Below are 57671 nucleotides of genomic sequence, written 5' to 3'. Positions count from 1 at the left end.
CCAGCCCGGTGGTTTCGTCTCGGACGACAATATTGCCGACCTTGGACAGACCCCCGCTGAGCTGGTGATCCTGTGCAGCGGCGATTCGAGCCTGGCGCTGCTGGCCGAAGCGGCCCGGCAGTTGCCCGACGACTACCCCAGCCTGCGCCTGGCCAATCCGATGCAGGTGCAGAACCACGCCTCGGTCGACCTCTACGTGGATCAGGTGCTGCGCCACGCCAAGGTGATCCTGATCTCGCTGCATGGCGGCATCGGCTATTGGCGCTATGGCGTCGAGCGCCTGGTGGCATTGGCCGAGCGCGGCGTGCAGCTGATTCTGGTGCCAGGGTGCGACCGCCCGGACCCTGAGTTGGGCAGCCTGAGCACCGTCGGGGTGCAGGAGCGTGACCGTTTGTGGCACTTCCTGCGCCAGGGCGGTTTGGGCAATGCGCTGAATTTCTATCGCTGCCTGGCCTCGGGCTACCTGGGCCGCGACTATGCGTGGGTCGAGCCACAGACCCTGCCGCGCACGGCCATTTATCACCCGCACAACGCCAATGCCACGCTGCAGGACTGGCAGGCCGAATGGCGCGCCGATCTGCCGGTCGCAGCGGTGCTGTTCTACCGCTCGCATTTGCAGGCGGCCAACACCGGTTTTATCGATGTGTTCTGCCAGCGCCTGCAGGCGGCGGGCCTCAACCCGTTGCCGATGGCGGTGGCCAGTCTCAAAGAGCCCGGCTGCCTCACGGTGGTCGAGGACCTGCTCGACGAGGTGCAGGCGGCGGTGATCCTCAACACCACCGGCTTTGCCCAGTCCAGCCCCGAAGCACCGCATCTGCGCCCGTTTCGCCGCAATATCCCGGTGATCCAGGCGATCTGCGCGCAAGACAACCAGCCCGGCTGGGAAGCCAGCGCACAAGGCCTCGGCCCGCGTGATCTGGCGATGCACATTGCCTTGCCGGAGCTGGACGGGCGCATCATCAGCCGGCCCATCAGCTTCAAGGATTTGGCCTGGCGCAGCGAGCGCAGCCAGTCGGACGTGGTGTGCTACCGCGCCGCGCCCGAGCGCATGGACTTCGTCGCCGAGCTGGCGCGGCGCTGGGTCGATCTGGCGCGGGTGGCCAACGGCGACAAGCGCATCGCGCTGATCCTCGCCAACTACCCGACCCGCGATGGCCGCATCGGCAACGGCGTGGGCCTGGACACCCCGGCCGCCGCGCTGAATATCCTGCGTGCCCTGCAGGCCGAAGGTTATCCGCTGCCGGATGCGTTGCCGGAAAGCGGCACGGCGCTGATTCACGAGCTGCTCGGCGGCGTCACCAACGACCTCGACAGCCTCGACCTGCGCCCCTGCCACCAGAGCCTGGGCCTGGACGACTACGCGGCGATGTTTGCGCGCCTGCCCGCCGCCAATCAACAGGCGGTGCTGGAGCGCTGGGGCGCGCCGCAGAACGACCCGATGTGCCGCGATGGCCGCCTGATGATCGCCGGGTTGCGCCTGGGCCTGACGTTCGTCGGCATCCAGCCGGCGCGGGGTTATCAGGTGGATGCCAGCGCGGTGTATCACGACCCCGACCTGGTGCCGCCCCACGCCTATCTAGCGTTCTACTTCTGGCTGCGCCACACCTACGGCGCTCACGGCGTGATTCACGTTGGCAAGCACGGCAACCTCGAATGGCTGCCGGGCAAGGGCGTGGGCCTGTCAGAAAACTGCTGGCCGGACGCATTGCTCGGGCCGTTGCCGAATATCTATCCCTTTATCGTCAACGACCCGGGCGAGGGCGCCCAAGCCAAGCGGCGAACCCAAGCGGTGATCATCGACCACCTGATGCCGCCGCTGACCCGCGCCGAAACCTACGGCCCGCTGCGCAACCTCGAGCTGCTGGCGGACGAATATTACGACGCGCAACTGCTCGATCCACGGCGCGCGCTGGCGCTGCAAAAGGACATCCTCGCGCTGGTGCGCGAAACCCGGATCGACCAGGAGCTGGCGCTGGACAGCGACGCCGAGGCGTCCGTGTGGCTGCCGCGCCTGGACACCTACCTGTGCGATCTCAAGGAGTCGCAGATCCGCGACGGCCTGCATATCTTTGGTGAGTCGCCCCAAGGCCGGCTGCGCATCGACACGTTGCTGGCGTTGCTGCGCATCCCGCGTGACGACGGTCGTGGCGCGCAGTCGAGCCTGCTGCGCGTGTTGGCCAAGGCCTTCGCGCTGGGCTTCGACCCGCTGGACTGCGCGTTGGCCGAACCGTGGGGCGGCCCGCGCCCCGACGTGTTGCAGCGCATCGATCCACAGCGTTGGCGCACCGCCGGTGACACCCGCGAACGTCTGGAACTGTACGCGGCGCGCTTGATCGAGCAGGCGCTCGAAGGCCCGCTGGAGCAGCTTGAGGCGCCGGGCTGGGAGGACGTGAAAGCGGTGGTCGAGCATTTGCGCATCATCGTTGCGCCGCGCCTGGACGCCTGCGGCCCGGCGGAAATGCGCGGTTTGCTGGACGCCTTGAATGGCCGCTTCGTGCCGGCGGGTCCCAGCGGCGCGCCGAGCCGTGGGCGCCTCGACGTGCTGCCCACCGGGCGCAACTTTTTCAGCGTGGACGTGCGCAACCTGCCGACCACCACCGCCTGGCGCATCGGTTTCCAGTCGGCCAACCTGATCCTTGAGCGGCACTTGCAGGACCACGGCGACCACCTGCGCCAGCTCGGCCTGTCGGTGTGGGGCACCGCCACCATGCGCACCGGCGGCGATGACATCGCCCAGGCCATGGCGCTGATGGGCGTGCGCCCGGTGTGGGCCACCGGCAGCCAGCGCGTGGACGACTTCGAGATCCTGCCGATCAGCCTGCTCGACCGCCCACGCGTGGACGTGACGCTGCGCGTGTCCGGGTTCTTCCGCGATGCCTTCGCCAACCTGATCCGCCTGTTCGATGCGGCGGTGCAGGCGGTGGCGGCGCTGGATGAGCCGGACGACATGAACCCGCTCGCAGCCAAGGTGCGCAACGAGCGCGAGGCGTTGCGGGCGTCTGGCCTGGACGAAGAAACCGCCGCGAAACAGGCCGGCTGGCGCATCTTCGGCGCCAAACCGGGCGCCTACGGTGCCGGTGTGCAGGGCGCCATTGACGGGCGCCTGTGGCAGAGCCGCGAGGACCTGGCCGAGGTCTACCTCAATTGGGGCGGCTACGCCTACGGCGGTGCCGACGAAGGCACCGAGGCCCGCGAGCCTTTCGCGCGGCGCCTGAGCCAGGTGCAGGCAGTGGTGCAGAATCAGGACAATCGCGAGCACGACCTGCTCGATTCCAACGACTACTACCAGTTCCAGGGCGGCATGCTTGCCGCCGTGGAAACCCTGAGCGGCGACAAGGCCGCCAGCTACCATGGCGACCACAGCCAACCGGACCTGCCGAAAATCCGCACCCTCAAGGAAGAACTCAACCGGGTGATTCGCTCCCGGGCGGCCAACCCCAAGTGGATCGACGGCGTGAAGCGCCATGGCTACAAAGGTGCGTTCGAAATGGCGGCGACCGTGGACAACCTATTTGCCTTCGACGCCACCACCGAGCTGATCGACGATCACCAATACGCCTTGCTCGCCGACGCCTACCTGCTCGACCCGGACACTCGCGCCTTCGTGCAACAGCACAACCCGGCGGCGTTGCGTGACATGACCGAGCGCATGCTCGAAGCCCAGCAGCGCGGCCAGTGGCAAGCGCCGGGCGCCTACCGTGAAGCGCTGGAAAACCTGTTGCTTGATATGGAAGAAGGCAGCTGATGAGCGATCGCCACAACAAGTAGCAGAATTTAAAGAGAGCCGGTATGACCGATATTCCCCATTTCCCGCTGTCCGCCGTCGTCGGCGCCGACGACCTGAAACTGGCGCTGTGCCTGGCCGCCATCGACCCGAAAATCGGCGGCGTGCTGATCGAAGGACCGCGCGGCATGGCCAAGTCGACCCTGGCCCGTGGCCTGGCGGACCTGCTCGCCAGCGGGCAGTTCGTCACCTTGCCCCTGGGCGCCACCGAAGAGCGGCTGGTGGGCACCCTCGACCTCGACGCGGCGCTGGGCGAAGGCCGCGCGCAGTTTTCTCCCGGCGTGTTGGCCAAGGCTGACGGCGGCGTGCTGTATGTGGATGAAGTCAACCTGCTGCCGGACCATCTGGTCGACTTGCTGCTGGACGTGGCCGCCAGCGGCACCAACCTGATCGAGCGCGACGGTATTTCCCACCGGCATGCGGCGCGCTTTGTGCTGATTGGCACCATGAACCCGGAGGAGGGCGAGTTGCGCCCGCAACTGCTCGACCGCTTCGGCTTCAATGTGGCGCTGAGCGGCCACACCCTGCCGGCCGAGCGTGGGCAGATCATCCGCCGTCGCCTGGACTTCGACAGCGACCCCGCGGCCTTCTGCGCGCAATGGGCCGCGCCCCAGGCCGCCTTGCGCGCGCGTTGCACCCAGGCGCGTGAGCGGCTGGAGCGTATTGCCCTGGATGACGAGACGCTGGCGCAGATCACCGAGCGCTGTTTCGCCGCCGGTGTCGACGGCCTGCGCGCCGACCTGGTCTGGCTGCGCGGCGCCCGTGCCCATGCAGCCTGGCGCGGCGCCGATACCATCGCCGAGGAAGACATCCAGGCGGTGGCCGAGTTTGCCTTGCGCCATCGCCGCCAGCAGCAATCGCCACCGGCGAGCCCGCCCGATCAAGGCCAGTCTGCGCAACCGTCGGACACCTCGCCGGGCCAGGGCCAATGGGGCGACTTGCCCGCGCCGGCACTGCCCACCGGCGCGCGCCGCGAAGTGCCCGCCTGGCCAAAAAAGCCCTAGGCATCCGCCCCCGACCTGACCCGGGGGCGGATGCACGGCCCCGAGCGGGTCGACTCACCAGCGGCAGGCACGGCAAGGCGCGCGACGCCGAGCAGGGCACAGTCAACTGGCCGGGCACCTTGCTCGGCGGGCGCCCACACTCGCGTGAGGATTTACGCTTCCAGCAGCGCAATCGTGCGGCCCATGAGCTGTGGCTGGTGATCGTCGACGCCTCGGCCTCCACTCGGCGGCACCGCGCACTGAGCGACGCCAAGGGCCTGCTCGCGCAGCTGTTTGATGACGCTTACCGGCAACGGGCGCGCATGGCCTTGCTGACCGCCAGCGGGCCATCGCCGCAGTGGCAGGTACAAGGCCTGAAAGCCGCCAAAGGCCTGGCCGACTGGCTCGCGCAACTGGGCGCCGGCGGCGGCACGCCCTTGCTCGCGGCGTTGAGCGAGGCCGCGCAGTGGCTGCAGGTGCGGCGCAAACGTCATCCCACTGAGCAGCAACGCCTGTTGATCATCACGGATGGCCGCCTCAAGGCCATCGATCAACTGCCCCAACTCGACTGCCCGGGCTTGCTGGTGGATATCGAACGCGGCCCGATCCGGCTGGGAAGGGCGCAACAGCTGGCAGACGGATTGAACCTGGACTATCAGCATATCGATGCCAGGTAGCGCTGCAGAGCATCCTGCACAAGCCGTTTGAGCCTGTGGCGAGGGGGCCCTGTGGGAGGGGGCTTGCTCCCGATGGCGTCGGCCCAGCCAACATTGATGTTGACTGACCCACCGCCTTCGCGGGCAAGCCCGCTCTCCACAACAAACCTCAAGTGAAACCTTTTCCCATTCCGCTTGTCCCCGCTTCCCATGTCACCTCCCGCCTGCCAAATCCCTTAATTTTCCAAGCCTGCCGGAAGCCTCTTCAGGTCCCCGGCTGCGCCCGCTATTTCAAGGCGCCCAGCACGCCCGATTCAAACGGCAGCTGAAAACGGACTTTCTTCTCCCCCGTGACTTATCAGGCAGGTTACCCCCATGCAGTTCAGTGAATTATTGGCAGCGATTTCCACCCACGCGATCCGTCTGCAACTGGAAGAAGGCGACCTGATCATCCTCGGTGACGACGAGGCCCTGGATGACGCGCTATGGGATCAACTCATCGCCCACAAACCTCAGCTTCTCGAGCTGGTGGCCGAGCATGGTGGCGACTGGCTCAGCCCCGCCTACCGCATCACCCCGGACATGCTGGCGCTGGTCAGCCTCGACCAGGACGCCATCGACCGCATCGTCGCGGCCATCCCCGGTGGCGCAGCGAACGTGCAGGACATCTACCCGCTGGCGCCACTGCAGGAAGGCATGCTCTACCACCACCTTTCGGCGCAGCAGGGCGACCCCTACGTGCTGCACGCGCAATTCGTGTTCGACAGCCGCACCCGCCTGGACGCTTTCGCCCAGGCACTGCAATGGGTGATCGACCGCCACGACATTCTGCGCACCTCGCTGGTGTGGGAGCGTCTTGACGAGCCGCTGCAAGTGGTGTGGCGCAAGGCAACCCTGGCCTGCGAAGAAGCCCGCTTCAGCGGTGGCGACGTCCTCGCACAACTCGTCGCGCACCACGACCCGCGCAGTTATCGCATGGACCTGGGGCAGGCGCCGCTGCTGCGCCTGGTGTTCGCCAACGATCCGGCCAACCAGCGCGTGGTGGCGATGCTGCTGTTCCACCACACCATTCTCGACCACACCGCCCTCGACGTGGTGCGCCATGAAACCCAGCTGTACCTGGCCGGTCAGCAGGCCCTGGCGAGTGAGCCGGTGGCGTTTCGCAGCTACATCGCCCAGGTGCGCCATGGCGTCAGCGAGCAAGCCCATGAGGCGTTCTTTCGCACGATGCTGGCGGATATCGATGAGCCGACGCTGCCGTTCGGCCTGCAGGATGTGCAGGGTGACGGCCAGGGCATCGACGAAGCACGCATCCCCCTCGACAGCGACCTGAGCCGCCGCCTGCGCCGCCTGGCACGCCCACTGGGGGTGAGCGTGGCAAGCCTGATGCACGTGGCCTTTGCCCGTGTGCTGGGCGTGGTGTCCGGTCGCGAGGCGGTGGTGTTCGGCACCGTGATGCTGGGGCGCATGGGCGCCGGTGCAGGCGGTGAACGGGCGCTGGGCATGTTCATCAATACCCTGCCGTTGCGCGTGGATGTGGGCGGGCAGGGCGTGCGCGCCGAGGTCAAGGCGACCCACGCGCGCCTGACCGCCTTGCTCGACCATGAGCACGCGTCCCTGGCCCTGGCCCAACGCTGCAGCGGCGTGACGGCGCCCACACCGTTGTTCAGTGCGATGCTCAATTACCGCCACAGCGCGGCGACGGACATGGCCCAGGTGATCGACATCGCCGAAGGCATCCAGGTGCTCGGCGCCGAAGAGCGCACCAACTACCCGCTGACGGTCAACATCGACGACCTGGGCGAAGACTTCGCGCTGACGGTGATGGTCGACGCCTCCATCGGCGCGCAGCGCGTGGCCGACTACCTGCAGGTCGCCCTGCACAGCCTGGCCGACGCCCTGCACGAGCGACCGGACATGCCGCTCTGCGGCCTGAACATCCTGCCTGACACCGAGCGCAAGCATCTGCTGCACACGCTCAACCACTGCCCCACGTCTTATGCTGACACTGCGTTGATCCACCAGCAGGTCGAAGCCCACGCCGCCGCCCATCCCGACGCCGTCGCGTTGCGTTACGACCAGCAGCGCGTGACCTACCGCCAGCTCAACGAACGCGCCAACCAGGTCGCCCACCGCCTGCTTGCCCAGGGCATCCGTGCTGACGACCGCGTGGCGATCTGTGTGGAGCGCGGCGCCGAAATGATCATCGGCCTGCTCGGCATCCTCAAGGCCGGCGCCGGCTATGTGCCGATCGACCCGGCCTACCCGCAGGAACGCATCGCCTACACCCTGGCCGACAGCGCACCGCTGGCCGTGCTGGTGCAGGCCAATACCCGCCATCGGGTGGGCGACCTGGCGCAGATCGACTTGAGCGACCTGCGCGGTGAGTCCATCGTCAACCCGCGCGTGCCGCTCAGCCCGGCCAGCCTCGCCTATGTGATCTACACCTCGGGTTCCACCGGCCTGCCCAAGGGCGTGATGATCGAGCATCGCCAGGTCGCGCGTCTGTTCAGTGCCACCGAGCACTGGTTCGGTTTCAATCACACCGATGTGTGGGCGCTGTTTCACTCGTTTGCGTTCGACTTTTCCGTGTGGGAAATCTGGGGCGCGTTGATGCATGGCGGGCAGTTGCTGATCGTGCCGCAACTGGTCAGCCGTTCGCCGGATGCGTGCTATGCGCTGCTCTGCGAAGCCGGCGTGAGCATCCTCAACCAGACGCCGAGCGCGTTTCGCCAATTGATTGCGGCCCAGGGCCACAGCAGCGAAGCGCACTCCCTGCGCCAGGTGATTTTTGGCGGTGAAGCGCTGGAACCGGGCATGCTCAAACCCTGGTATGCCCGCGCGATCAACGCCGGCACGCAGTTGGTGAACATGTATGGCATCACTGAAACCACCGTGCACGTGACCTACCGCGCCCTCGAGGCGGCGGACGCGCGTCTGGTGGGGGTCAGCCCGATTGGCGTGCGCATTCCCGACCTGCAACTCTACGTGCTGGACGCCCAGCGCCAGCCGCTGCCCATGGGCGTGGTCGGCGAGCTGTACGTGGGCGGCGCCGGCGTTGCGCGCGGCTACCTGAACCGCGATGAACTGAACGCCGAACGCTTCCTGGCCGACCCGGCCACCGGCCTGCGCATGTACCGCACCGGCGACCTCGGCCGCCTGCTGGCCGATGGCAGCGTCGAGTACCTGGGGCGCAACGATGACCAGGTGAAGATCCGCGGCTTCCGCATCGAACTGGGCGAAATCCAGGCGCGCCTGGCCACCGCGCCGGGCGTGCGTGACGCGGTGGTTGTCGTGCGCGAAGACGAACCGGGCGACAAACGCCTGGTGGCCTACGTGATTGCCGACGGCACGCCCGATATCACTGCACTGCGCGACCATCTGCTGCTGAGCCTGGCCGAACACATGGTGCCGGCCGCCTTCGTGCTGCTCGACCAGTTCCCGCTGACCACCAACGGCAAGCTCGACCGCAAGGCCTTGCCCGCACCCGACGCCGATGCCGTGGCCCGGCGCGGCTACGCGGCCCCTCAGGGCGCAGTGGAAAGCACCCTCGCGGGCATCTGGCAGGAGTTGCTCAAGCTCGACCGGGTGGGCCGCGACGATAACTTTTTCGAGCTGGGCGGGCATTCTTTGCTGGCGGTCAAGCTGATCGAGCGCATGCGCCAGGTCGACCTCAGTGCCGACGTGCGCGTGCTGTTCGGTCAGCCCACGCTGGCGGCATTGGCCGCGGCGGTGGGCGGGCAGCACGAAGTGCAGGTGCCGGCCAACCTGATCAGCGCCGGCAGCGAGCGCATCACCCCGGACATGCTGCCGCTGATCGACCTCGACCAGGCGGCCATCGACCACATCCTGCACAGCGTGCCCGTGGCCAATGTGCAGGACATCTATGCCCTGGCGCCGTTGCAGGCCGGCATTCTCTACCATCACCTGGCAACCACCGAGGGCGATCCCTACGTGTTGCAGGTGCAGTTGCGCTTCGAACACCAGGCAGCGCTGGACGCCTTCGTTGACGCGCTGCACAGCGTGATCGAGCGCAATGACATTCTGCGCACCGCGATTCTCTGGGAAGGCCTGGATGAACCGGTGCAGGTGGTCCTGCGCCAGGCGCCGCTGGCGGTGGAGCGCATTGAGCATCAGGGCGGCGATGGACTGGCGCAACTGCAACAGCGCTTCGACCCCCGTCACTATCGCCTCGACCTGTCCCGCGCTTCGCTGATGCGCCTGGCCTACGCCGAGGAGCGGGGTGGCTTCGTCGGCATCCTGCTGTTGCACCACATCCTGCTCGACCACACCGCGCTGCAAGTGCTGGTGGAAGAAATGAGCGCCAGCCTGTCCGGTCGCAGCGCACAGCTGCCCGACGCGGTGCAGTACCGCAACTACGTGGCCCAGGCGCGCCTGGGGGTCAGCCAGGCCCAGCACGAAACGTTTTTCAGCGAGATGCTCGGCGATATCGACGAGCCGACGCTGGCCTTTGGTCTGCAGGATGTGAACGGCGACGGCAGCGGCATCGCCGAGGTTCATTTACCACTGGAACCGGCGCTGAGCCTGGGCCTGCGCGAACAGGCGCGACAGCTGGGCGTGAGCCCGGCCAGCCTGATGCACCTGGCCTGGGCGCAGGTATTGAGCCAGGTGTCCGGCCAGCAGGACGTGGTGTTCGGCACCGTGTTGCTGGGGCGCATGCACGGCGGCGAGGGCGCCGACCGCGCGCTGGGCATGTTCATCAACACCTTGCCGCTGCGGGTCAGCCTCGGCACCGTTGGCGTGCAGGCCGGCGTGCGCGCCACCCACGCGCGCCTGGCGCAATTGCTCGGCCATGAGCACGCTTCACTGTCCCTGGCCCAGCGTTGCAGCGGCGTGCCGGCTTCGCTGCCGTTGTTCAGCACCTTGCTCAACTACCGCCACAGCGCACCGGACGAAGCGCCGGGCGCCAGTCCGTTCGCGGGCTTTGGCATCGATATCCTCAGTTCCCAAGAGCGCAGCAACTACCCGCTGGTGCTGAGTGTCGATGACCTGGGCACGGGCTTTGCGCTGGCGGTGCAGGGCGTGGCCCAGGTCAATGTGCAGCGTGTGGGCGACTACATGCTGACCGCATTGCGCAACCTGCTGATCGCGCTGCAACAGGCGCCGACCACGGCGTTGCAGGCGGTGTCGATTCTGCCGCCGGGCGAGCGTCACCGACTGCTGGTGGACTTCAACGCCACCGCCCGCGAGTACCCCGCGCATCTCACCGTGCATCAATTGTTCGAAGCCCAGGCCCTGGCGCGTCCCGACGCGGTAGCAGCGGTGCATGGCCTGGTGTCCCTGAGCTACGGCGACCTCAACCGGCGTGCAAATCGACTGGCCCATCACCTGATCAACCAAGGCGTGCAGCCGGGAGAAAGCGTGGCGATTGCACTGCCACGCTGTTTCGACCTGCTGGTGTGTCAGTTGGCGATCCTCAAATGCGCGGCGGTGTATGTGCCGCTGGACATCAATGCCCCGGCGCAGCGCCAGGCCTTTATCATTCGCGACAGCGGCGCGCGGCGCGTGCTGGACAACCTCACCGAGCTGAACCTGGCGGCGCTGTCAGCGCAAAACCCGGTGCTTTCGCAATCGGCCGAGAGCGTTGCGTACATCCTCTACACCTCCGGTTCCACCGGCGCGCCGAAAGGTGTGCAGGTACCGCATCGGGCGATTTCGCGGCTGGTACTCAACAACGGTTATGCCGATTTCAACCGGGATGACCGTGTAGCGTTCGCCTCCAACCCGGCCTTCGACGCCAGCACGCTCGACGTGTGGGCGCCGTTGCTCAACGGCGGTTGCGTGGTGGTGGTCGACCACGCAGTGCTGTTGTCCCAGTCGGCGTTTGCCACGCTGTTGCAGGAGCAGGCCGTGAGCGTGTTGTGGATGACTGCCGGACTGTTCCACCAGTACGCCGACACATTGATGCCGGTGTTCGGCCAGTTGCGCTACCTGATCGTCGGCGGCGATGTGCTGGACCCTTCGGTGATAGGTCGCGTGCTTGCGCACGGCAAACCCCGACACCTGGTCAACGGCTACGGTCCGACCGAAGCCACTACCTTCTCCACCACGTTTGAGATCACCACGGCCGGCGCGGGCAGCATTCCGATTGGCCGCCCCATCGGCAATGCCCAGGCCTACGTGCTGAACGCGCGCCAGCAGCCGTTGCCTTTGGGCGTGACCGGTGAGTTGTATATTGGCGGGGCCGGTGTGGCCAAGGGGTACTTGAACCAGCCGCAATTGACCGCCGAGAAATTTATCCCGAACCCCTTTGGCGAAGGCCAGCTGTACCGCACCGGCGACCTGGCGTGCTGGCAGGCCGACGGCACCTTGCTGTACCTGGGGCGCAATGACCTGCAAGTGAAAATTCGCGGTTTCCGCATTGAACCCGGCGAAATTGAAGCCGGCATGGCCGCGTTCCCGCAGGTAAAGGATGCGGTTGTGATGGTCCGTGAAGACGAGCCTGGTGACAAACGCCTGGTGGCTTACTACACCGCCGCTGCAGCGCTGCCGATCGAAGCATTGCGCGACCACCTGCACGGTCGATTGCCGGATTACATGGTGCCTTCGGCCTATGTCTGGCTGGCGCTGTTGCCGCTGACTGCCAACGGCAAACTCGACCGCAAGGCCCTGCCGGCGCCGGACCACGCTGCGCTGCTCAGTCGCGGCTACGAGGCCCCGCAAGGCGAGGTGGAAGCCGTGCTGGCGCAAATCTGGCAGGACGTTCTCAAGCTGGAGCGCGTGGGCCGGCATGATCACTTCTTCGAACTGGGCGGGCATTCGCTGCTGGCGGTGAGCCTGATCGAACGCATGCGTCAGGTCGGCCTCAGCGCCGATGTGCGCGTGCTGTTCAGTCAGCCGAGCCTGGCCGCGTTGGCGGCGGCCATCGGCAGTGGCCGCGAGATTGTGGTGCCGGCCAATGGCATCGCACCGGGCTGCACGCACATCACCCCCTCCATGTTGAGCCTGGTGCAGCTCGACCCGGCGGCCATCGAGCGTGTCGTCGCGACCGTGCCCGGTGGCGCGGCCAATGTGCAGGATATCTATCCGCTGGCGCCGTTGCAGGAAGGCATCCTCTACCACCACATCAGCGCCGAACAGGGCGATCCCTACCTGCTGCAATCGCGCATGGCGTTCGACAGTCTTGAACGTTTGCACAGCTTCATGGGCGCGCTGCAACACGTGGTTGCGCGCCACGATATTCTGCGCACCGGCGTGGTCTGGGAAGGCCTGGACAGCCCGGTGCAAGTGGTATGGCGCAAGGCGCAGCTGGTGGTGCAAGCCATTGATCTGGCCCCGGCGGATGGCGACATCATCGAGCAGTTGCACGGGCGTTTCGATGCGCGGCATTACCGCCTGGACATCACCCAGGCGCCGCTGTTGCGCATGGTCTACGCCGAGGATCCGGTCAATAACCGCGTGGCGGCGATCCTGCTGTTCCACCACCTGGCGCTGGACCACACCGCCATGGAAGTGGTGGGCCAGGAAATGCGCGCGTTCCTGTTCGACCAGGCCGATGCGTTGCCCGAGCCCGCGCCGTTTCGCAACTACGTGGCCCAGGCGCGCCTGGGGGTGAGCACCGCCGAGCATGAGCAGTTCTTCCGCGAAATGCTCGCCGACATTGATGAACCGACGCTGCCGTTTGGCGTGCAGGACGTGCAGGGCGACGGGCGCGCTATCGAAGAGGCCGAGTTGCCCCTCGACGCCGCGCTGGCTCAGCGCGTGCGTGAGCAGTCGCGGCAGCTGGGCGTAAGTGCCGCCAGCCTGATGCACCTGGCGTGGGCGCAGGTGCTGGGGCTGGTGTCCGGGCGCGACGACGTGGTGTTCGGCACTGTATTGATGGGCCGCATGCAGGCCGGCGACGGCGCCGACCGCGCGCTGGGGATGTTCATCAACACCCTGCCATTGCGCGTCGATGTGACCGCCAGCGCGGCGGTGGCGGTCAAGGCCACCCACACACGCTTGAGCGCGTTGCTGGGCCATGAACACGCGTCGCTGGCGCTGGCCCAGCGCTGCAGTGGCGTGGCGAACTCAACGCCGCTGTTCAGCGCCTTGCTCAACTACCGTCACAGCACCCCCGGCGAAATGGCCCGCGATGGCCATGGCATCTGGGAGGGCGTGCAACTGCTCGGCGGTGAAGAGCGCAGCAACTATCCGCTGACCTTGAGCGTGGATGACCTGGGCACTGACTTCAGCTTGAGCGTGCTGGCTTTGCCACAGATTGGCGCGCAGCGGCTGTGTGGCTATATGCATAACGCCGTGGAGCAACTCGTCGGCGCCCTGGAAAACAACCCGAGAACCGCGCTGAACCAGCTGCACATTCTGCCGTCGGCCGAGCGCGACACCCTGCTGCGTGACTTCAATGCCACCGCCCGGGATTTCCCCCGCGGTCAGACCCTGCATGGCGCTTTCGAAGTCCAGGCCGAGCGCCAACCCCAGGCGGTTGCCGTGCAGCAGGACGACGAATCACTGACCTATCAGCAACTCAATCAACGCGCCAACCAACTGGCCCATCACCTGCTGACACTGGGCGTGCAACCGGACGACCGCGTGGCGATCTGCTGCCGTCGCGGCCCGCAGATGCTGGTGGGCCTGCTCGGTATTCTCAAGGCAGGCGCCGGCTACGTGCCCATCGACCCGGCGTACCCGGCCGAACGCATCGCCTACCTGCTGCAGGACAGCGCGCCGGTGGCGGTGCTGGCCGAATCCAGTACCCGCGAGCTTTTGGGCAAGGTCAGCAGTATCGACCTGCACGACCCACGCTGGCAGCACCGCGCGGTTGATAATCCGCAGCTCGCCAACCTGACCCCGGCGCACCTGGCCTACGTCATCTACACCTCCGGCTCCACCGGCCAGCCCAAGGGTGTGATGGTGGAACACCGCAGTGTCGAGAATCTGCTGCATTGGCACTGCGCGGCCTTCGGTCTGAAAGCCTCAGGACATACCAGCAGCCTGGCAGGCTTCGGTTTCGATGCGATGGCCTGGGAAGTCTGGCCGGCGCTGTGCATAGGCGCGACCCTGCACCTGCCGCCCGCTCAGGTGGGCAATGAAAACATCGACGAACTGCTGGCCTGGTGGCTGGCGCAACCGCTGGACGTGAGCTTTCTGCCCACGCCAGTGGCCGAATACGCGTTCAGCCAGCCGCTGCAACACCCGACCTTGCGCACGCTGCTGATCGGCGGCGATCGCCTGCGCCAGTTCACCCACGAGCAGCGCTTTGCGGTGATCAACAACTACGGCCCCACTGAAGCCACGGTGGTCGCGACCTCCGGCCGCATGCGCGCCGGGCAGGTCTTGCACATCGGCCGGCCCGTGGCCAACGCCACCAGCTACGTGCTGGATGCCCAACTGCGCCCGGTGCCGGTGGGCGTGGCCGGTGAGTTGTACGTGGGCGGCAGCGGCGTGGCGCGCGGTTACCTGAACCGCCCGGACCTGACCGCCGAACGCTTCCTGCAAGACCCGTTCAACGAGGGCCGTATGTACCGCACCGGCGACCTGGTGCGCTGGCTGCCCGACGGCAACCTGGAATACCTGGGCCGCAACGACGATCAGGTGAAAGTGCGCGGCGTGCGCGTGGAACTCGGTGAAATCGAAAGCCGCCTGGCGGCCCTGGACGGCATTCGCGAAGCGGTGGTGCTGGTGCGCGAAGGCCGCCTGCTGGCCTGGTTCACCGAGCAGCGCGCGCTGGATATCGAGGGCCTGCGCGCGCGCCTGCAGACGCAGTTGCCCGAGGCGCTGGTGCCGGTCGCCTATATGCGCCTGGATGCGTTGCCGCTGACTGCCAACGGCAAGCTGGACCGCAAGGCGCTGCCGGAGCCGGATCAATCCGCCTTGCTCAGCCGCGCCTACGAAGCCCCGCAGGGTGACGTCGAAACCACCCTGGCGCGCATCTGGGCCGAGGTATTGCAGGTGGAGCAAGTCGGTCGCCATGACCACTTCTTCGAGCTGGGCGGGCATTCGTTGCTGGCCGTGAGCCTGATCGAGCGCATGCGCCAGGTCGGCCTGAGCGCCGATGTGCGCGTGCTGTTCAGCCAGCCGACCCTGGCCGCGCTGGCCGCCGCCGTGGGCAGCGGCCGCGAAGTGCAGGTGCCGGCCAACCGTATCGCGGCCGATTGCCAACGCATCACGCCGGACATGTTGGCGCTGGTCAGCCTCGACCAATCGACGATCGATCAGGTGGTCGCGCAGGTGCCGGGTGGCGCCGCCAATGTGCAGGACATTTACCCGCTGGCGCCGTTGCAGGAGGGCATCCTTTACCACCACATCAGCGCCGGGCAGGGCGACCCGTACCTGCTGCAATCGCACCTGGCCTTCGACAGCCTCGAGCGTCTGGACGCCTTTGCAGAGGCGTTGCAACAGGTGATCGACCGTCACGATATCTTGCGTACCGGCGTGGTGTGGGACGGCCTGGCGCAACCACTCCAAGTGGTGTGGCGCGAGGCCCGATTGAGCATGATGGAACTGCACCTGCAAGGCGACGTACTGGCAGGCCTGCATGAACGCTTCGATGCGCGGCGCTTTCGTCTGGACATCAGCCAGGCGCCGTTGATCCGCGTGAACTATGCCCAGGACCCGGCCAACGGGCGCGTAGTGGTGGTGTTGCTCTATCACCATATCGCCCTGGACCACACGGCATTCGACGTGGTGCTGCGCGAAATGCAGGGCCATCTGCTCGGCCACGGCGCGCCCACGGCAGCGCCGATGCCGTATCGCAACTATGTGGCCCAGGCGCTGTTGGGCGTCAGCGAGCAGGAGCACGAAGCATTTTTCCGCGACATGCTCGGCGACATTGACGAGCCGACGCTGCCGTTCGGTTGGCAGGACGTGCGCGGCGACGGCCATCAAATCGAAGAATACAGCCTGCGTCTGGACGCCCAATTGAATCGCGGCCTGCGTGCCCAGGCACGTTTACTGGGGGTGAGCACCGCGAGCCTGTTCCATTTGGCCTGGGCCCAAGTGCTGGCCGCGACATCCGGTCGCCACAATGTGGTATTTGGCACCGTGCTGGTGGGCCGCCTGCAAGGTGGCGAGGGCGCCGACCGTGCGCTGGGGGTGTTTATCAATACCTTGCCGTTGCGTCTGGATATCGACGCTCAGGGCGTCAAGACGGCGGTGCGCGCCACCCATGATCGACTCAGCGCATTGCTTGGGCATGAGCATGCCTCCCTGGCGCTGGCCCAGCGTTGCAGTGGCGTGGCGGCCCCGGCGCCGCTGTTCAGTTCAATGCTCAACTACCGCCATCGCGGCATGGCCACGCGTTCGGCTGGAGCACAGCAGGCCTGGCAAGGCATGCAGACCCTGGCCAACGACGGGCGCACCAACTACCCGCTGAGCCTGAATGTGGACGACCTGGGCGACGGTTACGATGTCACTGCCCTGGCCCGCCTGGACGCGCAACGGGTGTGCGGCTACATGCAGACGGCTTTGGCCCGCCTGGTCGAAGCGCTGGAGCAGGCGCCGCAGCAGCCGATCAATCGCCTGTCGATCCTCGGCGAGCAGGAACGCCGGCAAGTGCTGCAGGGCTTCAACGCCACCGAGGTGGCTTACAACCTCGACCAGACCCTGCACGGCCTGTTCGAAGCGCAAGTGGTGCGTACGCCGCACGCGGTGGCGGTGAAGGCTGATCATCAACAGCTGACCTACCAGCAACTCAACGAGCGCGCCAACCGTTTGGCCCATCACTTGCGTGACCTCGGCGTGCAGCCGGATACGCGGGTGGGCATTTGCGTGGAGCGTGGCCTGGACATGGTGGTGGGCCTGTTCGCGATCCTCAAGGCCGGCGGCGGTTATGTGCCGCTCGACCCGGCCTATCCCCAGGAGCGCATCGCCTACATGCTGCACGACAGCGCGCCGGTGGTGGTGCTGGCCCAATCCGCCACGCGGGCACTGCTGGGGAATGTGCCGGTGATCGACCTCGACCACGGCACCTGGCAGCACCAGCGCGCCACCAACCCCGAGGTGCCGGCGCTGACCGCACGGCACCAGGCCTACGTGATCTACACGTCCGGCTCCACCGGCCAGCCCAAGGGCGTGATCAACGAGCATGCCGGCGTGGTCAACCGCCTGCTGTGGATGCAGGACGCCTATGGCCTCAACGCCGACGATGCGGTGTTGCAGAAAACCCCGTTCAGCTTCGATGTGTCGGTGTGGGAGTTCTTCTGGCCGCTGTTTACCGGCGCACGCCTGGTAATGGCGCGTCCGGGCGGGCACAAGGAGCCGGCGTACCTGTGCGAGGTGATCCAGGCCGAGCGCATCACCACGCTGCACTTTGTGCCGTCGATGCTCGATGTGTTCCTCGCCCACGGCGATGTCAGCCAGGCGGCGGGGCTGCGGCAGGTGATGTGCAGCGGCGAGGCGTTGCCGGGCAGCCTGGTGCGACGCTTCAAGCAGCAGTTGCCGGACATCGGCCTGTACAACCTGTATGGCCCGACCGAGGCGGCAGTGGACGTCACCGCGTGGAATTGCGCGCGTGCGGACGTACCGGACAACACGCCCATCGGCAAACCCATCGCCAACACCCGCATGTACGTGCTGGATGCGCAGTCGCAGCCCGTGCCCCTGGGGGTGGTGGGTGAGCTGTTCATTGGCGGGGTGCAGGTGGCGCGCGGTTATCTCAACCGCGCGGACCTCAGCGCCGAACGCTTCCTCGATGACCCGTTCAACGGCGGCCGCATGTACCGCACCGGCGACATCGGCCGCCACTTGCCCGACGGTAATATCGAGTACCTGGGGCGCAACGATGACCAGGTGAAGATCCGTGGCCTGCGCATCGAGCTGGGCGAGATCCAGGCGCGCCTGATCGAGCATCCGGCGGTCAAGGATGCGGTGGTGATGGCCCGTGACGAACGCCTGGTCGCCTATTACACCGGCGCACCGGCCGGGATCGACAGCCTGCGTGCGCACTTGCTGCAGCACCTGCCGGACTTCATGGTGCCCGCGCTGTTCGTGCACCTGGACGCCTTGCCCCTGAGCCCCAACGGCAAGCTCGACCGCAAGGCGCTGCCCGAACCCGGCCTGCAGGCGCTGAGCGTGCGTGAGTACGCCACGCCCGAAGGCGACACCGAAACCCTCATGGCCGCGCTGTGGGCCGAGCTGCTCAAGGTGGAGCGGGTAGGGCGGCATGACAATTTCTTTGAACTGGGCGGGCATTCGCTGCTCGCCGTGAGCTTGATCGGGCGCTTGCGCCAGGAAGGCATGGAAGCCGATGTGCGGGCGCTGTTCGAACAGCCGACCCTGGCCGGCTACGCCGCTATAACCGAACGAATGGAGATCGTCCTATGAGCCTCAATCAACTGCTGGCGACGCTGAAAACCAAGGACATCCAACTGGCCCTCAAGGGTGAACAGTTGTCGGTGCAAGGCAACAAACAGGCATTGAGCGAGCCGGCGATACTCGCCGCGCTGCGCGAGCACAAACCGGCGCTGATCGAGCTGATCAAGGCTGGCGACTACACCGCGACCAAGGCCGGTGAAGTGCAGGTGCCGGCCAATGGCATCCCCGCTGGCGCAACGCGCATCACCCCGGACATGCTGACCCTGTCCACCCTGAGCCAGGAAGAGATCGAGCGCATTGTCGCCAGCGTCGACGGCGGCGTGGCGAATATTCAGGACATTTACCCGCTGGCGCCGCTGCAGGAAGGCATTCTGTTCCACCACGTCAGCGCCGAGCAGGGCGACCCCTATGTGATGCAGTCGCAGTTCGCCTTCGACAGCCTTGAGCGTTTCGAGGCGTTTGCCCAGGCGCTGCAAAGCGTCATGGACCGGCACGATATTCTGCGCACCGGCGTGGTGTGGGACGGTCTGCAACAGCCGTCGCAGGTGGTGTGGCGCCAGGCGCGCCTGCCGGTGCAGGCCCTTGAGCTGGACCCGGCCGACGGCGATATCGCCGCGCAACTGCACGCGCGCTTCGACGCCCGCCATTATCGTTTGGATGTGACCCAGGCCCCGCTGCTGCGCCTGGTCTATGCCGAGGACCTGGCCAACCAGCGCCTCGTTGCTACCTTGCTGTTCCACCACATGGCCCTGGATCACAGCGCCCTTGACGTGGTGTGCCACGAAATGCAGGCCTGCCTGTTGGGGCAGGGCGCGGTGCTGGGCCAGGCGGTGCCGTTTCGCAACTATGTGGCACAGGCCCGTCTGGGCATCAGCGAGCAGGAACACGAAAGCTTCTTCCGGCAGATGCTTGGCGACATCAGTGAGCCGACGCTGCCATTTGGCCTGCAGGATGTGCAGGGCGATGCGCGCGGCATTGCCGAGGTCAGCCTGCCGCTGGCGGCCGAGTTGTGCCAGCGCCTGCGCACGCAGGCGCGGTTGTTGGGGGTGAGCGCCGCGAGCCTGTTTCACATGGGCTGGGGCCAGGTGTTGGGCGTATTGGCCGGCAAGCAACAGGTGGTGTTCGGCACTGTGCTGATGGGGCGTATGCAGGGCAGCCACGCCACGGACCGCGCCTTGGGTATTTTCATCAACACCCTGCCGTTTCGCGTCGACGTGGACGGTCAGGCGGTACGTGCCGGGGTCAAGGCCACCCACGCGCGGCTGACCACCTTGATGCGCCATGAGCATGCAGCGCTGGCCCTGGCCCAGCGTTGCAGCGGCGTGACCGCGCCCACGCCGTTGTTCAGCGCGTTGCTCAACTATCGCCACAGTGCCCCGGCGGCGAGTGCCGAAGCGGTTGCGGCCTGGCAGGGCATCTCGGCGCTGCGCGCCGAGGAACGCACCAATTACCCGCTGACCCTTAGCGTCGATGACCTGGGCGACGGTTTCGGCCTGAGCCTGCTGGCCAGCACCCAGGTCGATCCGCAACGCGTCTGCGCCTATCTGCAAACCGCCCTGGAAAACCTGGTGACGGCCCTGGAACAGGCGCCGCACACCGCGCTGGATCAACTGCCGGTGGTGCCCGCCGCCGAGCAACACCTGTTGCTGGAAACACTCAACGCGACCGCCGCCGATTTCCCCCAGGGCACCACCCTGCATGGGCGCATCGAGATCCAGGCCGCGCTGACGCCGGATGCCATCGCCGCCGTGCATCAAGGCCGCCAGTTGACCTATGCCGAGTTGAACCAGCAGGCCAACCTGCTGGCCCATCACCTGCTGGCGCTGGGCGTGAAACCGGATGACCGCGTCGCCATCGTCGCCCGCCGTGGCCTGGACACCCTGACCGGCTTGCTGGCGATCCTCAAGTCCGGCGCCTGCTACGTGCCCGTCGACCCCTCGCACCCGGCCGAACGCCTGGCCTACCTGCTCAGCGACAGCGCACCGGTGGCGGTACTCACTCAGCATGCGTTGCTCGAGCGTCTGCCCGCGCTGGACGTGCCGGTGATCAATCTGGACCGCTGCACCTGGCAGCATCACTCGGCAAGCAATCCGCAGGTCGCGGTCACGCCGTCGAACCTTGCGTATGTGATCTACACCTCCGGTTCCACCGGCCTGCCCAAGGGCGTGATGGTCGAGCACCACACCGTGGCCAACCTGGTGGACTGGCATTGCCGCGCTTTCGACCTGTGCGCCGGACGCCACACCGCCAGCGTCGCCGGTTTCGGCTTTGACGCGATGGCCTGGGAAGTCTGGCCGGCGCTGTGCGTGGGCGCGACCCTGCACCTGCCGCCGGCCAGCGACGGCACCGAAGACATCGACGCGCTGCTGGCTTGGTGGTGTGCGCAACCTCTGGATGTGTGCTTTTTGCCCACGCCGGTGGCCGAGTACGCGTTCAGCCAGCAGATCGAGCACCCGACCCTGCGCACCCTGCTGATCGGCGGCGACCGCCTGCGCGCGTTCAACCGTGGGCAAACCTTCGAGGTGATCAACAACTACGGGCCCACCGAAGCCACGGTGGTCGCCACCTCCGGCAAGGTCGAGGCGGGCCGCGCCTTGCACATCGGCAAACCCATCGCCAATGCGCGGGTCTACCTGCTCGACGCCCAACAGCGTCCGGTGCCATTGGGCGTGGCCGGGGAATTGTATGTGGGCGGCAGCGGCGTGGCGCGCGGTTACCTCAACCGGCCCGAAATGACCGCCGAACGCTTCCTGCAGGACCCGTTCAGCCAGGGCCGCATGTACCGCACCGGCGACCTGGCGCGCTGGTTGCCCGATGGCAATCTCGAGTACCTGGGGCGCAACGACGATCAGGTGAAGATCCGCGGCATGCGCATCGAACTCGGCGAAATCGAAACCCGGCTCAACCAGTTGCCAGGCATTCAGGAAGCGGTGGTGCTGGTGCGTGAAGAGCGGCTGGTGGCGTATTTCACCGAAAACCCGCAACTCGAGCCCCAGGATGTCGGCGCCCTCCGAGCGCACCTGGTGGCGCATTTGCCGGACTACATGGTCCCGGTCGCCTACATGAAACTCGACGCGCTGCCGCTGACCGCCAACGGCAAACTCGACCGCAAGGCCCTGCCGGCCCCGGACAGCGCCGCCGTGTTCAGCCGTGACTACGAGGCCCCCGAGGGCGACATCGAAACGCTGCTGGCGCAGATCTGGGCCGATGTCCTGCAGGTGGAACGCGTGGGCCGACGCGATCATTTCTTTGAATTGGGCGGGCATTCGTTGCTGGCGATGCGCATGGTCTCGCAGATTCGCCAGCGCCTGGGCGTCGAGCTGCTGCTGGCCGATCTGTTTGCCAATGCCGAACTGGCGGCGGTCGCTCAGGTGCTGGCCAAGGCCGGGCGCAGCACCTTGCCGTCGATCATGCCGGCCAACCGTGATGATGCCGTGCCATTGTCGTTTGCCCAGCAGCGCCTGTGGTTCCTGGCGTTGATGGAGGGGGCCAACACCGCCTACAACATTCCCATCGGCCTGCGGTTGCGTGGTCAATTACACGTCGAGGCTTTGCAGCGCGCCCTGGCACGCATCGTCGCGCGCCATGAAACCCTGCGCAGCCGCTTCGCCCAGCATGGCGACGAGGCTCAAGTGCTGATTGTGCCCGCAGAAGACGTGCTGCCCTTGCAGGTGCAAGACCTGCGTCGCCATCCGCAGCCGCAGCAGGCGCTGGACGCATTGATCCACGGCGAAGCCTCGGCGCCGTTCGACCTGGAGCGCGGCCCGTTGCTGCGCGGGCGACTGGTGGTGATGGCCGACGAGCACCATGTGCTGTTGCTGACCCTGCATCACATCGTCTCCGATGGCTGGTCCATGGGGGTGCTCACCCGTGAACTGATGGCCCTTTACCAGGCTTTCAGCCACGGCCAGCCTGACCCGCTGCCGCCACTGGCGATCCAGTACGCGGACTTTGCCGTGTGGCAACGCCTGTGGTTGAGCGGCGAGGTGCTGCAGCGCCAAAGCGACTATTGGCAGCAGGCGCTGGCCGGGGTGCCGGCCTTGCTGGCCTTGCCCACCGACCGCCCGCGCCCGGCGCAGCAGGACTACGCCGGCAGCAGCGTCGAAGTGCGTCTGGACGAACGCCTGACCGCCGGTCTCAAGGCCCTGAGTCAGCGCCATGGCGTCACGCTGTACATGACCTTGATGAGCGCCTGGGCGTCGTTACTGGCACGATTGTCCGGGCAGCAGGACCTGGTGATCGGCACGCCGGTGGCCAACCGCGCGCGCAGCGAGGTGGAAGGACTGATCGGCCTGTTCGTCAACACCCTGGCGGTGCGTATCGATACATCGGGTGAGCTGACTACCGAGGCGTTGTTGGCACGGGTCAAGGCGTTGACTCTGGCGGCCCAGGCCCATCAGGACCTGCCGTTCGAACAGGTGGTGGAAATTGCCCGGCCGGTGCGCAGCCTGGCGCACAGCCCGTTGTTCCAAACCTTGTTTAGCTGGCAGGACAGCAGTGCACCAGCCCTGGCGCTTGGCGACCTGGCCCTGGAAGGCATCATGGAAGACAGCCACTTTGCCAAGTTCGACCTGTCATTGAACCTGAGTGAAGTGCGCGGCAGCATCCTCGGCGCGCTGGAATATGCCAGCGCGCTGTTTAACGAGGCGACGATGCAGCGCCACGTGGGCTACTTCACCCGCGTGCTGCAGGCCATGGTCGACAACGACCAGGCTGTGCTGGAGCACACGCCGCTGGTGGGCGAGCGCGAGCGTCAGCACCTGCTGGTCGACTTCAACGCCACCGCTGTCAACTACAACCTCGAGCAGACCCTGCACGGGATGTTCGAAGCACAGGTTCAACGTACGCCGCAGGCTGTCGCGGTCACGGCTGGCGAGCAGCACCTGACCTATGCCCAGCTCAACGCCCAGGCTAACCAATTGGCCCATCACCTGCTGGGTCTTGGCGTGGAGCCGGGGACGCGGGTGGCGATCTGTGTCGAGCGCGGCCTGGAAATGGTTGTCGGCCTGTATGCGATTCTCAAGGCCGGCGCCGCCTATGTGCCGCTGGACCCGGCGTATCCGCTGGAGCGTATCGCCTACATGCTGCAAGACAGCGCGCCCAAGGTGGTATTGGCCCAAGGCGCTACTCAGGCGTTGTTGGGCGAGGTGCCGGTGGTCGATCTGGACCGGTCGACCTGGCAGCATCAGTCGGTCGAAAACCCTGGCGTACCCGGAGTGAGCGCCTACGTGATCTACACCTCCGGCTCCACCGGCCAGCCCAAGGGGGTGATCAATGAGCATGCCGGCGTGGTCAATCGTTTGTTGTGGATGCAGGACGCCTTCGGTCTGAGCGCCGCTGACAGCGTGTTGCAGAAAACCCCGTTCAGTTTCGACGTGTCGGTATGGGAGTTCTTCTGGCCGCTGTACACCGGCGCGCGCCTGGTGATGGCACGTCCCGGCGGGCACAAAGACCCTGAGTACCTGTGCGAGGTGATCGAGGCAGAGCAGATCACGACCTTGCACTTTGTACCGTCGATGCTGGACGTGTTCCTCGCCCACGGCGACGTCAGCCGGGTGGCTGGGCTGCGCCGGGTGATCTGCAGCGGCGAAGCCTTGCCGGGCAGCCTGGTGCGGCGCTTCAAGCAGCAGTTGCCGGGCAGCGAACTGCATAACCTGTACGGCCCCACCGAAGCGGCGGTGGATGTGACGGCGTGGAACTGCGCAGGCCCGGTAACGCCGGACAACACGCCCATCGGCAAGCCGATTGCCAACACGCGCATGTACGTGCTGGATGGGCAGCTGCAACCAGTGCCGCTGGGCGTTGTCGGCGAGTTGTTCATCGGCGGTGTGCAAGTGGCGCGGGGTTATCTGAATCGTCCCGAGCTTACCGCCGAGCGCTTTCTTGACGATCCTTTTGTGACTGGGCGCATGTACCGTACCGGCGATGTGGGGCGCTATTTGCCCGATGGCACTATCGAATACCTGGGTCGCAATGACGATCAAGTCAAGATTCGCGGCCTGCGCATTGAGCTGGGCGAAATTCAGGCACGGCTGACAGAGTACCCGGCGATTGGCGAGGCCGCCGTGGTAGCCCGCGAGCAACGTCTGGTGGCCTATTACACGGGCGTGGCCAGCCCCGTCGACGTGCTGCGTGCGCACCTGTTGCAGCATCTGCCGGAGTTCATGGTGCCTGGAGCTTTTGTGCACCTTGATGCGTTGCCCCTGAGCCCCAATGGCAAGCTCGACCGCAAGGCGTTGCCTGAGCCTGGTCTGGAGGTGCTGGCGGCGCGCGAATACGAATTGCCTCAGGGCGATACCGAAATAGCCCTGGCCAGCCTGTGGGCCGAGTTGCTCAACGTGGAACGCGTGGGCCGTCACGACAACTTTTTTGAGCTGGGCGGGCACTCATTGTTGGCGGTCAGCCTGGTGGGGCGTATGCGGCGCCTGGGCTTGTCAGCGGACGTGAAAGTGCTGTTCGGCCAGCCGACATTGGCGGCCCTGGCGGCCGCGCTGGGGGGGAGTCGCGAAGTGGCGGTGCCGGCCAACGGCATTGCTGCCGATTGCATGCAGATCACACCGGACATGCTGACGCTGATCCAACTGGATCAGCTCGCCATCGAGCGTATCGTTGCCTGCATTCCCGGTGGCGCAGCGAATGTGCAGGATATTTACCCGCTGGCGCCGTTGCAGACGGGCATTCTTTATCAGCATCGTGCTGCGCCGGGCGACGACACATACGTGTTGCAAGCGCAGTTTGCCTTCGACAACCGTTTGCGCCTGGACGCCTTCGCCAGTGCCTTGCAGGCAGTGATTCAGCGGCACGACATCCTGCGTTCGTCTTTTCACTGGGACGGCCTTGAGCAACCTGTGCAGGTGGTGTGGCGTGAAGCCTTGCTCAGTGTCGAAGCAGACGCGGTGACACCGCGTCTGGACCCGGCGCAGGCCCCGTTGATGCGTCTGGTATACCGTGAGGAAGCACAGCGCGTTGTTGCTACGTTGCTGTTCCATCATCTGGTGATGGACCACGTTGCGCTGGATATCCTGCAGCACGAAATGCAGGCATTTTTGCTCGGGCGCGAGGCCGGGTTGGGCGCTGCGGTGCCGTACCGCAACTATGTGGCCCAGACCTGCCTGGGTGTTGACGACCATGAGGCGTTCTTTTGCGAGATGCTGGGCGATATCGACGAGCCGACCTGTGTGCCGGAACTGGGCGGCGACCAGAAGGCCGAGTGGGCGCTCGACCTCAGCGTGAGCCAACGGGTGCGGGTGCAGGCACGCAAGGCCGGCGTAAGTGCGGCGAGCCTGATGCACCTGGCCTGGGCCCATGTGCTGGGCAAGGTGTCGGGCCGTGAGCAGGTGGTATTCGGCAGTGTGTTGCTCGGCCGCTTGCAGGGCGGTGAAGGCGCCGAGCGGGCCATGGGCGTTTTTATCAACACCTTGCCGCTGCGGGTCGATCTGGGCGAGCAGTCGGTACACAGCGCATTGCGTGCTACCCATGCACGCCTGACCCAATTGCTCGACCACGAACATGCGCCCCTGGCCCTGGCCCAGCGTTGCAGCGCGGTGCCGGTGGCGACGCCGCTGTTCAATGTGCTTTTCAACTATCGACACAGTGCGCCGCAAGTGGGCGGTGTGGCCGAGGCCTGGCAAGGCATCCAGTTGCTCAAGGCCGAGGAGCACACCAGCTACGGTATTTCCTTGAGTGTGGATGACCTCGGCGAACGTTTCTGCTTCAAGGCCACCGGGCAGGGCGCCCGCCGGTTATGCACCTACCTGCAGGTTGCTGTCGAACAACTGGTGCAGGCGCTTGAGTGCGACCCGGATACCATCGTCAGCCGCTTGCCGATCCTGCCCAGTGCGGAGCGCCTGCAACTGTTATCAGGTTTTAATGCGACCACCCGCAGCTTCGCGCGCGAACACACGGTGCAGCGCCTGTTCGAAGCCCAGGCCCTGGCGCGTCCCGACGCGGTGGCGCTGATGCAGGGTGCGCAGGTGTTGAGTTACGGTGAGCTGAACAGTCGCGCCAACCGCCTCGCTCATCATCTGCTCGGCCTGGGTGTGCAGCCTGGTGCCAACGTCGCAGTGCTGTTACCGCGTTCGATTGATCTGGTGGTCAGCCAACTGGCGATTCTGAAGTGTGCCGCCGCGTATGTGCCGCTGGACATCAGCGCCCCCGCCGAGCGCCAGGGTTTCATGTTGCACGACAGCGGGGCAGCCTGGTTGATGACGCGCAGCGATGTGCTTGCCGGTGCGGGTGTGAGTCGCCTGAACCTCGACACCTTGGCACTCGACCTGCAACCGAGCCACAACCCGGACCTGTCGCAGTCGTCTCAGGGCACGGCGTATATCATGTACACCTCCGGTTCCACCGGCACGCCAAAGGGCGTACTGGTGCCCCATCGCGGCATTACGCGGCTGGTGATCAACAACGGCTACGCCGACTTCAATGCCGGCGACCGCGTGGCCTTTGCCTCCAACCCGGCGTTCGACGCGAGCACCATGGACGTGTGGGGGCCCTTGCTCAACGGTGGGCAGGTGCAGGTGATCGACCATGCGACGTTGCTCGATCCGGTGGCTTTGGGTGAAGCCTTGGTCGGCGTCACGGTGCTGTTCGTCACCACGGCGCTGTTCAATCAGTATGTGCAATTGATCCCCGAGGCTTTGGCGGGGTTGCGCATTCTGCTGTGCGGCGGCGAGCGCGCCGACCCGGCGGCGTTCCGCAGCCTGTTGGCGCGGGCACCGGCCTTGCGGCTGGTGCATTGCTACGGGCCGACGGAGACCACCACCTACGCCACCACTTACGAAGTGCGCGCGCTGGCCGATGACGCCGACAGCGTGCCGATTGGCCGGCCGATTTCCAATACCCAGGTGTATGTGCTGGATGCGCAGTTGCAGCCCACGCCGCAGGGCGTGGTCGGTGAAATCTGCATCGGTGGCGAAGGCGTCGCCAATGGGTACTTGAATCGCCCGGAGCTGACGGCCGAAAAGTTCGTGCAGAACCCGTTCAATACCGGCGCCTTGTTGTACCGCAGCGGTGACCTCGGGCGCTGGACGGCGGACGGTTTGCTGGAGTGTGTCGGGCGCACTGACGACCAGGTGAAAATTCGTGGTTTTCGTATCGAGCCAGGCGAGATCGAAGCGCGCCTGGCGACCTGCGCGGGCCTTCAGGATGTGGTGGTGCTGGTGCGCGAGGACGTGCCGGGGGACAAGCGCCTGGTGGCGTATTTCACCTGGGCCGCCGAGCCAGTTGCGATTGACAGCGTGCGCGCCCACCTGCAATGCCAACTGCCGGACTATATGTTGCCGTCAGCCTATGTGCCGCTGGCGCAGTTGCCATTGACGGCCAACGGCAAGGTCGACCGCAAGGCCTTGCCGCCGCCCGCTCCGGAGGTTCTGTCCAGTCGCGAATTCGAAGCGCCGGCCGATGCCCTGGAGCAGACGCTGGCAGGGTTGTGGGCTGGCGTGTTGAAGGTGGAGCAGGTAGGGCGTCACGACAGCTTCTTTGAGCTGGGCGGGCACTCGCTATTGGCGATTCGGCTGGTCAATCTGATGGACGAAGCGGGGCTTGCAGTGTCGCTGGCCGAGCTGTTCCAACATGCCAGCGTGGCGTCGGTCGCCTCAATGCTGCGCCAGCGCACGCAGGCACCCGTGCGTGACAGTGCGGTGATCAGCGTACGCACTGCGGGTACGCAGGCGCCTTTGTTCCTGGTGCACGAGTTCAGCGGTATGGATGTGTACTTTCCGGCGCTGGGTCAGCATCTGCCTGGTGACTATCCCATTTACGGCTTGCCGGGCGTGCCACTGGGCGAAGCGCACCTGTACACGATGGAAGGCCTTGCGGCGCGCATGGTCGGGCTGATTCGCAGTATTCAGCCCCACGGGCCTTATCGGGTGGCGGGTTGGTCCTTTGGTGGCGTGCTGGCCTATGAAGTCGCCGTGCAGTTGCTGGGGCTGGATGAGCCGGTGGCATTTCTCGGCTTGATCGACAGTTATGTGCCGCGCATGACCGACCAGGGCAAGGCGCGGTGGAGCGGGCCGGACGCGCTCAAGCGACATTTGCTGCTGCAGTGCACGGCGTATTGGACAGTACAGGGAGGTCTGGATGAGTTGGCGAGCCTTGGACAATTGGAGGCAGCAATTGGACAGCTGGACTTTGCGGCTCTGCTGCAACGCTGTCGCGATGAGGGTCTGCTATACGCGCAAATGGCGGCGGCTGCGGACGCGGACCTGCTGAGTTTTATCGAACGGGAAGTGGGACATGGGCACGCATTGGCGCATTACAGCCTGTTCCCGCTGCCGGTCGCGGTGCATCTGTTCAGCGCACGGGAGCGGCCTACCGAGTTGTCGCAGCGCAGTGATTCGTTGGGGTGGGACGCTGCTCTGGCACCGGGACAACTGCGTCAGGTGGAGGTGCCGGGTGATCATCAGAGCATGATGCAGGCGCCGCATATCCGTGAGCTGGGGGCTGCGATGTCGGCTGCCCTGGCAGCCTCGTTACCGGTGACGCAGGCGGCCCATCAGCCGCTGCTGCGTATCCAAGGCGGCCGGCCGGGGTTTGCACCGGTGTTCTGCGTACCGGGGGCGGGCGACAGCGTGACCGGGTTCGTGGGCTTGGGCGAAGCGCTCGGGCGTGACTGGCCGCTGTTTGGCCTGCAGCCGCGCGGGCTGGACGGCGAGGCCGTGCCTCACAGCCAGGTCGAGGCGGCGGCGCAGTGTTACCTCACGGCGCTGGAACAGGAATGCCCGCACGGGCCGGTGCATCTGATCGGGCATTCGTTCGGCGGCTGGGTCGCGCTGGAGATGTCGCTGCGCTTGCAGGCGGCCGGGCGTGAGGTGGCGTCGTTGACCGTGATCGACAGTGAAGCGCCGGGCGGCAATGGCGTGGTGGGGCGGCCGTATACGTCGACGGCGGCGTTGTTGCGGCTGATCGAGGCGATGCAGTTGTCGGCCGGCCGGCCGCTGGGGATTGATCCGGTGGAATTTGCCGGGCGCGATGAAGTGACGCAGCGGCACGCGTTGCATGCCGGGATGGTGGCGGTCGGATTACTGCCCGCGCGGGCGGCGGTGGAGGCGATGGTCGGGCCGGCGCGCACGTATGCGGCGGCGTTGCGCACGGTGTATCGGCCTGCGCGGCGGTATGGCGGGGTGGTGAGGTTGGTGCTGGCGCAGGATCCTGCGCTGGATGCGGTGGGCAATCTGCGCGAGCAGGGGGCGATGATCGAGGGGTGGCGTGGGCAGGGCGCAGGGCTTGAGGTTTGGTATGGCGGGGGCAATCACTTTACGTTGCTCAAGGCGCCCAATGTTTCCGGGTTGGCCAAGTGGTGGCTTGAGTCGCTGGTTGTTGGGGAGGTGGTGTCGTGACGGGTGTATGCCGCTCAAATTGTGGGAGGGGGCTTGCTCCCGATGAGGGTGGGTCAGTCAGCTTATTGGTAGCTGACACACTGCCATCGGGAGCAAGCCCCCTCCCACATTTGGATCGCCATCTTTCAGGAGAGTATCAATCTGCTTGGTTCTGCTTTGGCTTTGGCTTTGGCTTTGGCCTTTGATCTTGCTTTTGATCTCAGGCGCCCCGTTAAACACGCTGGCCGAGTGTTGGGGCAAGAGCCCTTTGGTTACTTTGGGCTGGGCCGGCATTCCGGCTTTTCCAAAGTGACCCGCCGTTAGGGCGGAACCCTAAGCAGCCGTTACCGCAGCAACGGATATACCCCCAAAAACCTCATCATCTTTTATGGGCATTTATGCAAACGTCTAAATTCCGCAAAATCGGCTTATTCACCCTGTTGGCCATCGCCATCGGCCTGATCATCTACGCCCTACAGGCCCCCGCCGACACCCCCCAATACCTGACAGCCACCGCCGAACGCGGCGACATCGAAAACGCCGTCCTGGCCACCGGCCTGCTCGAAGGCATCAAACAAGTCGACGTCGGCGCCCAGGTCTCCGGCCAACTGAAATCCCTCAAGGTCAAAGTCGGCGACAAGGTGAAAAAGGGCCAATGGCTCGCCGAAATCGACCCCCTGATCCTGCAGAACACCCTGCGCAAGGCCCAGGTCGACGAAGAAAACCTCCAGGCCCAGCGCCGCGCCACGGCGGCGCAGCTCAAGCAGGCCAAGTCGGTGTACGAGCGCTACAAGGGCCTGCAGATCGACGAGTCAGTGTCCCGTCAGGACTTCGAAGACGCCGAGTCAACCTACCAGGTACAGCAGGCCAACCTGCTGTCGCTGGATGCGCAGATCAAGAGCGCGCATATCCAGATCGACACCGCCAAGGTCAACCTGACCTACACCCGCATCAATGCGCCCATCGACGGCGATGTGGTGGGCATCGTCACCCAGGAAGGCCAGACGGTGATCGCCAACCAGCTGGCGCCGGTACTGCTCAAGCTGGCGGACCTGGACACCATGACCGTCAAGGCCCAGGTGTCCGAGGCGGATGTGATTCATATCAGCCCCGGCCAGCAGGTGTACTTCACCATTCTCGGCGAGGCCGACAAGCGCTATTACGCCAAACTGCGCGGCACGGAGCCGGCGCCGCAGAACTTCCTCGAGACCCAGAGCGCCGGCACGCCCAAGCAGAACACGGCGGTGTTCTATAACGCGCTGTTCGACGTGCCCAACCCCGACCATCGCCTGCGTATCGCCATGACCGCCCAGGTGCGTATCGTGCTCGACACTGCCCAAGGGGCGCTGATGGTGCCGGTGGCGGCGCTGGGCGCGCGCAACAACGATGGCAGCTATGCGCTGCGGGTGCTGGATGCCAAGGGCAAGGCGCTGGCGCGCAACGTGAAGACCGGCATCAACAACAACGTCAAGGTGCAGATCCTCGACGGCCTGGTCGAGGGCGACAAGGTGGTGATCGGCGACGCCACGCCTGCCGTGGCGGGGAACTGAGCCATGAGCCAGCCACTGTTGGAGCTCAAGGGCATCACCCGCAGTTTCATGGCCGGCGAGCGTGAGTTCATTGCGCTCAAGGGCATCGACCTGACCATCCAGGCGGGGGAGATGGTCGCGATCATCGGCGCGTCCGGTTCGGGCAAGTCCACTTTGATGAACATCCTCGGCGGTCTGGATTACGCCACCGCCGGCAGCTACACAATCAACGGCATCGAGACCCGCTCCCTGGGCGATGAGCAGTTGGCCGAGCTGCGCCGCGATTACTTCGGGTTTATCTTCCAGCGCTACCACTTGCTGGCGCACCTGAGCGCGTTGCACAACGTGGAAATGCCGGCGATCTACGCCGGCACCCCGGAGACTCAGCGCCACAGCCGCGCCCGTGAGCTGCTGACGCGGTTGGGCCTGGCCGGGCACACCAGCCACCGGCCCAGCCAGCTGTCCGGTGGTCAGCAGCAGCGGGTGAGTATCGCCCGGGCCTTGATGAACGGCGGCGAAGTGATCCTTGCCGACGAGCCCACCGGGGCGCTGGACACCCACAGCGGCAAGGAGGTGATGCGTATCCTCGCCGAGCTGCACGCCGCCGGGCATACGGTGATCATCGTCACCCATGACCCCAAGGTGGCGGCCAATGCCCAGCGCATCGTCGAGGTGTGCGATGGCGAGATCGTCAGCGACAAGGCCAACGCCAGTGTCGGCCTCGAGCTGCCCGTCGAAACGTCCATCGAGTCGCGACGCAGCGGCGCGCGGCGGCTGGTGGCGAGCCTGGGGTTGTTCAAAGAGGCGTTCAACATGGCCTGGGTCGCGCTGGTGTCACACCGCATGCGCACGCTGCTGACCATGCTCGGCATCGTCATCGGCATCACCTCGGTGGTGTCGATCTCGGCCATCGGCGAAGGGGCCAAGCGTTATGTGCTCAAGGACATCCAGGCCATCGGCAGCAATACCATCGATATCTTTTCCGGCACCAGTTTCGGTGACAGCCGCGCCTCGGCCATCGAGACGCTGATGCCCTCGGATGTGGACGCGTTGAACCAGCTGTATTACGTCGACAGCGCCACGCCGGTGGTGGGCCGCAACCTGCTGCTGCGCTTTGGCAATATCGACCTGGATGCGCAGGTCAATGGGGTGAGCGAGCGCTACTTCAAGGTCAAGGGCCTGAAGCTCGAAGCCGGTATTGCCTTCAGCGAGAACGATGCGCGGCGCCAGGCCCAAGTGGTGGTGATCGACCACAACACCCGTCAGCGCCTGTTCGGCGCGCATGTCGACCCGCTCGGTCAGGTGATTCTGGTGGGCAACCTGCCGTGTACGGTGATCGGGGTCACGGCCGATAACAAAAACATGTTCGCCGCCAGCAAATCGCTGAATGTGTGGGTGCCTTACGAGACGGCGGCGGGGCGCGTGCTGGGTCAGCGCCATCTGGACAGCATCACCGTGCGCATCAAGGACGGCCAGCCGAGCAAGGTGGTGGAGGACAACGTCAACAAGCTGATGCTGCAACGCCACGGCACCAAGGATTTCTTCACCAACAACCTCGACAGCATCATGCAGACCGTGCAGAACACCAGCCGCTCCCTGGCCTTGCTGCTGTCGCTGATTGCGGTGATTTCGCTGCTGGTGGGCGGTATCGGCGTGATGAATATCATGCTGGTGTCGGTCACCGAGCGGACCCGCGAGATCGGCATTCGCATGGCGGTGGGCGCACGGCAGTCGGATATTCGCCAGCAGTTTCTGGTGGAGGCGGTGATGGTGTGCCTGATCGGCGGGATCATCGGGATCTCGCTGTCCTACGCCATCGGCTACCTGTTTTCGCTGTTCGTGAAAGAGTGGGAGATGGTGTTTTCGGTGGGCTCGGTGGTCACCGCGTTTGCCTGTTCCACGCTGATCGGCATTGTGTTCGGGTTTGTGCCGGCAAGGAATGCGGCGCGGCTGGACCCGATTGAGGCGCTGGCCAGAGATTGACAAATTGTGGGAGGGGGCTTGCTGCCTCCCACAATTGGCTTGATGTTGATTTAAAGACCGCTGTTGTTCTCGGTGGCATACATCCACCGCAACAGCGAATGCCGCCCGCTGATGCCCAGCTTGATCGACGCGCGCTTGAGGTAGCTTTCGATGGTGTTGACCTTCAACGCCAGTTGTTCGGCCAGCTCCGGCGCGGTTTTCCCGGCCAGCAGGCCGACGCACACTTCCAGTTCGCGGGTGGACAAGGTCAGCCCCGATTGCATCAGGCGCTCCTCAATGCGCTGGCGCAGGGTCTCGATGCCCTGATGTCGCGCCGCCACCGGTTCGCCGTCGCTGCTCGGCTGGATCGCCGTGATGTGTTTTTCCACCATGGGCAGCAACAGCGTGGAAAACTCCTGCAGCATGTTGCGTTCCTGCGGCGAGAAGCTTTCGGACTGGTGCGAGCGGTAGACCGAGAGGATGTAGCGCACATCGTCCTTGCGCCGCGTCAGGTGCAGTTGCGCTGCAGGCTGTTCCTCGCCCAGCGTTGCCGTCGAATCGGTGTAGACCGGGCTGATCTTGCGCCGCGTATGTCCCTCGGGGCTGACTCGCAATTGGCTGATATGGGTAGCGTCCACCGCCAGTTGGGTGAGGATCAGGTCGTGCAGCATGCGTGGGAAATGTCGGCTGCCGGTGCTGGCAATGACTTTGCCTATATGTGGAAACAGGTGAGCGTTCATCCAATCGTCCATGAATGTCAGGTGCGGGTATTCGGCTATGCAACGACGGGGATCAGGTGCCAATACGAATAACCCACAGTGATAGTCCACCCCGCCAGCACGTATGCTAGTACAGCCTCGCCGCAGTAAGGGGATCCAATTTGAAAAAAACTGGCTCAAGGCCATATGCGATGGGGCGTTGGGCCAGCGTCCAGCGGTCTTTTCCAGGTTTGTTGTAACATATGAATACAACTTCGCCGTTCCAGGCGAACTGCACGTCAACCCAGAGTGAACCTGCGATGCAACCCACCCGGTTGACCCTTGTCTGCCACGCCGCCACCCCGGCGCAAAAGTACGCGCGATTTGCCGATGACGAATCGGTGGTGATGGATTGGCAGAGTGACGCGTTATCCCTGGCCGGTCGCTTCAGCAAAACCCCGCAACTGGTATGCGGCCCCGAGCTGCGAACCCGTCAGACCGCCAGCCTGTTCGGCAACGAGGCCACGCTGGAAACCGCCCTGCGCGATCTCGACATGGGCCGCTGGAAAGGCCAGGCAATTGACCAGCTCGACACTCACGCGGTGAGAGCCTGGCTCGCCGACAGCGCCGGTGCACCCCACGGTGGCGAAACGGTGGAGGCATTGTGCGAGCGGATCGCGCAGTGGCTCCAGCAACTGCAAACCCAGCCCGGCCATGTGCTGGCCGTGACCCATCCGTTCGTGATCCGCGCAGTGATGCGGCAAGTGCTGCACATGCCGGTCGAGATGATTTATCGGATCGACGTTGCGCCGCTGTCCTGCATCGAGCTGCGTTTTACCGGCGTGTGGCGCCTGCGCCTGGACACTCACCCCTGGCCGTCCGACCATGGCAACATCCATGCCCCGCACTGAGAGCACCCCATGAAACGCATCCTGATCATCGGCATTGGCGCCGGCAACCCTGACTACATCACGATGCAGGCCGTGAAGGCGCTGAACCGCACCGATGTGTTCTTCCTGATGGACAAGGGCCAGAGCAAGGACAAGCTGATCGACCTGCGCCGCGAGATCTGCGACACCTACATCACCGAACCTGGCTACCGCTTCGTCGAGGCCGATTGCCCCGAGCGCGTGCGCGGTGAGATCGACTACACCACGGCGGTGCAGGTGCTTAACCGCGACAAGCAAGCCACCTTCGAGCGCCTGATCAATGAGGAAATGGCCGACGGCGAAGTCGGTGCGTTCCTGGCCTGGGGCGACCCGGCGCTGTACGACAGCACCCTCCGTATCCTGCAGGCGATTCTGGCCGCAGGGCAGTGCGAATTCGAGTTCGAAGTGATCCCCGGCATTACCAGCGTGCAGGCCCTGGCCGCGCAACATAAGGTGGCGTTGAACCGCATCGGCAAGTCCGTCGAGATCACCACCGGGCGCCGGTTGGCGGCAGGGCAGGCCAGTGATGCGGATACGCTGGTGGTGATGCTCGATGCCGAAGACTCCTACCGCAGCGTGGCTGATCAGGGCTTTGATATTTATTGGGGGGCCTACCTGGGCACGCCGGATGAAATCCTGATCAGCGGCAAGGTCAGTGAAGTGGCTGAAGAAATCGAACGGGTGCGCAAGGCTGCGCGTCTGGAAAATGGCTGGATCATGGACACTTATCTGTTACGCAAACCCTGAGGTGACCTCCCATGCTCAAACTGTTTGCCCTGGCGCTGACCCTGGTGGCCGGTGTCGCTCACGCTGACTCGAAGCTGCATACCGATTTGCCGTTGTCCTATCTGGAACAGACCCAGGGCGATGCGCGCAACCAGCCGCTGGTGATCTTCCTGCACGGATTTGGCAGTGACGAGGAGGACCTGTTCGGGATCAAGGACGCGTTGCCGTCGACCTGGACCTACCTGTCGGCCCGCGCGCCAACGCCGGTGGACCCCCATGGCTATCGCTGGTTCACCAAGACCAACGAGCGTGACTACAACGGCGAGACTGCCGACTTGCAGCGCAGCGCCGCGCTGATCGAAGACTTTGTGCGCAAGGCCACGGCCAAGTACCACACCCAGAGTGATCGCGTGTTCCTGGTGGGGTTCAGCCAGGGCGCGATCATGTCCTACGAGGTGGGCTTGCGTAAGCCTGAGCTGCTGAGGGGCATCGCGGCGCTGAGCGGCAGCGTGCTGCCGGTACTCAAGGCTGAGCTCAAGCCCGATGACGCGCTGGGCAGGCTGGCGATCTTTATTGGCCATGGCACATTGGACCAGGCGCTGCCGTATGCGTCGGCGACGCGGGCGAACGAGGTGCTGGTGGGGTTGGGGTTGAAGCCGCAGTTTCATACGTATGAAGGCATGAACCACACGATCAGCGCAACGGAGGTGCAGGACCTGAAGGCCTGGCTTGAATCGAACCTGAAGTGAGCACGGTTGCAATGTGAGAGGGAGCAAGCCCCCTCCCACAAGGGTTTTTGGGGTGGTTATGGAAGTGGGTTATTTGCCGGTAATCTGTTTCACCAGTTCGGCGTGCCCCTTCACATCATCGGCCCGCGAAATGGCCTGGATCACCAGCAACTGGTTGCCCGAGCCACCGAGGAACGTGGAGTTCAAGGTCTTGCCGCCGCCCTGGGTGGCGGTGCTGTCGACCTGACGCATGCCCAGGCCCTTGAAGTTGAGTTTTTTCTCGCTCTGTTTCTTGAAGTCGGGCAGGGCAGCGCTCTGGTCCTTGATGAAACCGGCGACGGCGCCGTCAAGGAACTTGGGGTCGTTGTCCTCGATCTTTACCCCGTCCTTGCGCACGGTTTCGGCGACGATCACCACACTTTTCGTGGTCTGATTGGCGTACATCGTGCCTTGAGTGTCGCCGGTGCCATCCTCGGCCTTGCCGGCGGGCAGGGTATCGGCGACGTAGGCCTGGGGCAGGCTGAAGGTGAACTTGCCGCCCAGGGTGGAGATGGTCTGTGTGCCTGGCTTGACGGCAGCGAACACGCTGCCGGCAGTCAGTGCGAGGGCTAACAGGACGGCGGTCTTGGTGAAAGTGGCCATGAAGCACTCCGGTGATAAAACGAAATTGCGCCTTATTCTGTCAGAAAATTCGCAAGATCGTTCCTCCCTGGCTTCACACCTTGTCGGACTCTTCCTCAAGCCGATCCATCTCAAACAGCCGCGCCAGTTCGGCGCGGGCTTCCTGGGCGGTCTGCATCACCTTGGCCGCGTCGTCGTATACCGCATGCTGGGCAGCGAGCACTTGCAGGTCGTGGTTCCTGAAGCGGCTGATGCGCGCATCGGCCTGGGCCTGGCTCAACCCCAGGCCGACCAGGGTACGGCGGCTCATTTCGAGGCTGGAGTAGAAGGTCTCGCGAATCGGCGAGGCGTCGAGGTCCACCAGGCGGTGCACGTGCTGGCGGTTACGGGCGCGGGCGATGATCTTCATGTGCGGGTAGAGGGTGCGCACCAGCTCGGCAGTCTTGATGTTGATTTCCGGGTCGTCCATGGCGATCACGAAGAATTCCGCCTGGTCGACCTTGGCCGCGTGGAGGATTTCCGGGCGCTGCGGATCGCCGTAGAACACCGGCATGCCGCCGAAGCTGCGGGTCAGCTCGATGGTTTCCACCGAGGTGTCGAGGGCGATGAACGAAATGTTCTGCGCGCGCAGGATCCGCGCAACGATCTGCCCCATGCGGCCCATGCCGGCGATCACCACGCGTGGCGCGTCGCCTTCGATGGCGCGGTATTCCTCGGGCACTTCCACTGGCCTGGTCTTGCGCTTGAACAGCTTCGGGCAGATCAGCAGCAACAGCGGCGTGATGGCCATGGACAGGGTGATGGTCAGCACCAGAACGTCGTACAACTGCGGTTCGAACAGGCCCTGGTCACGGCCGATCTTGAACACCACGAAGGCAAATTCACCGCCGGCCGCCAGCACCACGCCCAGGCGCAGGGCGCTTTCGCGATTGAGGTCACCGGCCATGCGGCCCACGGCATACAGGATCGGCAGCTTGAGGCCGATCAACAGCAGGGTCAGGCCGATCACCACCAGTGGCGAACTGAGCAGCAGGCTGAGGTTGGCGCCCATGCCCACGCTGATAAAAAACAGCCCGAGCAGCAGGCCCTTGAACGGTTCGATCTGGGACTCCAGTTCGTGACGGTACTCCGAGTCCGCCAGCAGCAGGCCGGCGAGGAAGGCCCCCAAAGCCATGGACACACCGACCAGTTCCATCAACCAGGCCGTGCCGATCACCACCAGCAGCGCGGTGGCGGTGGACACTTCGCGCAGGCCGGTCTTGGCCACGATGCGAAACACCGGGCGCAACAGGTAACGCCCGCCGATGATCACTACCGCGATACTGCCCAGCACCTGCAAGCCGTGCTGCAGGCCCTCGGACTCGGTGGTGGGGTGGCTGCCGCCGGCCAGCAACGGCACCATGGCGATCAGCGGGATGGCGGCGATGTCCTGGAACAACAGGATCGCAAAGGCCATGCGCCCGTGGGGCTGGTTGAGTTCCTTGCGCTCGGCCAGGCTTTGCAGGCCGAACGCCGTGGACGACAGCGCCAGGCCCAGGCCCAGCACAATCGCGCTGTTCCACGCCTGACCAAACAACCACAGCGCGACCGCGCCCATCACCAGGCCGGTAAGCAGCACCTGCGCCAGGCCGACGCCGAACACCGCCTTGCGCATCACCCATAAACGCTTGGGCGACAGCTCCAGGCCGATGATGAACAGCAGCAGCACCACGCCCAGTTCGGAGAACTGCGCCACGCTCTGCGGGTTACGCACCAAGCCCAATACCGACGGACCAATGATCACCCCGGCGAACAGATAGCCGAGCACCGCGCCCAGTTGCAGGCGCTTGGCCAACGGCACGGTGAGTACGGCGGCGAGCAGAAACACCACGGCTGCTTGTAACAGGTTGCCTTCATGGGGCATTGCGAACTCCAGAATCTTCAAAGCCAGTCAACAGGGCGCTATTAGAGCGCTTTTTGCCGACTGAGCATTGTATTTTTGCCGCGCGTGCGTGGGCGCACCGAACATCCAATGTGGGAGGGGGCTTGCTCCCGATGGCTGAGTGCCAGTCGACACCTGCGTGGCTGACGCATTGCTATCGGGAGCAAGCCCCCTCCCACATTGAAAGTGTCCCGTGCCCAGGATCCATGCTTTTTTCACATTGCCCCTGGCTGCCCTTTGTTACCATCGCCTTCCATCGTCGCCAGGAGTCACCGCCCCATGCAGCACCAGTGGGATGAAATGCACCGCACCCGCAAGCCCACGTTCGTATTGTGTGGCGAGCCTCAGGGCGATGTGCTCAATCTCTATGTCCACGGCTATTCGGCATTCTTCAACCAGCAACAGCTGGGGCACTTCAAGCAGCAGCTGGCAGCTATCGAAGGCTCGACCAACCTGATGCTGTTCTGGCCGGCCGGGCATTTTCTGGAAAACCTGTTTGCACCGTTCAAGGACGTGATCGCCTCGATGCTCGGCGGTGGTGGCCTGGGCGCGGCAACCGTGGGGCTGGGCAAGGCGATTGCGTATTTTCTCGATCACTACAAAAGCGTCGAGACGCGGGTGGATGAGGTGGCCAAAAGCTTGCTGCCGGAGCTGGCCAATTACCTGCATGGCGAGTCACTGACGGTGCGTCGCATCAACCTGATCGGCCATTCCCTGGGCGCGCGCATCCTCGTCAAAAGCCTGCTCGCCAGCCCTGAAACCGCGCGCGAGCTGCCGCTGAACAATGTGCTGCTGATGGGCGGCGCCATCTGTACATCGAGCCCCTGGGAGCAAGTGGCGGCGCCGTTGACGGGCCGTGTCATCAATTGCCATTCCAGCAAGGACTGGGCATTGGCGATAAAGCCCGACACCGAGCGCTGTATCGGCCGCTATGCCATCCCGGTAACACCTGCGCTCAAGGCCAAGGTGACCAATGTGCACCTGGCCAGCTTCGACCATGCGGCCTATTGGCCACAGTTGAAGACGGTGGTGCAGTACACCGACCTGCTGCAGGAGCGGCGCGGCATGATGCGCTTTGACCCGCGCAGCAGCGAGGTGCGGTTTGCCGAGGAGGATGTCGACCTGTTCCCTGTGCTGGTGCAGGCACGGCCGGACGAGTTGAAGTTTTTGGCCGAACTGATGGCGCAAAAGCGCAGCGCCTCGATTGACGCCTCGGTGCGCGAACCCCGCAAGCTGGCCATCGAACTGCAGCGCATGGGCGGCGACAGCCTCATGAACATTGCCCGCGGGCATGGCGTGAGTTATCGCCAGATCGCCCAGGATGTGGCGGGGCGGCTGGGGATCAAGTTCGACGAGCCGATCGCCAGTGTTGCGCTTGCCGACCTTGAAGCGCAGGTCGCCGAGAAGCTCATTGAGCAGTACAAGGACAAACTCAGCCAGGCCGACCGGCAGCGGTTCGACGCCGAACTGCGGGCCGCTGCGCAAAAGGAGCAGGGCCTGTTCAATCGCTTCGCTGTTGGTCGCTCGGCCACCACGGCCTTGAGCGGCACTGCGCTGGCGGGGCTGACCGGGTTCATGCTGCGACGCGGCGCCGCTTCGGCGATTCCGGTGGTGGGCCAGGCGCTCGCGGCGGCGATGTTGCTGGTGAGTGGCGTACGGGCGTTCTCAGGCCCTGCGTATTCCATCACCACCCTTGCGGTGCTGGTGGTCGGGGTGATTCGCCAGCGCATGGAGCGCGAAGCCTTGAACCAGGAACTGGACCTGGTGGTGCAGGTGGTCGAAGCGTTCGATCTGCCCCGGGACACGGTGATGCGCACGGTTGTGTCTGACTGCTAAGCTGCGCGCCTGTCTTGTGTGTTTACCTGGAATCGCGCGTGAAATTCAGCCTGCCAAAAATCGCTACCGCCCCGTTCTGCCCGCCGGAAGTGGCCGGCTCCGTTGCCGTTGATCCCAACGCGTCGTTTTTCAAGCGCGCGCTGATGTTTGCCGGCCCCGGCCTGCTCATCTCCATCGGCTACATGGACCCGGGCAACTGGGCCACGGCCATCGAAGCCGGTTCGCGTTATGGCTACAACCTGCTGTTTGTGGTGTTGCTGGCCAGCCTCGCCGGGATGGCGGTGCAGTGCCTGTGCTCGCGGCTTGGCATCGCCACCGGCAAGGACCTGGCGCAGCTGTGCCGTGAACGCTACAGCAAGCGTTCGGCCCGCACCCAATGGGCCTTGGCCGAAATCTCCATCATTGCCACCGACCTCGCCGAGGTGCTCGGCTGCGCGTTGGCGTTTCACCTGCTGCTGGGGGTGTCGCTCACCACCGGTATCGTCATCACCGCCTTTGATACCTTGCTGATCCTGGCCCTGCAGAACCGGGGCTTTCGCCGCCTGGAAGCGATCATGCTGGCGCTGGTTGCCACCATCGGCGTGTGTTTCTTCATTGAGCTGGTGCTGATCAAACCCTACTGGCCGGATGTGTTGAGCGGGTTCACCCCGTCGCTCTCGGCCATCAGCGATGCGGCGCCGTTGTACCTGGCCATCGGCATCCTTGGCGCCACGGTCATGCCCCATAACCTCTACCTGCACAGCTCGATCGTGCAGACCCGGATGATCGGCAAGGACCTGGCCAGCAAGCGGGACGCGGTCAAGCTGGCGCGCATCGACACCATCGGCTCCCTGGCGCTGGCCCTGCTGGTCAACGCCGCGATCCTGGTGCTCGCCGCCGCCGCGTTTCACAAGACCGGCCACACCGACGTCGTGGAAATCCAGGACGCTTACCATCTGCTCGACCCACTGGTGGGTGGCGCGTTTGCCAGCATCCTGTTCGGCATCGCATTGCTGGCCTCCGGGCAAAGCTCCACCTTCACCGGCACCATCGCCGGGCAAGTGATCATGGAGGGTTACCTCAACCTGCGTATTCCGTGCTGGCAACGACGCCTGATCACCCGCGGCCTGGCGCTGATCCCGGCGTTTCTGGGGGTGTGGTTGATGGGCGACGATGCCATCGGCAAACTGCTGATTCTCAGCCAGGTGGTGCTCAGCCTGCAGTTGCCGTTTGCGCTGTACCCGTTGATTCGCATGACCGGTGACAAGCAACTGATGGGCCCGTTCGTCAATCGCCTGCCCACGCGGTTACTGGCGTGGTTCCTGTTTGCGGTGATCAGCGGGGCGAATGCGTGGTTGATTGGGCAATGGTTGTTTTGATCTGAGTATCCGAGTGTCGGAGGTGATCTAGACGAGGATCGCCAGCGATGTGTACTGAGCAACCTGCGGATCGGTGGTCAATAGTCTCATCGGTTCGCTGATGGCGGTTGCAACGATAAGTCGATCAAAAGGGTCTTTGTGATGATGCTCCAGATCCTTTACCGCGATGGCATGCTCGGAGGTGATGGCTAATTCGACGACACCGCTCTCCAGACAGTACCCACGAATTTCGTCCAGATCGACATGGAGCTTTCCCAGGCTTACCTTGATTGCCATCTCCCAGAATGTCGCCGCGCTGATGTAAACGTCGGCCGCATTTTCGATGAGCTTTCGTGCTTTGCTGGACAGTTTGGGATCGCCACTGAGTGCCCAAAGGAGGATGTGAGTGTCCAACAGTACCCTCATGACGCCTTGCCCTGAAACGAATCCAGCAGATCGTCCGGTAGGGGAGCGTCAAAGTCGTCCGGGATGACGAGTTTCCCCTTCATTGCACCAACCCTCTTGCCTTTGGGCTTGGTCATCGGAACGAGTTGGGCCATTGCGCGACCATGCTTGGCGATGGTGATGATGTTGCCAGCGGCGGCCTCATCAACCAGTTTTGACAGATTATTCTTTGCTTCGCCCAGCGGTACGGTAACCATAGAGTTCTCTCCATGTTTTGGCCAAATATAGCCAAAACCAGCTGAGCTATCAAAGACGGGTAGACAGCTGTCAGACCGGCCAGATCGTATTTTTTTGTAGTACAGGACACTCATGGCAATCTCCGAAGAAAGACGTTGCTGGAGTCTGCCTCTTGAAGACCGGTGTGATAAATAGTGGCCCGTAAAATCGGACCCGGACTACTTTTCCTACTAGGAAATTTCCTCACGCATAACGCCCGCGTCGCCTGAACGCTCACCGATCCCAATACGGCACTGTCCCAAAACACGCCGCAAAGTAATCGATCACCGTACGCACCTTCAGCGACAACCGTCGGCTGCCCGGCCACAGCGCGGCGATCTGTTGCGGTTCGAGGGTGGTGGCCACTTCGTAGTCGCTCAGCACCGCCTGCAAGGTGCCGGCGCGCAGGCTTTCGCCGATCAGCCATGATGGAAATACCACGAATCCCAGGCCCTGTTCTGCGGCGTGGGTGAGGGTGTCGGCGTGGTTGCCGGTGATCGGGCCTTTGACGCTGTAGGGCGTCCATTCGCCCTGGGCGCGGCGGAAGAACCAGCGTTGCTGGCCGGTGACGCCCTTGTAGGCCAGGCAGTGGTGGTTGAGCAGTTCATCGGGGTGGCTGGGCGTGCCGTGCTGCGCCAGATAAGCGGGGCTGGCGGCGAGACGGAAGCGCTGGGGCGCGAAGATGCGTGCCTGCATGCCGGAGTCGTTGAGTACGCCGATGCGAAACAGCAGGTCGGTGCCATCCTGCAATGGATCGACGAAGGTGTCGGTTTGCTGGATGTCCAGTTGCAGCTTGGGGTAACGCCGGCACAGCTCGCCGAGCCAGGGCGACAGGTGACGCTGGCCGAACACCATCGGGGCATTGATGCGCACCAGGCCGCTGGGCTCGCTTTCCTGTTCCTGCAGGGCCTGGCCGGCGGCTTCGAGTTGCTCCAGCATCAAGCGCGCATGCCGCCCGAGCAGGCGCCCGGCCTCGGTGGGGCTCACCGCGCGGGTGTGCCGATAGAGCAGTTGCTGGCCGAGGGCCTGCTCCATCAGTTGGATCTGCCGGGAAATGGAGGAGGGCGCAAGGCCTTCGCGGCGGGCCACTTCGGAAAAACTGCCATGGTCCAGCACGGCGACGAACAGACGCAGCGCCTTGAAACTCAGTTCATTCAAACCCTGCATCAGGTCTCCTGGTTGTGCGTATTGCGCAAAGGTGTTGTCCGCATGCTCCCATTTATCGCACAGGGCAGCCACTGGATAATGCGCGCCATCCACTTATTGTTGAAGCGCAGGTGATGTATGCAGGCAAGTTCTGTCGAGGGCGTGGCGCAGGCCAGGCCAAAACGAAACATTTTGAAGTTGCTGCTGTTGCCCTTGGTGATTCTGGCGGGCATGGGGCTGTCGATGGAAGCCGGTTTGCTCGGCCCGCTGGGTGAGCAGGTGGGGCATCTGTGGGCGACCTTGAGTATTTTCGGGGTGGGTTCGGCGCTGCTGTTTCTGCTGCTGTTCTTCAGCGGTGCGCGAAAGGGCCCGGCGCTGAGCGAGCTGCCGCGCTGGCAGTTGATCGGCGGTTTCCTGGGGCCGATCTATGTGGTGGTGCTGACCCTGGCCACGCCCCACATCGGGATTGCCATGACCATGATCGCGATTCTCTCGGGTCAGGTGGGCAAGAGCGTGTTGATCGACCACTTCGGCTGGTTCGGCACGGCCCGCAAGCGGGTCAATAGTGAACGCTGGATTGCCCTGGCGTTGATTGTGGTGGCACTTGTTTTGATTGCGCGGGGTTGAGGCGATGAATCTGATTCTATTACTGGTGGTCGTGGTTGCCGCAGGCGCGGTATTGAGCGTGCAGGCAGCGATCAACGGGCGCTTGGGGCAGACGGTCGGCGTGCTGCGCAGCAGCCTGGTGACTTTCGGCATCGGCGCACTGGTGACGGCGCTGCTGATTTTCTTCTTCGAACCGGCGCACGCCGTGAGCCTGTTGGACGTGCCGAAATGGCAACTCACCGGCGCGCTGTTCGGCGTGGTGTACATGATCGTGATGGTGGGCGCGGTGCCGGTGGTCGGCACGGCCGTTGCCACGGTGGCGGTGATCACCGGGCAATTGGCGATGGGCATGCTGATCGACAATTTCGGCTGGCTGGGGAATCCGGCCATTGAATTGTCGGGCAGCCGCATCGTGGCGATGGTCTGCCTGGCGCTGGCGCTGGTGTTCATGTACCGCAGCAATACGCGCAGCGAGTGATGGTTTGAACCATCCGCGGCGGGCCACAGTCACTGCTTAAGGTGGCGGTGTTCGCCGCGCCGTGACGACCATGAAGAAGGAGTCTGACCATGCCAGATCAAACCTGTGCCTGCCCACACTGCAAGTGCGTGTTGGGTGTTGATGCGGTAATGAAAGACGGTAAGGGCTATTGCTGTGAGGGCTGTGCTCAGCATCATGCGCATGGTGAGCCGTGTGCTGCGCAGGCCAATTGTGAGTGTGCCAAGTCGGCCCGTGGCTGAATGCTTGCGGGGGCGCGACGGTCTGGAGTTGACCGAAGTGTTCCTGGCTGGCGATAGGCAAAATGTGGGAGGGGGCAAGCCCCTCCCACCTGTGTGACTGCATTCGGCTCGGCTATTGGGTTTCCAGCTCCAGACGCAGGCTGTGGTCGGACAGGCGCTTGTGATCCTTGACCACGGCGCTGGTGCGCTTGCCCTCGAGTGCGAACACCACCGTCTGCGCATGGTGCAGGTCGTCCGGCAGGGGCTGAAGCACCTTGAGCACCAGGCCATCGGGTTCGTGCCGCACGCTCACCTGGCATTCCGCGTGTTTGGCCAGTGGCCCGAACAAGGTGTCCTGGGTGTAGTCGATCTGCGCCTTGCCGTTGACCTGTGCTGTTGAGTCCATGATTTTTCTCCTTGATCAAGCCTGGGCGCACGTCCCGAGTGGCGCTATTGCCAGGCCTGTGATGTAAACAAGTGATCGTCATGGCGGTTAAAAATTCACTAATCCTGATAGATAGCGCTTTTGTGGCGAGCGGGCTTGCCCCGCGTTGGGGGGCGAAGCAGCCCCAAAACCCTGCTCTGAGCAGTGTCAGGCGCACCGTCTGCGCCTTGATTGGGGGCGCTTCGCACCCCAACGCGGGGCAAGCCCGCTCGCCACAGAAGCCCGCTCGCCACGGGGGCATTTGGCGGGTCTGGAAGCGTTGTAGATTACTCGGCCTCGGGTACGCCTTTTTCCCAGGCCGACCAGTTGCCGAGGATCGCCTGCACCAGCGGGTTACCGGTGCGATAGAGGTTCTCCAGCGCCGGCACAAAGCCGCCCTGGTCGGCGTATTTGAGCAGGTTGTCCACCTCGCTGTAGCCCGGATACGGACGGTCGAAGTCCGACCCCGCGCGCACCACGGCCAGGCGCTGGATGTCCACCAGGCCTTCACGGCTGGCGCGCAGCAAGGCTTCGTAAGTGGAGTTGTCCTCCTGCTGGGTGGTGCAGTACTCGCCTTTGTTGTCGGTGAGCAGTTTGGTCCACACCTCGGCGCGCTCGCTCAGGCGCGTGCCGGAAAACCAGGTATTGCCCGCCAGGGTGTCGCAACGGGTCACCTGCGGCGGCTGGTTGGCGGGAGCGGCGGGGTAGTGCTGGCGCCAGGCCGCCGATTCCTTGCTTTCGGAAAGCGTGACCTTGTGCGACAGCGCAAAAGCCTTGGCCTGCAGCTTGGGGTTCAGCTCGAACACTTCGGTCTTGTAGTCCAGCGGCGGTTTTTCGTTGGGGCCTTTTGTGTTGATGCCGATATAACCCGTTGGCCAGTCCTTGGGCGCGTCCCGCGAGTCCAGCTCCCACTGGGTGCCGAACTCCACCAGATAATGGGCCCAGGCCGCCGTGCCGAGGGTGCCGTGTTTGGGGCTGATGCCGGCGATTCCGGCGATCAGGAAGTAACTCTGGCGCAGGTCGAACGTGGGCGACAGCGCCAGTGCCAGGGTCGACGCCGCAGCGTTGGTCTGGCCCATGCCGGTCACCAACAGGCACACGTCCTGGGAGTTGCAGCGAATCACCGGGTATTCGGCGGACAGGCCGGGCACGCGGACTTCCTGCTTGAGTGCCAGGCGGTCGATCCAGGTTTGCGCCTCGGGGGCGAACATCGTGATCAGCATCACCTTGGGTTTGATCGGTGCGGTCTGCGCCAGCACCACAGAGGGCAGCAGCGCGAGGCTCATGGCAATCGACAGACGGGTAAACGCTTTCATCCAAAACTCCTTGATCAGAATTGATAGCCCACGCCGGCGTAGTAACCCCAGCCGTCCGAGCGTGCGCGAAAGTTGCCTTCGCCGAAATTCAACTCGCTGCCGTCTTCCCAGTTGCCGCCGTTGTGGAAGTAACGGCCGACCAGGGTGAAGCGCAGGTGCGTGAACGCGTACAGCAACACGTTGGTCGCCACCAGTGAGTTGGCGGTGCGCGCCGGGTTGTCCTTGTGCAGGTCCGAGCCGAAGTCGTAATTGGTAAAGCCGATATAGGTCAGCGAGGCTCCGTTGTCGAACTTGCCGATGGGCACGATGTACTTCATCTGTGCACGGTAGCCGTCCCATGAGTATTCATTGCTGGCGCCGTAGTTTTCCCACTGGTAACGGCCGTAGAAGTTGGCCGACAGGTTGACCCGCGAGTGCGTGTCGATATCGGTGCCCAGGCCGCTGTAAAGGGTGTTGGCGCGGTTTTCCTTGTTGCTGCCGTGGTCGTAGATCCAGTCGAACGCCACGTACCATTCCTTGAACGGGCCGATGGCCAGGCTGCGGCCGGCCAGGTAGTCGATGGAGATGCGCGGTTCGTGCTCCATGAACACCGGCGAACCGTGGTCCCACACGCCCTTGTCGTTGCTGTTGCCGATGCTGAGGATCTTCGGCACATCGACATAGCCGTACAGCTCGAACGGGCCCTTGCGGCCGAAGTACTCGTATTCCAGGTATACATCGTCCTGCGGCCGGGGGCCGAAGCTGATGTCCTTGCTGCCGATCAAGGTCAGGTCCTGGTTGAACCATTCAGAGAGATAAACGCCCTTTTTCGTCGCAGGGCTGGCTTCAGGGCTCAGGGTTTCGCCCTGTGCCGAGTCATCGGTGGGCTTTTCCTGCGCCAAAATGGGTGCACTGAGTACTCCCGTAACGGCGGCCAGGAGCATGGAAACACCAAAGCAGGCCCGGGGCCTTGAGTTCAGGTGCATTGAAAATCCCTATTCGTACGCGGTGGGAACCCGATTATTCGGGTCGACATGAACTTGCCTTGCAGGTTCGTAGCGCAAACGTTTGCACGGGCCGTACCAACTTTGCCCAATGGATTGAATGGCCTGGAAAAAATCGTGATTAGTCGTCCTGTCGATCAGAAATGACTGGGTGTCATTGACAGCACATACGTCCAATTCCTGCGCCGCGAATGTCGGCAGAATTCTCCCATCGCTCAACGCTGCATGGGGGAATCAACACCATGGACGCAACATCCGGCACCGGCCCCGACGAAGTCGTCACCCTGGTCGTCAAACATCTGATCAAGCGCGGTCGCGAGGCCGACTATGAAGCTTGGCTGCGACGCATCGTGCGCATCGCCGGCGAGCGCCCCGGCCACCTCGGCGTCGACGTGGTGCGCGGCACGCAGAACGGCCAGGCGCTGTTCACCTGCGTATTGCGCTATCGCTCCACCCATGACCTTGAAGTGTGGCTCGACTCCGCGCAAAGAAAGCAACTGATCGACGAAGCCGCGCCGATGCTCGCCGACGGCGACAATACCGAAGTCGGCGGTGCCAACGAGTTCTGGTTCACGCCCCTTGCCGACAGCGCGGCCAAGCCGCCGCGCTGGAAGCAGGCGGTGGTGAGCCTGTGCGTGATCCTGCCGCAGACTTTGATCCTGCCCTTCATCTGGGGGCCGATTCTGCGCCTGCACCCGTTCCTGTCCAATTACGTGGTCTCCACCTTTCTGGTCACCCTGACCATCGTGCTGCTGGTGGTGTACCTGTTGATGCCGGCGGCCACCCGCCTGTTCGCGCCCTGGCTTGAAGCCTCTGTGAAGGAATCCCTATGAACGCCGACCTGATCCTGTTCAATGGCCAGTTCCATACGGTCGACCGTGAAAACCCGCGCGCCACCGCCGTCGCCATCCACCAGGGCCGTTTTGTCGCGGTGGGCACCGACGGCGAGGCCATGGCCCTGCGCGGCAGCGGCACCCAGGTCATCGACCTCAAGGGTCGCACGGTGATCCCGGGCCTCAACGACTCGCACCTGCACCTGATCCGCGGTGGGCTCAACTACAACCTCGAGCTGCGCTGGGAAGGTGTACCGTCCCTGGCCGACGCCCTGCGCATGCTCAAGGACCAGGCCGACCGCACGCCGACCCCGCAATGGGTGCGCGTGGTCGGTGGCTGGAACGAATTCCAGTTCGCCGAAAAACGCATGCCCACCCTGGACGAGTTGAACCAGGCCGCGCCGGACACACCGGTGTTCGTGTTGCACCTGTATGACCGCGCCTTGCTCAACCGCGCGGCCCTGCGCGTGGCCGGCTACACCAAAGACACGCCGAACCCGCCGGGCGGCGAGATCGTGCGCGACAGCCACGGCAATCCCACCGGCATGCTGGTGGCGCGGCCCAACGCGATGATTCTGTACGCGACCCTGGCCAAGGGCCCGAAGCTGCCCCTGGAATACCAGGCCAACTCCACCCGCCAGTTCATGCGCGAACTCAATCGCCTGGGCCTCACCAGTGCCATCGACGCCGGCGGCGGTTTCCAGAACTACCCTGACGACTACGCGGTGATCGAGCAACTGGCCAGGGACGAGCAACTGACGGTGCGCATCGCCTACAACCTGTTCACCCAGAAGCCCAAGGAAGAACTCAGCGACTTCAAGCACTGGACCGGCAGCGTCACGCTGCATCAGGGCGATGACTACCTGCGCCACAACGGCGCTGGCGAAATGCTGGTGTTCTCGGCGGCCGACTTCGAAGACTTCCTCGAGCCACGGCCCGACCTGCCGCTGACCATGGAGCAGGAGCTGGAGCCGGTGGTGCGTCATCTGGTCGAGCAGCGCTGGCCGTTCCGCCTGCACGCCACCTATGACGAATCCATCTCGCGCATGCTCGACGTGTTCGAGAAGGTCAACCGCGACATACCGTTCAACGGCTTGCCGTGGTTCTTCGACCACGCCGAAACCATCACCCCGCACAACATAGAGCGCGTGCGCGCCCTCGGCGGTGGCATCGCGATTCAGGACCGCATGGCCTTTCAGGGCGAGTACTTCGTTGAACGCTACGGCGCCAAGGCCGCTGAAGCCACGCCGCCGATCCAGCGCATGCTCGCCGAAGGCGTGCCGGTGGGGGCGGGCACCGATGCCACGCGGGTGTCGAGCTATAACCCGTGGACCTCGCTGTACTGGATGGTGAGCGGTCGCACCGTGGGTGGCCTGGCGCTGCACGCCGAAGGCCTGCCGCGCCTCACCGCGCTGGAGCTGTTCACCCATGGCAGCGCCTGGTTTTCGTCGGAGCAGGGCAAGAAGGGCCAGATCAAGGTCGGCCAGTTGGCGGATGTCGCCGCGTTGTCGGCGGACTTTTTCAGTGTCGACGAAGAAGCCATCAAGTGGATCGAGTCGGTGCTCACCGTGGTTGGCGGCAAGGTGGTGTACGGCGCCGGCGACTTCGAGGATTTCGCGCCGCCGCGTGTGCCGGTGCTGCCGGACTGGTCGCCGGTGGTCAAGGTGCCCGGCCATTGGCGCCCGGGCGCGCCGATGCAGGCTCAGGCTCACCAGTGCAGCGGCCCCTGTGGCGTGCATGCACACCGCCATGAAACAGCGCGGCTTTCCAGCGTGCCGGTCAGCGACTTCCAGGGGTTCTGGGGTGCGTTCGGCTGTTCGTGCTTTGCCTTTTAAACCCCCTGAAGGAGTTAACCCATGACCTACAAGCGCTTGAACAAAGACGATGCCGTGGTTCTGCTGGTGGATCACCAGACTGGTCTGATTTCGCTGGTGCAGGATTTCTCGCCCAACGAATTCAAGAACAACGTGCTGGCCCTGGCCGATGTCGCCAAATTCTTCAACCTGCCGACCATCCTCACCACCAGCTTCGAAAGCGGCCCCAACGGCCCGCTGGTGCCGGAGCTCAAGGCGCTGTTCCCGGATGCGCCGTACATTGCGCGTCCAGGCCAGATCAATGCGTGGGACAACGAGGATTTCGTCAGGGCCGTGAAGGCCACCGGGCGCAAGCAGATCATCATCGCGGGTGTGGTCACGGATGTGTGCGTGGCCTTCCCGACGTTGTGTGCCCTCGCTGAAGGCTTCGAAGTGTTTGTGGTCACCGACGCTTCCGGCACCTTCAACGAAACCGTGCAACAAGCGGCCTGGGCCCGCATGACCGCCGCCGGTGCACAGCTGGTGAACTGGTTCTCCGTGGCCTGCGAACTGCAGGTTGACTGGCGCAACGACATGGAAGGCCTGGCCAACCTGCTGTCACCGCGCATCCCCAACTACCGCAACCTGATGAACAGCTACTCGGCGTTTACTGCCAAGTAACCGGTTTTTGTGGGAGGGGGCTTGCTCCCTTCCACAATTTGTTTTGTGGTGTGCCTGGTTAACCGCTATAAACCTGCCAACTGTCTACCGAGAAGCGACAATGAACCCCTTCGAAGACATGCGACTGTTCTGTCAGGTGATGGAGTCCGGCAGCTTCACCGCTGCCGCCGAGCAACTGGGCCTGTCCAAGCAGTTCGTCAGCCGCCGCCTGATCCAGCTCGAAGACCGCCTCGGTGTGCGCTTGCTCAACCGCTCCACCCGGCGCCTGGATGTGACGCCTCTGGGCCAGAGTTACTACGAATCGGCCCTGCGCCTGCTCAGCGATGTCGAGCAAGTGGAGCAAGGCATCGCCGGCCAGAACAGCGAACCGCGCGGCACCTTGCGCCTGAGTGCGCCGTTGTCGTTTGCCATGGCGCACCTGGGCTGCCTGTTGCCATTGTTTTTACAGCGCTGCCCGCACGTCGCGGTGGAGGTCGACCTGAGTGATCGCCCCGTCGACCTGATCGGCGAAGGCTACGACCTGGTGCTGCGTATCGGCACCCTGGAAGACTCCACCCTGATCGCCCGCCGCATCGCCAGCATCCCCCGTGTGTATTGCGCCAGCCCCGACTACCTGACCCTGCGTGGCACGCCGCAAAAACCTGACGACCTCGCCGAACACGATTGCCTGCCTTATGGCCATGGCCGCCAGGTGCAATGGCGGTTCAAGGGCAAGGTACAGGCGTTGAATGTCAGCGGGCGCATGCGCGTGAACAACGGCGAACTGCTGCGCGACACCGCCATCGCCGGCTTGGGCGTTACCTATTTGCCGACGTTTATCGTCGCAGAAGCCTTGCAAGACGGCCGTTTGGTGACGGTGCTGGACGATTTCGCACCCGAAGCCCTGACGTTGTCGGCGGTGTACCCGCAGCATCGGCAAAGCTCCAGGCCGGTGCAGGCGCTGGTTGAATTTTTGCGTGAGCGTTTGGCGGGTGGCTGCTGAAAGGGATGGGAGAGGCCAGTTAATCCCTGTGGCGAGTGGGGCTTGTTGTGGCGAGCGGGCTTGCCCCGCGTTGGGCTGCGCAGCGGCCCCAATCCAGCCGCTGCGGAGTATCGGGTGCATCGTATTCGTCATTGAACGGGGGCGCTTCGCACCCCAACGCGGGGCAAGCCCGCTCGCCACAGAGGCTCCAGGTCGATCTTCGGTGCGCAGGCCAGCGACCGGCCGATAAGCGTTAGTGGCTAATGGCCGTTACCCTGATAGACTCTCGTCATTCATCCAGGATCACACCCGACCATGGCTGCCCCAGGAGGAAACGGAGTTCCGCTCGCTACCCGCTTGTATAAATCCCGCGTGCTGGGGCTGGCGCTCGGTTTTGTGTGCGTGCTGTTTGGCATGTACCCCCTCGATCCATCGGCGTTCGTATGGGCGTTGATGCTGGTGAACGCGTTTGTCTGGCCCCATGTGGCGTTTCAATTGTCATTGCGGGCGGTGCACACCCTGCGCAGCGAGCGGCGCAATTTGCTGTTGGATTCCTTTTGCGGCGGGTTCTGGGTCGGTGCCATGCACTTCAATCCGCTGCCCAGCGTCACCATCCTGTCGATGATGACCATGAATAATGTCGCCATTGGTGGCCCGCGCTTCATGTGCGCGGGTTGGATCGCGCAGGGCCTGGGTGTTTTTGCAGCGCTGCTGGTGTTCGCCCCGGCGTTCGTCGCCGTGACCACCCAGGCCCAGCTGTATGGCTGCCTGCCGATTCTGATGCTGTATCCGCTGGCGCTGGGCTGGATCTGCTATCGCCAGGCCCGGACTCTGGCCCGGCATAAACGCGAACTGCTGGCCTTGAGCCGTACCGACAGCCTGTCCGGGTTACTCAACCACGGCGCGTGGAAGGATCACCTGGAGATCGAGTTCCAACGCTGTCGCCGGGAGCAACAGGGCGCGGTGATTGCGCTGATTGACATTGACCATTTCAAACTCATCAACGACACCTACGGCCACGTCACCGGTGATATCGTCCTGCGCCAGCTTGGCAAAGTGTTGCGCCAGAACTTGCGTATCACCGATCTGGCCGGGCGGTACGGGGGGGATGAGTTCTGCATCATCATGCCGGGCATGCCGCTCAATCGTGCCACCGACGTAATGGATACCCTGCGTGATCGCTTCAACGCGCTGGTCTATGACCAGGACCCGACCTTGCGCGCCAGCCTGAGCATCGGCCTGGCGCCGTATCAAGCGGAGCACGCCGATTGCACCCGGTGGCTCAACGATGCCGACCTCGCGCTGTACGAGGCCAAAAGCGGCGGGCGCAACCGCGTCAGTTGCGTACAAGGCAGTTGGTTGCGGTCCGTTTAGTGGGGTAGGGTGTGACTTTTCCTGCCAGCACTTAACAAGGATCGGTTTATGCTTTTCACCTTCCCGCGCACCCTTCTGGCCGCCACGCTGGCCTTGTCCTTCGCACTCCCGGCCTACAGCGCCGAACCCCATAAACAGATTCAGGCGGATGCCGAGCAATACAAAGGCCAGGCGCTGAAACTGCTGGAGCGCCTGGTGAACATTGATTCGGGCTCCGGCTACGGGCCAGGCCTCACACAAGTCAGCGACATCGCGGTCGATGAGCTCAAGCAACTCGGCTTCAGCATCGAACGCGTCCCGGATGCCGCCGCCAACAGCAGCCATGTGATCGCCACGCTCAAGGGCAGCGGCAAGGCCAACATCCTGCTGATGGCGCATATGGACACCGTATTCAAGGAAGGCTCGGCCGCCGAGCGCCCGTTTCACATCAAGGACGGACGTGCCTATGGCCCCGGCGTGATGGATGACAAGGGTGGCATCGTCGCCGGCCTCTACGCGCTCAAAGTCCTCAAAGACCAGGGCTTCAAGGACTACGCAAAAATCACGTTCCTGCTCGACGCCAGCGAAGAAACCGGCTCCGATATCGCGTCCGACCTGATCCGCAAAACCGCCAAGGGTCACGACGTCACCCTCAACCTGGAACCTGGTCGCCCGGCCGACGGCCTGGTGGTGTGGCGCAAAGGCAGCGCCACCGCAGTAGTCGACGTCAAAGGCAAAGCCGCCCACGCCGGCGTCGCCCCGGAACTGGGACGCAACGCCGCCATGGAAGCCGCGCACCAGATCCTGCAACTGGGCAAGCTTGGCGACGAAGACAAGAAAACCACCATCAACTTCACCGTGATCAACGCCGGCGACCGCACCAACGTCATCCCCGACCACGCCACCGCCAAGGCTGACGTACGCGCAGCATTGCCGGAAGAATTTGATCGGATCGAAAAAGACCTGGTGCGCGTATCCGCCAACAAGCTGATCCCGGAAACCGAAGTGACCACCACGCTCAAACGCGGCTTGCCGCCAATGCCGCAGACGGCAGAGTCCGACAAGTTAGTGGCAATTGCCCAGGGCATTTATGGGGAGTTGGGCAAGCAGTTGACCATCGAAGGCAGCGGCGGGGCAGCGGATGCCAGTTTGTCGGCCGGCGTGGGCACGCCAACGCTGGATGGATTCGGGATTGTGGGGGGTAATATTCATACGCCGGAGGAATATGCGGAGGTGGAGAGCGTGGTGCCGCGGGTGTATTTGTTGAGTCGGATGATTATGGAGCTTTCCAAGCGGTGAGTTGGGGGGGCTCACTCGGTGTTGAGTGAGCCTGCTTTTGAGGCATCCCCGTGTAGAGTCAGTTGCTGTGGCGAGCGAGCTTGCCACAGAGACTAGTGCTTTCAGGGCTTACGATATTGTGTTGAAGGGCCACTATTAAGTGTTAGTGTGATTTTCAGCTTTATAACGTTTGAGACATTCGAGTAGCACTGTCATGAACTGCCTGTTGTCACGGATTTCATCTTCGAAATAGGTATCGAACAAATAAAAAACCGAACTGAAGTTTTCATTGATTGATAGAAAATGTTGAAGAGTGTCAATAAACCACTGCTGTTCATTTTTTTGTATGAAAAAAATTCAGGCTTGGTTGGCGTGTTGAGTAATTCAGAAAGCTTCTTTTCGTTGTTTGTGTTTTTTGAAGCTATGATTTGCTCTCTCTCCGCGTCTCTGCAGTTTTCTATGCAGTATGTAAACAGCAAGCCGCGCAGGATGGCGAGATCAAGTTTTTTCATTTTTCAAATCTCGTGAAGGCGACAAATTCGGGTTTTCTCTCTCTTTTAATAACCTGCTTGTTCCTATTTTATTGGAAGCTTACGTCTATTCGTTCGGCTACTAATTTGATGAAGTGCTCATTACAGTCCGGATGGTCATAGTGTACTCCTTCAATGTTTAGCGAGGTGAAGTTCAAAAGTGTGTCGTTGCACAAATCTCCGTAAAAGACGTAGGAGTAGCTGCGGGCGGCCTTCTCTCTTCCACTTTTAGTATGTAATGTGATGATGTTCCCATTTGCATTTGTCGTCCCTTGACTAACTGCCCGGTACATTACTCTTGAAGTACAAGTTGGAGGAGGAACCTTCGATCTTCTTTGCCTGCCTTTTATAAGGCATGTGTTGAACTCCCTCTCAAGCAGATCTTTATCGTTGTATTTTTTATATTTTTTTGGTAATTCACACGCGTACATATACAGCCTCCAAAGATCGAAGCCGTCCAATCTTCCGTCGGGTCCGTAATCAAAGTCGACACAAATTTCAGACAGATAAACACTGCAGCCGATCCCGTGTAACTCTTAGGTCACATCATTATTGATCGTCCCGCATCGTGGGATTTTTTCTACCTCCATAGGCTTAGAATGTTTATTGTTACAAATGAATTTTCAAGTATATCTGTTGTTTTTTTTACTTGTTCCAGATATTCATTTATCAAGTTTTTCAGCGTTCGATTATTCATCGTCTTGGCCTTTCCAATCTATCGAGCTCAACTGCTTTCGAGGCATCTATGAGTTCTTCCTTGCTGTTGTACGAACTGTTATGGAGGCCAATATTTTCGATCAGCTTTATAGTAATTGGCGTATGTGTTTGTCTCGCCGCCGAAGCTCGATGGTGTTCATCAACAATATAGCGTTCGCCGCCATGCTCACCACCTCGAGAGGTTCGGTGGTGTCATACTCCTTGTCTCGCATACTACTGAAAATTCTTGTGAGTTGGAGTGCCGCGTTTTGACGTGACTTCAAGCGTAGACATTGATGTGAGCACTTCGCCTGCGCAGCAGCCCTAAAAAGAGCTGTTGATCTCTCTAAAGAAACGCATCTTGTTCCCGCAAGATTAGGCAAACCTATTTTTTTGTGTCAGCCACAAGCTGAATCCGGATCGTTAAAGTATACAGCTGGACCGCAGAGAGAAATGAATTTGGCCTTTAGCTCAATTGCTGAAGATTTAGACGTTGCGTGCAACTCAAAATAATTTTCCCGTTTGATTATCACCATTTTCAATTTTTCTTTAGTTGGGATATTTTTGATCCTGATGTCGCTCAAGCCTCCGCAATCTAAACCAATTCTGCATGTGTTAAAACCCTCTTTAATCCACTTTTCTGGGGGGGTGTCAGGAGTTTCTGCAATGTCAAAACCCAAGCCGATATTGGGCCTGTCATTATCAATGGTCACTGAGAAAAGTGTTATTTCGCCGATTTCCACTGGGTAGGTGAATACCTTGTTAAAAAAGATAGTGTTGTCCAGTTCGTTCCAGTATTTCATTTTTTTTCCTTGAAATAATAATGATCTTTTGCACCACCTAACTTTCCATTTCTCGGCCGGTTTTTTGGCCGAAGATTGAAATGTGCTGTTTGATCGCCCTCACCGTTAGGTGCTCCGAATTTGTGTCCAGCCCCGTGATCTTGAATTAGAATTTTGGAGCCGTCCGCACGTGTGAATTCGTACTCTCGAGTCATCACTGGCCTACCTTGCATATCTAAGATTTCATTTTTTTGTTGATCTCTCATTGATACTAGTGAGTACTGTCTCGTTTTTCCCATTCTAGGATCGAGTACGGCATCTGGGTGTTGTGCACGCGGTATTCCCGCATCGGCTTTAGCTTGTTTGAAGGCACCATTCCTAGATACTTCCGGTGCTGACAGTTCGGTGGATCTGCCACATTCTAGATTTTTCGAACCTTTAGGTGGGCAATTGGCATTCAGCCCCAGCGGATCCACCCACCCCGTAGGATTCGGCACGTACTGGTACGCATTGATCCCGCCCGCCAGCTTCACCGGGTCCGGCGTCAGATAGCGCCCAACATTCGGATTGTAGTAGCGATGGCGGTTG

The 57671-nt window shown here is 63.4% G+C and carries 34 protein-coding genes (1 of these 34 running past the window's edge); 21 read left to right on the top strand and 13 right to left on the bottom strand.

What is annotated here, in order from left to right; genetic code table 11:
- The 7 genes from cobN to TU79_RS18840 form a co-directional block, all read left to right on the top strand.
- Positions 1-3745, top strand: partial view of a cobaltochelatase subunit CobN gene (gene cobN, locus TU79_RS18875; RefSeq protein ID WP_057009418.1) — the 3' portion only. Its footprint begins 17 nt before the window's first position; 3745 of the gene's 3762 nt are visible here — the last part of the coding sequence; its start codon lies off the left edge, out of view; the stop codon is at positions 3743-3745.
- A gap of 44 nt (positions 3746-3789) precedes the next feature.
- Positions 3790-4788 carry a magnesium chelatase ATPase subunit I gene (locus TU79_RS18870; protein ID WP_057009417.1) on the top strand — a complete coding sequence of 333 codons (999 nt, stop codon included), beginning with the start codon at positions 3790-3792 and terminating at the stop codon, positions 4786-4788.
- Positions 4713-5444 carry a vWA domain-containing protein gene (locus TU79_RS18865; RefSeq protein WP_173670273.1) on the top strand — a complete coding sequence of 244 codons (732 nt, stop codon included), beginning with the start codon at positions 4713-4715 and terminating at the stop codon, positions 5442-5444. The genes TU79_RS18870 and TU79_RS18865 overlap by 76 nt, the downstream gene beginning before the upstream one ends.
- 354 nt (positions 5445-5798) lie before the next feature.
- Positions 5799-18704 (top strand): non-ribosomal peptide synthetase, encoded by a 12906-nt coding sequence (locus tag TU79_RS18860; RefSeq protein WP_057009415.1) that lies wholly within the window; start codon positions 5799-5801, stop codon positions 18702-18704.
- Positions 18701-30037, top strand: a complete 11337-nt coding sequence (locus TU79_RS18855) for a non-ribosomal peptide synthetase (protein WP_057009414.1) — start codon at positions 18701-18703, stop codon at positions 30035-30037. The genes TU79_RS18860 and TU79_RS18855 overlap by 4 nt, the downstream gene beginning before the upstream one ends.
- A gap of 377 nt (positions 30038-30414) precedes the next feature.
- Positions 30415-31566 (top strand): macrolide transporter subunit MacA, encoded by a 1152-nt coding sequence (macA, locus tag TU79_RS18845; RefSeq protein WP_057009412.1) that lies wholly within the window; start codon positions 30415-30417, stop codon positions 31564-31566.
- 3 nt (positions 31567-31569) lie between these two features.
- On the top strand, positions 31570-33528 hold the full coding sequence (locus TU79_RS18840; protein WP_057009411.1) for a MacB family efflux pump subunit: 1959 nt from the start codon (positions 31570-31572) through the stop codon (positions 33526-33528).
- A 50-nt stretch (positions 33529-33578) separates the two neighbouring features.
- Here TU79_RS18840 and TU79_RS18835 read toward each other — a convergent pair whose 3' ends face one another.
- Positions 33579-34247, bottom strand: a complete 669-nt coding sequence (locus TU79_RS18835; RefSeq protein ID WP_082638579.1) for a helix-turn-helix transcriptional regulator — start codon at positions 34245-34247, stop codon at positions 33579-33581.
- 278 nt (positions 34248-34525) lie between these two features.
- Here TU79_RS18835 and TU79_RS18830 point away from each other — a divergent pair, with 278 nt between their 5' ends.
- Genes TU79_RS18830 through TU79_RS18820 form a run of 3 tightly spaced genes read left to right on the top strand, consistent with a single transcriptional unit; the run spans position 34526 to position 36609 of the window.
- Positions 34526-35116, top strand: coding sequence for a histidine phosphatase family protein (locus TU79_RS18830; protein WP_057009409.1), 591 nt, complete (start codon positions 34526-34528; stop codon positions 35114-35116).
- A gap of 9 nt (positions 35117-35125) precedes the next feature.
- Entirely contained in the window at positions 35126-35881 is a 756-nt protein-coding gene (cobF, locus tag TU79_RS18825) for a precorrin-6A synthase (deacetylating) (protein ID WP_057009408.1), read from the top strand.
- Positions 35882-35892: 11 nt separating this feature from the next.
- On the top strand, positions 35893-36609 hold the full coding sequence (locus TU79_RS18820; RefSeq protein WP_057009407.1) for an alpha/beta hydrolase: 717 nt from the start codon (positions 35893-35895) through the stop codon (positions 36607-36609).
- A 69-nt stretch (positions 36610-36678) separates the two neighbouring features.
- Here the strand turns inward: TU79_RS18820 and TU79_RS18815 are convergent, their stop codons facing one another.
- Complete coding sequence (locus TU79_RS18815) at positions 36679-37230, bottom strand: DcrB/PsbP domain-containing protein (protein WP_057009406.1); 552 nt, start codon at positions 37228-37230, stop codon at positions 36679-36681.
- A 73-nt stretch (positions 37231-37303) separates the two neighbouring features.
- On the bottom strand, positions 37304-39112 hold the full coding sequence (locus TU79_RS18810; RefSeq protein WP_057009405.1) for a monovalent cation:proton antiporter-2 (CPA2) family protein: 1809 nt from the start codon (positions 39110-39112) through the stop codon (positions 37304-37306).
- Positions 39113-39409: 297 nt separating this feature from the next.
- Here TU79_RS18810 and TU79_RS18805 point away from each other — a divergent pair, with 297 nt between their 5' ends.
- Both TU79_RS18805 and TU79_RS18800 read left to right on the top strand, forming a co-directional pair.
- Positions 39410-40966, top strand: coding sequence for a DUF726 domain-containing protein (locus tag TU79_RS18805; protein WP_057009404.1), 1557 nt, complete (start codon positions 39410-39412; stop codon positions 40964-40966).
- Positions 40967-41004: 38 nt separating this feature from the next.
- Positions 41005-42324 (top strand): Nramp family divalent metal transporter, encoded by a 1320-nt coding sequence (locus TU79_RS18800; protein ID WP_057009403.1) that lies wholly within the window; start codon positions 41005-41007, stop codon positions 42322-42324.
- 27 nt (positions 42325-42351) lie between these two features.
- Here TU79_RS18800 and TU79_RS18795 read toward each other — a convergent pair whose 3' ends face one another.
- The 3 genes from TU79_RS18795 to TU79_RS18785 all read right to left on the bottom strand — a co-directional run bounded on the left by TU79_RS18795 (position 42352) and on the right by TU79_RS18785 (position 44151).
- Positions 42352-42729: a type II toxin-antitoxin system VapC family toxin gene (locus TU79_RS18795; protein ID WP_057009402.1), complete on the bottom strand. Its 378-nt coding sequence runs from the start codon at positions 42727-42729 to the stop codon at positions 42352-42354.
- Entirely contained in the window at positions 42726-43079 is a 354-nt protein-coding gene (locus TU79_RS18790) for a type II toxin-antitoxin system Phd/YefM family antitoxin (protein WP_231986804.1), read from the bottom strand. Before TU79_RS18790 ends, TU79_RS18795 begins: the two co-directional genes overlap by 4 nt.
- Before the next feature lie 139 nt (positions 43080-43218).
- The gene (locus TU79_RS18785) at positions 43219-44151 is read right to left on the bottom strand and encodes a LysR family transcriptional regulator (protein WP_057009400.1); all 933 of its coding nucleotides are present in this window, start codon (positions 44149-44151) and stop codon (positions 43219-43221) included.
- A gap of 117 nt (positions 44152-44268) precedes the next feature.
- Between TU79_RS18785 and TU79_RS18780 the strand changes: the two genes are divergently transcribed.
- The 3 genes from TU79_RS18780 to TU79_RS25490 all read left to right on the top strand — a co-directional run bounded on the left by TU79_RS18780 (position 44269) and on the right by TU79_RS25490 (position 45474).
- Positions 44269-44757: a DMT family transporter gene (locus tag TU79_RS18780; RefSeq protein WP_057009399.1), complete on the top strand. Its 489-nt coding sequence runs from the start codon at positions 44269-44271 to the stop codon at positions 44755-44757.
- A 4-nt stretch (positions 44758-44761) separates the two neighbouring features.
- Entirely contained in the window at positions 44762-45214 is a 453-nt protein-coding gene (locus TU79_RS18775; protein ID WP_057009398.1) for a DMT family transporter, read from the top strand.
- Between the two features lie 89 nt (positions 45215-45303).
- Positions 45304-45474, top strand: a complete 171-nt coding sequence (locus TU79_RS25490; RefSeq protein WP_082638577.1) for a metallothionein — start codon at positions 45304-45306, stop codon at positions 45472-45474.
- Between the two features lie 112 nt (positions 45475-45586).
- Here the strand turns inward: TU79_RS25490 and TU79_RS18770 are convergent, their stop codons facing one another.
- From TU79_RS18770 to TU79_RS18760, 3 genes are all read right to left on the bottom strand, one after another.
- Positions 45587-45859 (bottom strand): hypothetical protein, encoded by a 273-nt coding sequence (locus TU79_RS18770; RefSeq protein ID WP_057009397.1) that lies wholly within the window; start codon positions 45857-45859, stop codon positions 45587-45589.
- 305 nt (positions 45860-46164) lie between these two features.
- Entirely contained in the window at positions 46165-47193 is a 1029-nt protein-coding gene (locus tag TU79_RS18765; RefSeq protein WP_057009396.1) for a purine-nucleoside phosphorylase, read from the bottom strand.
- Positions 47194-47207: 14 nt separating this feature from the next.
- The gene (locus TU79_RS18760; RefSeq protein ID WP_057009395.1) at positions 47208-48158 is read right to left on the bottom strand and encodes a nucleoside-specific channel-forming protein Tsx; all 951 of its coding nucleotides are present in this window, start codon (positions 48156-48158) and stop codon (positions 47208-47210) included.
- Between the two features lie 260 nt (positions 48159-48418).
- Here TU79_RS18760 and TU79_RS18755 point away from each other — a divergent pair, with 260 nt between their 5' ends.
- The 6 genes from TU79_RS18755 to TU79_RS18730 all read left to right on the top strand — a co-directional run bounded on the left by TU79_RS18755 (position 48419) and on the right by TU79_RS18730 (position 55096).
- Positions 48419-49009 (top strand): antibiotic biosynthesis monooxygenase, encoded by a 591-nt coding sequence (locus TU79_RS18755; protein ID WP_057009394.1) that lies wholly within the window; start codon positions 48419-48421, stop codon positions 49007-49009.
- Positions 49006-50844 (top strand): amidohydrolase, encoded by a 1839-nt coding sequence (locus tag TU79_RS18750; protein ID WP_057009393.1) that lies wholly within the window; start codon positions 49006-49008, stop codon positions 50842-50844. Before TU79_RS18755 ends, TU79_RS18750 begins: the two co-directional genes overlap by 4 nt.
- A gap of 21 nt (positions 50845-50865) precedes the next feature.
- Entirely contained in the window at positions 50866-51483 is a 618-nt protein-coding gene (gene ycaC, locus TU79_RS18745) for an isochorismate family cysteine hydrolase YcaC (RefSeq protein ID WP_057009392.1), read from the top strand.
- Between the two features lie 100 nt (positions 51484-51583).
- On the top strand, positions 51584-52465 hold the full coding sequence (locus tag TU79_RS18740) for a LysR family transcriptional regulator (protein WP_057009391.1): 882 nt from the start codon (positions 51584-51586) through the stop codon (positions 52463-52465).
- 294 nt (positions 52466-52759) lie between these two features.
- Complete coding sequence (locus TU79_RS18735; protein WP_057009390.1) at positions 52760-53818, top strand: diguanylate cyclase; 1059 nt, start codon at positions 52760-52762, stop codon at positions 53816-53818.
- 48 nt (positions 53819-53866) lie between these two features.
- On the top strand, positions 53867-55096 hold the full coding sequence (locus TU79_RS18730) for a M20/M25/M40 family metallo-hydrolase (protein ID WP_057009389.1): 1230 nt from the start codon (positions 53867-53869) through the stop codon (positions 55094-55096).
- 191 nt (positions 55097-55287) lie between these two features.
- On the opposite strand, the gene TU79_RS25485 is transcribed toward TU79_RS18730, so the two are convergent.
- The 4 genes from TU79_RS25485 to TU79_RS26645 all read right to left on the bottom strand — a co-directional run.
- A complete protein-coding gene (locus tag TU79_RS25485; RefSeq protein ID WP_331716173.1) occupies positions 55288-55587 on the bottom strand; it encodes a hypothetical protein in 300 nt (99 codons plus the stop codon).
- 68 nt (positions 55588-55655) lie between these two features.
- Positions 55656-56102: a DUF6896 domain-containing protein gene (locus TU79_RS27015; RefSeq protein ID WP_428839041.1), complete on the bottom strand. Its 447-nt coding sequence runs from the start codon at positions 56100-56102 to the stop codon at positions 55656-55658.
- 597 nt (positions 56103-56699) lie between these two features.
- Complete coding sequence (locus TU79_RS18720) at positions 56700-57104, bottom strand: Imm50 family immunity protein (RefSeq protein WP_057009387.1); 405 nt, start codon at positions 57102-57104, stop codon at positions 56700-56702.
- On the bottom strand, positions 57101-57671 hold a 571-nt coding region (locus tag TU79_RS26645; protein ID WP_248842906.1), incomplete at its 5' end, for an HNH/endonuclease VII fold putative polymorphic toxin. The genes TU79_RS18720 and TU79_RS26645, both read right to left, overlap by 4 nt.

The sequence above is a fragment of the Pseudomonas trivialis genome, from assembly GCF_001439805.1.
GTDB lineage: Bacteria > Pseudomonadota > Gammaproteobacteria > Pseudomonadales > Pseudomonadaceae > Aquipseudomonas > Aquipseudomonas trivialis.
Note: the sequence above shows the minus strand (reverse complement) of the source record. Positions and strands in the feature narration are given on the sequence as shown.

What these genes read in the sequence shown, in the direction of transcription:
- TU79_RS18870 (WP_057009417.1), top strand. Translation starts at nt 3,790, where the DNA reads ATGACCGATATTCCCCATTTCCCGCTGTCCGCCGTCGTCGGCGCCGAC.
- TU79_RS18865 (WP_173670273.1), top strand. Translation starts at nt 4,713, where the DNA reads ATGGGGCGACTTGCCCGCGCCGGCACTGCCCACCGGCGCGCGCCGCGA.
- TU79_RS18860 (WP_057009415.1), top strand. Translation starts at nt 5,799, where the DNA reads ATGCAGTTCAGTGAATTATTGGCAGCGATTTCCACCCACGCGATCCGT.
- TU79_RS18855 (WP_057009414.1), top strand. Translation starts at nt 18,701, where the DNA reads ATGAGCCTCAATCAACTGCTGGCGACGCTGAAAACCAAGGACATCCAA.
- macA (WP_057009412.1), top strand. Translation starts at nt 30,415, where the DNA reads ATGCAAACGTCTAAATTCCGCAAAATCGGCTTATTCACCCTGTTGGCC.
- TU79_RS18840 (WP_057009411.1), top strand. Translation starts at nt 31,570, where the DNA reads ATGAGCCAGCCACTGTTGGAGCTCAAGGGCATCACCCGCAGTTTCATG.
- TU79_RS18835 (WP_082638579.1), bottom strand. Translation starts at nt 34,247, where the DNA reads ATGAACGCTCACCTGTTTCCACATATAGGCAAAGTCATTGCCAGCACC.
- TU79_RS18830 (WP_057009409.1), top strand. Translation starts at nt 34,526, where the DNA reads ATGCAACCCACCCGGTTGACCCTTGTCTGCCACGCCGCCACCCCGGCG.
- cobF (WP_057009408.1), top strand. Translation starts at nt 35,126, where the DNA reads ATGAAACGCATCCTGATCATCGGCATTGGCGCCGGCAACCCTGACTAC.
- TU79_RS18820 (WP_057009407.1), top strand. Translation starts at nt 35,893, where the DNA reads ATGCTCAAACTGTTTGCCCTGGCGCTGACCCTGGTGGCCGGTGTCGCT.
- TU79_RS18815 (WP_057009406.1), bottom strand. Translation starts at nt 37,230, where the DNA reads ATGGCCACTTTCACCAAGACCGCCGTCCTGTTAGCCCTCGCACTGACT.
- TU79_RS18810 (WP_057009405.1), bottom strand. Translation starts at nt 39,112, where the DNA reads ATGCCCCATGAAGGCAACCTGTTACAAGCAGCCGTGGTGTTTCTGCTC.
- TU79_RS18805 (WP_057009404.1), top strand. Translation starts at nt 39,410, where the DNA reads ATGCAGCACCAGTGGGATGAAATGCACCGCACCCGCAAGCCCACGTTC.
- TU79_RS18795 (WP_057009402.1), bottom strand. Translation starts at nt 42,729, where the DNA reads ATGAGGGTACTGTTGGACACTCACATCCTCCTTTGGGCACTCAGTGGC.
- TU79_RS18790 (WP_231986804.1), bottom strand. Translation starts at nt 43,079, where the DNA reads ATGAGTGTCCTGTACTACAAAAAAATACGATCTGGCCGGTCTGACAGC.
- TU79_RS18785 (WP_057009400.1), bottom strand. Translation starts at nt 44,151, where the DNA reads ATGCAGGGTTTGAATGAACTGAGTTTCAAGGCGCTGCGTCTGTTCGTC.
- TU79_RS18780 (WP_057009399.1), top strand. Translation starts at nt 44,269, where the DNA reads ATGCAGGCAAGTTCTGTCGAGGGCGTGGCGCAGGCCAGGCCAAAACGA.
- TU79_RS18775 (WP_057009398.1), top strand. Translation starts at nt 44,762, where the DNA reads ATGAATCTGATTCTATTACTGGTGGTCGTGGTTGCCGCAGGCGCGGTA.
- TU79_RS25490 (WP_082638577.1), top strand. Translation starts at nt 45,304, where the DNA reads ATGCCAGATCAAACCTGTGCCTGCCCACACTGCAAGTGCGTGTTGGGT.
- TU79_RS18770 (WP_057009397.1), bottom strand. Translation starts at nt 45,859, where the DNA reads ATGGACTCAACAGCACAGGTCAACGGCAAGGCGCAGATCGACTACACC.
- TU79_RS18765 (WP_057009396.1), bottom strand. Translation starts at nt 47,193, where the DNA reads ATGAAAGCGTTTACCCGTCTGTCGATTGCCATGAGCCTCGCGCTGCTG.
- TU79_RS18760 (WP_057009395.1), bottom strand. Translation starts at nt 48,158, where the DNA reads ATGCACCTGAACTCAAGGCCCCGGGCCTGCTTTGGTGTTTCCATGCTC.
- TU79_RS18755 (WP_057009394.1), top strand. Translation starts at nt 48,419, where the DNA reads ATGGACGCAACATCCGGCACCGGCCCCGACGAAGTCGTCACCCTGGTC.
- TU79_RS18750 (WP_057009393.1), top strand. Translation starts at nt 49,006, where the DNA reads ATGAACGCCGACCTGATCCTGTTCAATGGCCAGTTCCATACGGTCGAC.
- ycaC (WP_057009392.1), top strand. Translation starts at nt 50,866, where the DNA reads ATGACCTACAAGCGCTTGAACAAAGACGATGCCGTGGTTCTGCTGGTG.
- TU79_RS18740 (WP_057009391.1), top strand. Translation starts at nt 51,584, where the DNA reads ATGAACCCCTTCGAAGACATGCGACTGTTCTGTCAGGTGATGGAGTCC.
- TU79_RS18735 (WP_057009390.1), top strand. Translation starts at nt 52,760, where the DNA reads ATGGCTGCCCCAGGAGGAAACGGAGTTCCGCTCGCTACCCGCTTGTAT.
- TU79_RS18730 (WP_057009389.1), top strand. Translation starts at nt 53,867, where the DNA reads ATGCTTTTCACCTTCCCGCGCACCCTTCTGGCCGCCACGCTGGCCTTG.
- TU79_RS25485 (WP_331716173.1), bottom strand. Translation starts at nt 55,587, where the DNA reads ATGAAAAAACTTGATCTCGCCATCCTGCGCGGCTTGCTGTTTACATAC.
- TU79_RS18720 (WP_057009387.1), bottom strand. Translation starts at nt 57,104, where the DNA reads ATGAAATACTGGAACGAACTGGACAACACTATCTTTTTTAACAAGGTA.